35 protein-coding genes and 1 pseudogene are annotated in these 42259 nt (G+C 60.0%); 8 read left to right on the top strand and 28 right to left on the bottom strand.

Annotated elements, in window-relative coordinates; genetic code table 11:
- Window positions 1–118: 118 nt before the first annotated feature.
- The 12 genes from RYC17_RS18065 to RYC17_RS18010 form a co-directional block, all read right to left on the bottom strand.
- Complete coding sequence (locus RYC17_RS18065; RefSeq protein ID WP_058401221.1) at window positions 119–2053, bottom strand: methyl-accepting chemotaxis protein; 1935 nt, start codon at window positions 2051–2053, stop codon at window positions 119–121.
- 171 nt (window positions 2054–2224) lie between these two features.
- Window positions 2225–3517 (bottom strand): adenylosuccinate synthase, encoded by a 1293-nt coding sequence (locus tag RYC17_RS18060; protein ID WP_002551824.1) that lies wholly within the window; start codon window positions 3515–3517, stop codon window positions 2225–2227.
- A gap of 54 nt (window positions 3518–3571) precedes the next feature.
- A complete protein-coding gene (locus RYC17_RS18055; RefSeq protein WP_122258588.1) occupies window positions 3572–4759 on the bottom strand; it encodes an ATP phosphoribosyltransferase regulatory subunit in 1188 nt (395 codons plus the stop codon).
- Between the two features lie 270 nt (window positions 4760–5029).
- Window positions 5030–5899, bottom strand: coding sequence for a protease modulator HflC (gene hflC, locus RYC17_RS18050; RefSeq protein ID WP_003366315.1), 870 nt, complete (start codon window positions 5897–5899; stop codon window positions 5030–5032).
- Window positions 5899–7098 (bottom strand): FtsH protease activity modulator HflK, encoded by a 1200-nt coding sequence (hflK, locus tag RYC17_RS18045; RefSeq protein ID WP_316903955.1) that lies wholly within the window; start codon window positions 7096–7098, stop codon window positions 5899–5901. Before hflK ends, hflC begins: the two co-directional genes overlap by 1 nt.
- Before the next feature lie 96 nt (window positions 7099–7194).
- The gene (gene hflX, locus RYC17_RS18040) at window positions 7195–8496 is read right to left on the bottom strand and encodes a ribosome rescue GTPase HflX (protein ID WP_058401220.1); all 1302 of its coding nucleotides are present in this window, start codon (window positions 8494–8496) and stop codon (window positions 7195–7197) included.
- 12 nt (window positions 8497–8508) lie between these two features.
- Window positions 8509–8769 (bottom strand): RNA chaperone Hfq, encoded by a 261-nt coding sequence (hfq, locus tag RYC17_RS18035; RefSeq protein ID WP_002551819.1) that lies wholly within the window; start codon window positions 8767–8769, stop codon window positions 8509–8511.
- Between the two features lie 92 nt (window positions 8770–8861).
- On the bottom strand, window positions 8862–9833 hold the full coding sequence (gene miaA, locus RYC17_RS18030) for a tRNA (adenosine(37)-N6)-dimethylallyltransferase MiaA (RefSeq protein WP_058401219.1): 972 nt from the start codon (window positions 9831–9833) through the stop codon (window positions 8862–8864).
- Window positions 9834–11780, bottom strand: a complete 1947-nt coding sequence (gene mutL / locus RYC17_RS18025; protein WP_316903952.1) for a DNA mismatch repair endonuclease MutL — start codon at window positions 11778–11780, stop codon at window positions 9834–9836. It abuts the gene before it with no gap.
- A complete protein-coding gene (locus tag RYC17_RS18020) occupies window positions 11777–13207 on the bottom strand; it encodes an N-acetylmuramoyl-L-alanine amidase (protein WP_199523490.1) in 1431 nt (476 codons plus the stop codon). Before RYC17_RS18020 ends, mutL begins: the two co-directional genes overlap by 4 nt.
- 2 nt (window positions 13208–13209) lie before the next feature.
- Window positions 13210–13638 (bottom strand): tRNA (adenosine(37)-N6)-threonylcarbamoyltransferase complex ATPase subunit type 1 TsaE, encoded by a 429-nt coding sequence (gene tsaE / locus RYC17_RS18015; RefSeq protein WP_220273530.1) that lies wholly within the window; start codon window positions 13636–13638, stop codon window positions 13210–13212.
- A 29-nt stretch (window positions 13639–13667) separates the two neighbouring features.
- The gene (locus tag RYC17_RS18010) at window positions 13668–15158 is read right to left on the bottom strand and encodes an NAD(P)H-hydrate dehydratase (protein ID WP_316903950.1); all 1491 of its coding nucleotides are present in this window, start codon (window positions 15156–15158) and stop codon (window positions 13668–13670) included.
- Between the two features lie 63 nt (window positions 15159–15221).
- Here RYC17_RS18010 and queG point away from each other — a divergent pair, with 63 nt between their 5' ends.
- Complete coding sequence (gene queG, locus RYC17_RS18005) at window positions 15222–16310, top strand: tRNA epoxyqueuosine(34) reductase QueG (protein WP_230017405.1); 1089 nt, start codon at window positions 15222–15224, stop codon at window positions 16308–16310.
- Window positions 16311–16421: 111 nt separating this feature from the next.
- Here queG and RYC17_RS18000 read toward each other — a convergent pair whose 3' ends face one another.
- Window positions 16422–17033, bottom strand: coding sequence for a trimeric intracellular cation channel family protein (locus tag RYC17_RS18000; protein ID WP_005742997.1), 612 nt, complete (start codon window positions 17031–17033; stop codon window positions 16422–16424).
- 96 nt (window positions 17034–17129) lie between these two features.
- Complete coding sequence (gene orn / locus RYC17_RS17995) at window positions 17130–17666, bottom strand: oligoribonuclease (RefSeq protein WP_005731116.1); 537 nt, start codon at window positions 17664–17666, stop codon at window positions 17130–17132.
- Between the two features lie 108 nt (window positions 17667–17774).
- Between orn and rsgA the strand changes: the two genes are divergently transcribed.
- Window positions 17775–18806 carry a small ribosomal subunit biogenesis GTPase RsgA gene (gene rsgA, locus RYC17_RS17990; protein WP_002551811.1) on the top strand — a complete coding sequence of 344 codons (1032 nt, stop codon included), beginning with the start codon at window positions 17775–17777 and terminating at the stop codon, window positions 18804–18806.
- A 62-nt stretch (window positions 18807–18868) separates the two neighbouring features.
- Here rsgA and motB read toward each other — a convergent pair whose 3' ends face one another.
- Window positions 18869–19894: a flagellar motor protein MotB gene (gene motB / locus RYC17_RS17985; RefSeq protein ID WP_058407868.1), complete on the bottom strand. Its 1026-nt coding sequence runs from the start codon at window positions 19892–19894 to the stop codon at window positions 18869–18871.
- Between the two features lie 3 nt (window positions 19895–19897).
- Window positions 19898–20749 carry a flagellar motor stator protein MotA gene (gene motA, locus RYC17_RS17980; protein WP_002551809.1) on the bottom strand — a complete coding sequence of 284 codons (852 nt, stop codon included), beginning with the start codon at window positions 20747–20749 and terminating at the stop codon, window positions 19898–19900.
- 207 nt (window positions 20750–20956) lie between these two features.
- Between motA and RYC17_RS17975 the strand changes: the two genes are divergently transcribed.
- The 4 genes and pseudogenes from RYC17_RS17975 to RYC17_RS17960 all read left to right on the top strand — a co-directional run bounded on the left by RYC17_RS17975 (window position 20957) and on the right by RYC17_RS17960 (window position 26437).
- Complete coding sequence (locus RYC17_RS17975; protein ID WP_058401214.1) at window positions 20957–22492, top strand: HDOD domain-containing protein; 1536 nt, start codon at window positions 20957–20959, stop codon at window positions 22490–22492.
- A gap of 45 nt (window positions 22493–22537) precedes the next feature.
- Window positions 22538–23347: pseudogene (locus tag RYC17_RS17970) on the top strand (rhodanese-like domain-containing protein); the annotation flags it as partial.
- Between the two features lie 183 nt (window positions 23348–23530).
- Window positions 23531–24394, top strand: coding sequence for an archaetidylserine decarboxylase (gene asd, locus RYC17_RS17965; RefSeq protein ID WP_058401248.1), 864 nt, complete (start codon window positions 23531–23533; stop codon window positions 24392–24394).
- A 258-nt stretch (window positions 24395–24652) separates the two neighbouring features.
- Window positions 24653–26437 (top strand): molecular chaperone, encoded by a 1785-nt coding sequence (locus tag RYC17_RS17960; RefSeq protein ID WP_316903947.1) that lies wholly within the window; start codon window positions 24653–24655, stop codon window positions 26435–26437.
- Window positions 26438–26481: 44 nt separating this feature from the next.
- On the opposite strand, the gene serB is transcribed toward RYC17_RS17960, so the two are convergent.
- Entirely contained in the window at window positions 26482–27696 is a 1215-nt protein-coding gene (gene serB / locus RYC17_RS17955; RefSeq protein ID WP_004654576.1) for a phosphoserine phosphatase SerB, read from the bottom strand.
- 130 nt (window positions 27697–27826) lie between these two features.
- Here serB and RYC17_RS17950 point away from each other — a divergent pair, with 130 nt between their 5' ends.
- A complete protein-coding gene (locus RYC17_RS17950; protein ID WP_316903945.1) occupies window positions 27827–29368 on the top strand; it encodes a histidine kinase in 1542 nt (513 codons plus the stop codon).
- Window positions 29369–29966: 598 nt separating this feature from the next.
- Here the strand turns inward: RYC17_RS17950 and RYC17_RS17945 are convergent.
- From RYC17_RS17945 to RYC17_RS17900, 10 genes are all read right to left on the bottom strand, one after another.
- The gene (locus RYC17_RS17945; RefSeq protein WP_029241083.1) at window positions 29967–30662 is read right to left on the bottom strand and encodes a membrane integrity-associated transporter subunit PqiC; all 696 of its coding nucleotides are present in this window, start codon (window positions 30660–30662) and stop codon (window positions 29967–29969) included.
- 183 nt (window positions 30663–30845) lie between these two features.
- Complete coding sequence (gene parC / locus RYC17_RS17940; protein WP_316903943.1) at window positions 30846–33101, bottom strand: DNA topoisomerase IV subunit A; 2256 nt, start codon at window positions 33099–33101, stop codon at window positions 30846–30848.
- A gap of 10 nt (window positions 33102–33111) precedes the next feature.
- Window positions 33112–33645 (bottom strand): TIGR02281 family clan AA aspartic protease, encoded by a 534-nt coding sequence (locus RYC17_RS17935; RefSeq protein ID WP_011167552.1) that lies wholly within the window; start codon window positions 33643–33645, stop codon window positions 33112–33114.
- Window positions 33642–34619, bottom strand: a complete 978-nt coding sequence (locus RYC17_RS17930) for an esterase-like activity of phytase family protein (protein WP_230017403.1) — start codon at window positions 34617–34619, stop codon at window positions 33642–33644. The genes RYC17_RS17935 and RYC17_RS17930 overlap by 4 nt, the downstream gene beginning before the upstream one ends.
- Window positions 34616–36520, bottom strand: a complete 1905-nt coding sequence (gene parE / locus RYC17_RS17925; protein WP_002551799.1) for a DNA topoisomerase IV subunit B — start codon at window positions 36518–36520, stop codon at window positions 34616–34618. Before parE ends, RYC17_RS17930 begins: the two co-directional genes overlap by 4 nt.
- Before the next feature lie 76 nt (window positions 36521–36596).
- Window positions 36597–37214 carry a YqiA/YcfP family alpha/beta fold hydrolase gene (locus RYC17_RS17920; RefSeq protein WP_005731105.1) on the bottom strand — a complete coding sequence of 206 codons (618 nt, stop codon included), beginning with the start codon at window positions 37212–37214 and terminating at the stop codon, window positions 36597–36599.
- 88 nt (window positions 37215–37302) lie between these two features.
- The gene (cpdA, locus tag RYC17_RS17915; RefSeq protein WP_316887610.1) at window positions 37303–38109 is read right to left on the bottom strand and encodes a 3',5'-cyclic-AMP phosphodiesterase; all 807 of its coding nucleotides are present in this window, start codon (window positions 38107–38109) and stop codon (window positions 37303–37305) included.
- 87 nt (window positions 38110–38196) lie between these two features.
- Window positions 38197–38571: a hypothetical protein gene (locus RYC17_RS17910; RefSeq protein WP_316903932.1), complete on the bottom strand. Its 375-nt coding sequence runs from the start codon at window positions 38569–38571 to the stop codon at window positions 38197–38199.
- 197 nt (window positions 38572–38768) lie between these two features.
- Complete coding sequence (locus tag RYC17_RS17905) at window positions 38769–39221, bottom strand: DUF1249 domain-containing protein (protein ID WP_002551796.1); 453 nt, start codon at window positions 39219–39221, stop codon at window positions 38769–38771.
- Window positions 39212–39829, bottom strand: a complete 618-nt coding sequence (locus RYC17_RS17900) for an NUDIX domain-containing protein (protein ID WP_002551795.1) — start codon at window positions 39827–39829, stop codon at window positions 39212–39214. The genes RYC17_RS17905 and RYC17_RS17900 overlap by 10 nt, the downstream gene beginning before the upstream one ends.
- A gap of 207 nt (window positions 39830–40036) precedes the next feature.
- Between RYC17_RS17900 and RYC17_RS17895 the strand changes: the two genes are divergently transcribed.
- Window positions 40037–40783, top strand: coding sequence for an RsiV family protein (locus RYC17_RS17895; RefSeq protein ID WP_058402412.1), 747 nt, complete (start codon window positions 40037–40039; stop codon window positions 40781–40783).
- On the opposite strand, the gene cytX is transcribed toward RYC17_RS17895, so the two are convergent.
- On the bottom strand, window positions 40752–42041 hold the full coding sequence (gene cytX, locus RYC17_RS17890; RefSeq protein ID WP_316903930.1) for a putative hydroxymethylpyrimidine transporter CytX: 1290 nt from the start codon (window positions 42039–42041) through the stop codon (window positions 40752–40754). The two genes, RYC17_RS17895 and cytX, sit on opposite strands and share 32 nt — an antisense overlap.
- Between the last annotated feature and the right edge of the window lie 218 nt (window positions 42042–42259).

The raw sequence follows: 42259 nt of genomic DNA, 5'->3' as shown, positions 1-42259 counted from the left end.
TTCTGGGCACCAATTCAAAAAAACCGAGCCAATGGCTCGGTTTTTTGCTTTCCGACTTCAGAAAAGCCCCCCCCCTCCGCAGGCATGGCAGCGCCACATTTGCAGCGCTGCATGATGCTCAAGCCCGAAACTGCCCCAGGCTCGCCTTCAACTGCGCAGCCAGCCCGCTGAGTACCTTGCCGCTAGCAGTCGTCTCGACCACCGCTTCCGCAGCACGCTCGGCCTGAGCGTGAATCACCTCTACCCGACCGCGAACGGCCTGCGCGCCTTCAGCCTGATGTACAGCCGCCTTGGTCGCCAGACCAATGGCAGCGTGCACTTGCTCGACGGACGCCTGCACGGTCTGCTGGCGCTTGGCGCTGTCACGTAATACTTCCAGCCCTTCCTTGGCCTGTCGGCCAGCAATGCCGATGGCAGCGACCGCCTCTTTCGCGCCGCGCTGCAAGGCGATGATGTGTTCCTGAATATCGCCCGTCGAGCTTTGCGTCTTGCTGGCCAGCGCCCGCACTTCGTCAGCCACCACGGCAAAGCCCCTGCCCGTTTCACCCGCGCGCGCCGCTTCGATAGCTGCGTTGAGTGCGAGCAAGTTGGTTTGCTCGGCAATACCGTGGATAACTTCCAGCACGACCTCGATCTGCTGGCTTTGCTGCGCCAGACGCTCAATGACCTGTGCACCGGTTTCAACCTGCCCGGCCAGCGCCTCGATCAAACCGCCGACCTGATTGGACGTGCGGGTGTTTTCATCGGTCGCTTGCTTGATATCGACCACCTGACGCAAGGCCGCCTGCATCGCCTGGCTTTCCGACTGCGCCTCATCAGCCATCTGCTCAAGTGCCTTGAGGCTGGCCGCCACTTCATCACGCTGCAACTCGGCCGCCGCATCAGCCCCGGCGTTACGCTGGCTCATGACACCGATTTCCTGCCCGGTGCGTTGCGCCACCTCGCCCGCCTCACGAACGATAGGCTGCAACTTGTCGATGAAGCGGTTGACCGCAGCCGACATGTCGCCGATCTCGTCATTGCTGTCCAGCTTGACGCGCTTGGTCAGGTCGCCCTCACCCGCAGCCAAATCATTCAGTGCCGCGATCAGCAGGTGCAACTTGCTGACCACACGACGTCCGAGCACCACCGCCAGTAACAGCAGTACGCCCAGGCCGACCAGCGCCAGCCCCATGCCGATCCGCCAGCGCAACGTTTCGGCGGCTTCCTGAACCGTAACACGCGTATTGGCGGTCATTGCAGCACCCGCCGCCTGAGCGGATTGCAGGCGCGTGCGCAAGGCGGTCGAACTGTCTTTGGAAGCACTGGCAAGGCTGTCGGAAACCAGTTGCTCGCCACTGGTTATCAGGGTGGCGAAACGCTTGTCCAGCGCAGCGAGATTTTCCTCGACCGTTGCCGTGGACACTCCCATGCGCACCTTGCCGATCTCAACACCGTTAGGGCTGATAGAGGCCTCGACGTAATACACCGACGGGTCGTTTTTCGCGGCATTGAGGATCTTGTCCATCGCCCGCTCGCCTTCACCCTTGGCCAGCAGCGCCTTGACCAGCGGGTTATCGCGGTTCATGTACCGCGTAAGGTGCTCACCTGCGGCGTCGTCATAGACCACAAACAACACGTTGGGATTGCGCTGGGCGCGTCGGGCAAATTCGGAAAGGGTTGGCGTGTCGTTGTCCCACATGGCGCGCGGGGCAACCGCAGCCAGTAGCTCGGCCATGTCAGTGGCGGACTCTCTCAGGTCTTTTTCCAGCGTGGCACGCAGTTGGGCCTGCTCTTCCTTCAAGCGGGTAGAAAGTCCGACGCTCAAGCGCTGACGCGTACTGGCTGAAAGCGAGTCGAGGCTCGACGTCACTTCGCTACTCGCCAGCTCCAGCTCGGAGGAAAGATGTTGCGAATCTACCCCAAGGCGATTGGCAAGGTCAGCCTCAAGCGCTGTGACTGTGCTCCGGGTAAGAGCAACCGCCACGATGACCTGCACCAAAAGGGCAATGCCCAGGGCAATGAAGACCGGGCGCAGCAGACGGCTTTGCAATAGAGATAAGACAGCAGACACAGGAGAATCCCTCCACCCTCAGCGCCATTAAAATGATGGCACTTTTCTGTCATCTTTGTAGCAAGCGCCGTGCCGTGACACAAGTCTCACTTTTCTGAGCTTCCCTGCCCTCAGCGCGACAATAAAAAAGGGCCGCACATGCGACCCTTTTTGGCACAGCACTGTGACGTATCAGCCGAACGGGTGACGCAGCACGATGGTTTCGTTACGGTCAGGACCGGTCGAAATGATATCGATAGGCGCGCCAACCAGCTCTTCAACGCGCTTGATGTAGGCGCGAGCGGCTGCAGGCAACTCTTCCAGGGTCTTGGCACCCAGCGTGGATTCGCTCCAGCCAGGCATCTGCTCGTAGACCGGACGCAGACCAAGGTAGCTGTCGGCGTCAGTAGGTGCGTCGATGACCGCGCCTTCTTCGTTCTCGTAGCCAACGCAGATGTTGATGGTCTCAAGACCGTCGAGTACGTCCAGCTTGGTCAGGCACAGGCCCGAGATGCTGTTGATTTCGATGGCGCGACGCAGGATGACGGCATCGAACCAGCCGCAACGACGAGCGCGGCCGGTGGTAGCGCCGAACTCGTGACCACGCTTGGCCAGGAAAGCACCGACATCGTCGAACAGCTCGGTCGGGAACGGACCCGAACCCACACGCGTGGTGTAAGCCTTGGTGATGCCCAGAATGTAATCCAGGTACATCGGGCCAAAACCCGAACCGGTAGCGATACCGCCAGCAGTGGTGTTGGAGCTGGTGACGTACGGATAAGTACCGTGGTCGATGTCCAGCAACGAACCCTGGGCACCTTCGAACATGATGTCCTTGCCGTCGCGACGCATTTCATGCAGCGCAGCGGTGACGTCGAGCATCAGCGGCTTGAGCAGATCGGCGTATTCCATGCACTCGTCGAGTGTCTTCTGGAAGTCGATGGCAGGCTCTTTGTAGTAATTGACCAGCACGAAGTTGTGGTAGTCGAGCAGCTCGCCCAGCTTGGCCGCGAAGCGTTCGCGATGGAACAGGTCGCCAATGCGCAGACCGCGACGCGCAACCTTGTCTTCGTAAGCCGGGCCGATACCACGACCGGTGGTACCGATCTTGAATTCGCCGCGGGCTTTCTCACGCGCCTGGTCCAGTGCAACGTGGTACGACAGGATCAGCGGGCAGGACGGGCTGATGCGCAGACGCTCACGCACTGGAATGCCTTTCTCTTCCAGCTTGATGATTTCGCGCAGGAGCGCGTCGGGAGCAACCACTACACCGTTACCGATCAGGCACTGCACGCCTTCGCGCAGTACACCGGACGGAATCAGGTGCAATACGGTTTTCTCACCGTCGATCACCAGTGTGTGACCAGCGTTGTGGCCACCCTGATAGCGAACTACGGCGGTAGCATGTTCGGTCAGCAGATCAACGATCTTGCCTTTGCCCTCATCACCCCATTGAGTGCCCAGGACTACGACATTCTTACCCATAACACTTGTCCTCATTCACGCAAACTTGGTGCCGGCGGCGGCCGGCAGGAATACTCAAGAAGCCAGCGGCATTACCTGCCAGTGCTCGCCATGCTGAATCAATTGCCGGTCACAGTCGGCTTCACGCGCGGCGCTCGCCTGCTGCCCAGGCAATGCCTGAACCACACGCTGACCTTCACTGCGCAACTGGCAAACCTGCTGCCAGAGTGCCGCATCCGTACTGTCCGGCATCCAGATGCCACCAGACGGTAAGACGATTTCTGCCTGCCCCAGGGTTACCAGGGTTTTCAGGTCGGTGGAAAAGCCGGTCGCCGGACGGGCGCGGCCGAAGTCGGCGCCGATGTCATCGTAACGACCGCCCTGCGCGATCGACTGGCCCACGCCCGGCACGAACACCGCGAACACCACACCGGTGTGGTAGTGGTAGCCGCGCAGCTCGCCGAGATCGAAGTACAGCGGCAACTGCGGGAAGCGCGCAGCCAGACGCTCGGCGATCGCCAGCAGATCATCCAGCGCAGCCAATACCGGCGCAGGTGCGCCAGCCAGACGGTCGCGCGCTGCATCCAGCACCTCACGACCACCACACAGATCAACCAGCGCGCGCAGCATTGAAGCCAGCTCTTGCGGCAGATCGGCGGTCAGGGCAACCACTTCATCAATAGCCTTGCGCTGCAGTGCATCGAACAACTGCTGCTCGACTTCTCCCGACAGGCCAGCGGCACGCGCCAGACCACGGTAGATGCCGACATGCCCAAGGTCCATGTGCACGTCCGGCACATCGGCCAGTTGCAACATGGCCAGCATCAGGCTGATGACTTCAACGTCACTGCTCGGGCTGGCATCGCCGTACAGCTCGGCGCCCAGTTGAATGGGGCTGCGCGAGGAAGACAGCGCGCGTGGCTGGGCGTGCAGGACACTGCCCGCATAGCACAGACGGCTAGGGCCTTCACGCTTGAGGGTGTGAGCATCGATGCGTGCAACCTGCGGCGTGATGTCGGCGCGAAAGCCCATCTGCCGGCCCGATTGCGGGTCGATAACCTTGAAGGTGCGCAGGTCCAGATCCGAACCCGCGCCAGTCAGCAGGGATTCGAGATACTCGATATGCGGGGTGACGACAAACTCATAGCCCCAGCTCTGAAACAGATCCAACACCTGACGGCGCGCTACTTCAATGCGCGCCGCTTCCGGTGGCAGTACTTCTTCGATGCCATCTGGTAGCAGCCAGCGGTCGACCGTTGCCATTACGCCATTCCCCTGTGATCCAGGCGGCCAGCCTACAGGCCGACCTTGAGTGAAGCAGAAAGTGGTGCGCCGTATGACGGGCACGACAAATGCCCGAGACAGGCCTTGCAGACCACTTTCCTCGAAAAATCTTGCCGCGTTCTGATTCAGATACGGCCAATCAATCGTGCAGACGCAAAAAAGCCGGGAATTTCCCGGCTGCCGCATGATACACACGTTTCACCGTACGTTCACCCCACCGGGCGGTTTTGCCGCCCGGCGGGTGATTAATTACGGCTTGGCTTTTTCCATGTAGCGAAAGAATTCGCTGTTCGGATCAAGCACCATCACGTCGCTCTTGTTCGCAAAGCTTTCGCGGTAGGCACGCAGGCTGCGATAGAACGCGTAGAACTCCTGGTCCTGACCATACGCCTTGGAGTAGATCGCGGCAGCCTGGGCATCACCATCACCACGCGCTTCTTCCGACTCGCGATAGGCTTCGGCCAGCAGCACACGACGCTGACGATCGGCGTCGGCACGGATGCCTTCAGCCAGCTCGTTACCCTTCGCACGGTGTTCGCGGGCTTCGCGCTCACGCTCAGTGCTCATGCGTTCGAAAACGCTGCGATTCACTTCCTTCGGCAGATCGATGGCTTTGACCCGGACATCGACAACTTCGATACCCAGTTCTTTCTCGGCCATGCGGTTCAGCGAACCGGTGATGTCCGCCATCAGCGCGTCCCGCTCGCCCGACACGACTTCGTGCAGGGTGCGCTTGCCGAACTGGTCACGCAGACCGGATTCCAGACGACGCGAAAGACGCTCGTCGGCAATCTGCTTGAGGCCGGAAGTCGCGGTGTAGAAACGCTCCGCATCCTTCACACGCCATTTGGCGTAGGCATCGACCATGACAGCTTTCTTTTCCAGTGTCAGGAAGCGCTGGGTCGGCGCATCGAGGGTCAGCAAACGACCGTCGAACTTACGCACCTGGTTCACGTAAGGAACCTTCACATGCAGACCCGGCTGAACGTCCGCCTGGACCACACGACCGAATTGCAGCAGAACCGCGCGCTCGGTCTGGGACACTATGTAGAAGCTGTTCCAGGCGATGACTGCCAGTACCACGCCGACAATAAGGGTGATCAGTGATTTGTTACTCATCAGCGAGTCTCCCTGGTACGTACTTCACCACGCTGCTGAGCCTCATTCGCCCGGGCAGCGGCGGCAGCAGCGGCAGCGTCATTAGCCGACTGCGATGGCGTACCTGAATTGGAGCCATTGCCGTTACTGCTGCGGCTGCTCTCGATCATCTTGTCGAGCGGCAGATAAAGCAGATTGTTCTGCCCCTTGTCGCCGGTCACGAGAACCTTGCTGGTGTTGCTGAAGACTTCCTGCATGGTGTCCAGATACAGACGCTGGCGGGTAACTTCAGGTGCCTTGCGGTACTCGGCAACCAGTTTGGTAAAGCGATCCGCCTCACCCTTGGCGCGCGAAACCACTTCATCGCGGTAGCCGTTGGCATCTTCAAGGATGCGCTGAGCCTGACCACGGGCTTCCGGAATCACGCCATTGGCATAGCTTTCAGCCTGGTTACGCGCACGCTGCTCGTCTTCACGGGCGCGGATCACGTCATCGAAGGCTTCCTGCACTTCACGCGGCGCGGCGGCGCTCTGTACGTTGACCTGAGTGACGGTGATGCCGGTACGGTAGGTATCGAGGAAGCGTTGCAGCCGCTCCTTGATTTCGCTGGCCATCAGTTCACGACCTTCAGTCAGCACCTGATCCATTGCCGTGGAACCCACGACATGGCGCAGCGCACTTTCAGTGGCGTGCTGCAGGCTGATTTCAGGCTGGTCGACGTTCAGGACGAAGTCCTGCAGGTTGCTGATCTTGTATTGCACGGTCAGTGGCACTTCGACGATGTTCTCGTCTTCGGTGAGCATCTGGCCCTGCTTGCTGTAGGCTCGCTCGCGAGTCACGTTTTCCATGTACTTGCGATCGAACGGCGGGAAGTAGATGTTGAGACCCGGCCCTACGGTTTCGTGGTATTGACCGAAACGCAGCACGACAGCCTGCTCCTGCTCGTCAACAACATAGATAGCGCTGTAGAGCCAGAAAGCGACGAGCACGACCAGGCCGATACCGAGCAAGCCAAAGCCACCGCCCTTGCCTGAACCGCCACCACTGCCGCCGCCATCGCTGCCGCGTTTGTTACCGCTGCCGAACAACCCCTTCAGGCTTTCCTGCAGCTTACGGAAGGCCTCGTCGAGATCAGGTGGTCCCTTGCGGTCGCCGCCACGGCGTTTGCCACCCCAGGGATCTTGATTATTCGAGTTGCCACCCGGCTCATTCCAAGCCATAGCGCTCTCCATCTGATAAAGCAAAGACGCGCCCGCGGCGCGCCGACCAATGCTACAGAATGCTCGCGAAAGCCGTACAACGGCTTTCTCGTGCTTTTATTGCAAAGTGTGTTGCTCGATGAACTCCAGCGGCTGCAATCCTTCGCGACTCACCAGTCGATTGAGTTCAACGCGCGGCAGCCGTACGACCAAAACGCTGGCACCTTCCTCGTCATGTGTTTCGCTCTGCACCGCACCCAACTCGAAAAACTGGGCGCGCAGCCGGGCAAGACTCTGAGGCAAAAGCAGCGTGCCGACAAACAGGTCGTCGCCGAGCAGTTCGGCAATAGCCTGCTTGAGCAGATCAAGCCCTCGACCATCACGGGCAGACACCCAGACACGCTGCGGCTTGCCATCGGCATCCCGCTGTATCTGAGGCTCTACGCCTTCAAGCAGATCGAGTTTGTTATAGACCTCAAGGATCGGCAAGCCCTCGGCACCGATCTCACCAAGCACGGCCATAACCTGCTCGATCTGCGACATGCGGTCAGGCTCGTGGGAGTCGATCACATGCAGCAGTAAATCGGAGTTGCTCGACTCTTCAAGCGTCGCTCGAAACGCTTCTACCAGTTTGTGCGGCAGATGGCGAATGAAGCCTACGGTATCGGCCAGCACGATAGGACCCAGGTCATCGAGTTGCAGACGACGCAAGGTCGGATCGAGCGTAGCGAACAGCTGGTCCGCCGCAAACACATCAGAATCGGTCACCGAGTTGAAAAGGGTCGATTTACCGGCGTTGGTGTAGCCCACCAGTGAAACCGAAGGGATGTCGGCGCGACGACGTCCACGACGTGCCTGATCGCGCTGGCTGCGAACCTTCTCCAGCCGCCCTTTGATCTGCCGCAGGCGAACCCGCAGAAGACGTCGGTCGGTTTCGAGCTGGGTTTCGCCTGGGCCGCGCAGGCCGATACCACCTTTCTGACGCTCAAGGTGAGTCCAGCCACGGACCAGACGCGTACTCATATGCTCAAGCTGGGCCAGTTCGACCTGAAGCTTGCCTTCGTGGGTACGTGCGCGCTGCGCAAAAATATCGAGGATCAACCCCGTACGATCAAGCACGCGACACTCGAAAACGCGTTCGAGGTTACGTTCCTGACTGGGCGTGAGGGTGTGATTGAAGATAACGAGATCAGCCTGTTCGGCCTTGACCTGGTCGCGAAGCTCCTCGACCTTGCCAGAGCCAATCAGGTATTTGGCCGATGGCCGATGACGCGGCACGTTGATAAACGCAACGGTATCGGCACCGGCCGATATGGCCAGCTCCTGAAACTCCTGCGGATCTTCGCGCGCCTCAGGGTCCTGACCATCCAGATGAACGAGAATTGCACGTTCACCACCACTGTGGCGCTCAAAGAACAAGGCAGACTCCTATCAGGCGTTACCTGGCTCGGCGTCTGCGCCGTCAGCGTCGGTAGCGCTGGGGAGGCGAATCGGGCGAACCGGTACGACGGTGGAAATGGCGTGTTTGTAGACCATCTGGCTGACAGTATTCTTCAGCAAAATGACGAACTGGTCGAAAGACTCGATCGTGCCCTGCAGCTTGATACCGTTGACCAGGTAGATCGATACCCCGACCTTCTCTTTTCGCAAGGTATTCAAGTAAGGGTCTTGTAGCGAATGCCCTTTTGACATGTGCCGCACTCCTTTAAGGATCAATAAAATAATAAATCGAATTCGATTGGCTTACCGGCCACCCCCCAAGGATAGACGGCTATTGCAGGGACTCAGCTCAATATGGAGACCGATCCCAGGTATTTCAAGGCGCGCGACAGATTGTCGCTGGCCAGACTGTCCAGCCAGTGCAAATCCTCCCAGCTGCGTAGCCAGGTGAACTGCCTTTTGGCCAACTGGCGCGTTGCAATAATGCCGCGCTCCTGCATTTCATCCAGCGTCAGCTTCCCATCCAGGTGATCCCAGACCTGGCGATAACCGACGGCTCTTATCGAGGGCAACCCGGAATGCAGGTCGCCTCTTGAGCGCAATGCCAGTACTTCGTCCAGAAACCCCTGATCCAGCATTTGCTCAAAACGTAGCGCGATGCGTTGGTGCAGCACCTTGCGATCAGCCGGAGCGATGGCAAGGTTCGCGACAGTATAGGGCAATTGCTGACGCCCTGATGCGGCCGCTTCGGTACTTTGCACAGTTTGTTGCTCGCGGTGTGCCGTCATGCTCATTCCGCTGACGCGATACACCTCAAGCGCCCTGATCAGTCGTTGCGGATCATTGGGGTGAATGCGTGCCGCCGAAACGGGGTCGACCACCGCCAATTGATCGTGCAATGACTGCCAGCCATAGGCCTGTGCATCGGCTTCAAGCTGTGCCCTGACCTGCGCATCGGCAGCCGGCATATCCGCCAGCCCGTGCAATAGAGCCTTGAAATACAACATAGTGCCACCGACCAGCAAAGGAATATTTCCGCGCGCGGTAATTTCCGCCATGGCCGCCAGTGCGTCGCTGCGAAAATCGGCTGCGGAGTAGCTTTGTGCCGGGTCGAGAATGTCGATCAGACGGTGCGGATATTCAGCCAGCTGTGCTTTCGAAGGCTTTGCGGTGCCGATGTCCATGCCGCGATAGACCAACGCCGAATCCACGCTGATCAGCTCACAAGGCAGCACTTTGCTCAGTTCTATCGCAAGGTCGGTCTTGCCTGCGGCGGTAGGCCCCATGAGAAAGATGGCCGGAGGTAAAGCATTCATTCATTGACCGCGCAGGAATAATTTATCCAGGTCATTGAGACCCATCTGGGTCCAGGTAGGACGACCGTGGTTGCATTGCCCGCTGCGTTCGGTGTTTTCCATATCACGCAACAGGCCGTTCATTTCCGGGATGGCCAAACGCCGATTGGCGCGAATCGCGCCGTGACAGGCCATGGTCCCGAGCAACTCGTTCATGTGTGCCTGCACCCGGTCGCTGGTGCCGTACTCCATCAGATCCGCCAGCACATCGCTGACCAGCCGATTGGCCTCGGCCTGCTTGAGCAACGCAGGGATCTGGCGGATCGCCAGGGTTTCCGGGCCAAGCCGCTGCAGCTCGAAGCCCAGGCGCTGAAACGTCGCGATATGTTCTTCAGCGCAGTCCGCTTCGCGCTGGCTGACCGCGAGAGATTCGGGCACCAGCAACGGCTGGCCACTCAGGCCTTCATTGGCCATCGCTATTTTCAGGCGCTCATACATGATTCGCTCGTGGGCGGCGTGCATGTCCACCAGCACCAGCCCGTGAGCGTTTTCAGCGAGGATGTAGATACCCTTGAGCTGCGCCAGCGCATAACCCAGCGGCGGAATATCGCCGGGCGACTCCGGCAGCGACGAGGACGCTGCACTGGGCAGCGGTGCGAAGAATTCACGGTAGGCGCTTTGCGCTTCAGCCACCGGCACGCCAGAGGTGGGCCGAGGCGTATATTGATACTGATAACCGCTGCCAGCCCCGCCACCGCCAGCAGGCCGGGCAAAAGGCTCGCCCTGCGGCTGTTCCAGCACGTTGTTGGCCAGACGCATTTCACCCTGCGGCCCGAACTCACCGGCCTCAGGCCCGGTAGGCCGAGGCTCGGCGGCGACCGGTACGCTGCCACCCAGCTGGTTTTCCGGGCGCACATCACCCAATGCACGGTGCAGGGTGCCGTAAAGAAAGTCGTGCACCATGCGCCCGTCGCGGAAGCGTACTTCATGCTTGGTCGGGTGAACGTTGACGTCCACAGCGGCCGGGTCGACCTCGAAAAACAGCACGAACGTGGGGTGACGGCCGTTGAACAGCACGTCGCGATACGCCTGACGCACCGCATGAGCGACCAGTTTGTCGCGCACCGCACGCCCGTTTACGAAGAAATATTGCAGGTCGGCCTGGCTACGCGAAAATGTCGGCAGCCCTACCCAGCCCCACAGATGAAGGCCATTGCGCTCGATCTCAATGGGTAACGCCTGCTCCAGGAAGCCCGGCCCGCAAATGGCCGAGACACGCCGCGCTCGGGCGGTATCGTCATGCGCTTCATGTAGGCTCAACACGGTCTTGCCGTTGTGACGCAAATGGAAGGCCACGTCGAAACGCGCCAGCGCCATGCGTTTGATGACTTCCTGCAGATGATCGAATTCGGTTTTTTCGGCCTTGAGAAACTTGCGTCGGGCAGGCGTGTTGAAGAACAGGTCGCGCACTTCAACGGATGTGCCTACCGGATGCGCTGCCGGCTGAACGCGCGGTGCCATGTCACGGCCTTCGGTTTCAACCTGCCAGGCCTGATCGGCGTCGCGGGTGCGCGAAGTCAGCGTCAGGCGCGCCACGGAGCTGATCGAAGCCAGCGCTTCGCCGCGAAACCCGAGGCTCATGACGCGCTCGAGGTCCTCCAGATCGCGAATCTTGCTAGTGGCATGTCGCGCCAGCGCCAGCGGCAGGTCATCCGAGGAAATACCGCCGCCATCGTCACGCACTTTCAACAGCTTGATACCGGCCTGCTCGACATCGACATCAATGCGCCGCGCGCCGGAGTCAAGGCTGTTTTCCAGCAGCTCCTTGATAACCGACGCTGGACGCTCGACGACTTCGCCGGCCGCAATCTGGTTGGCCAGACGCGGACTGAGCAATTCGATGCGCGCAGCGTTCAGGACAGTCTGAGCGTTATTGGCTTCGGTGCCGTCGAGCAGAAGATCGGTCATTGCTGAGTCGCCACCTCGGAACTTGGAATGCGCAGATCCTGGCCAATCTTCAGTTCATCGCTTTTCAGATTGTTGGCGCTGCGCAACGTGGCAATGTTCATGTCATAGCGCGCTGCGAGCATGGCCAGGGTTTCGCCGGAGCGGACCACATGGTTGCGTGGCCCTTGGGCCAGCTTGCCGTTGTCACGCAGCCAGGCAATATAAGTGCCCTGTGGCGGGTTCTGCTGGAAGAACTGCTTCACCCCGGAATTGATCGAACGCGCCAACGCCTGCTGGTGCGACGCAGAACTCAGCTTGTTGGCTTCGTTGGCGTTGGAGATAAAGCCGGTTTCTACCAGAATCGACGGGATATCCGGCGACTTGAGCACCATGAAACCTGCCTGCTCGACACGCGATTTGTGCAGCGAGGTGACGCGACCGATATTGCTCAGCACCTTCTGGCCGACGTTCAGACTGGAAGACAGCGAAGCGGTCATGGACAAGTCCAGCAAAACCCCCGCGAGCATGCGGTCCTTGTCATCAAGGCTTACCGCACCGGCACCACCGATCAGGTCGGAACGGTTTTCACTGTCCGCCAGCCAGCGTGCGGTTTCGGAGGTCGCACCGCGATCAGACAAGGCGAACACCGAAGCGCCAAACGCTGCGGTAGACGGCGCAGCGTCGGCGTGAATGGACACAAACAGGTCGGCCCCCTTGGCTCGGGCGATCTCGGTACGTTTGCGCAACGGAATAAAGTAGTCGCCGGTCCGCGTCAGTTCAGCGCGGTAGCCTTTCTCGGCATTGACCTGGCGCTGCAACTCCTTGGCGATCGACAGCACCACGTTTTTCTCTTTCTGCCCGGCACCGCCCGAGGCACCCGGGTCTTCACCGCCGTGCCCGGCATCGATCACCACGACAATGTCGCGCTTGCCGTTGGGCACCGGGGTCAACTTGATTTCAGGCTTGGCCGGGCTGACCGGGACAGCGGGCGCGGTATTGGCTGCGGTATCCGGGATCACTGGTGTCGGGTTGGCATCGGCGGCGTTATCGAACAGGTCGACCACCAGACGGTTGCCGTACTGCTGGTTCGGCGCAAGCGTGAAGCTTTTGGGCGTCACCGCCTTTTTCAGGTCGATGACCACGCGCAGATCCGTCGGCGTGCGCTGGGCAGAGCGCATGCTGTTGATCGGTGTATTGGCTGTCGAGACATTCAACGGGCCACCGAGTGTCGCGCCATTGATATCGATCACCAGACGATCAGGCGAAGTCAGGGTGAATACACTGTGCTGGACAGGCCCGGACAAGTCGAATACCAGACGTGTGTTGTCCGGTGCTCGCCATAAGCGGACACTTTTTACTTGCGTAGCGGCAACCGCCTCGACAGCCAGGGCCATCAGCAGCAGACCAACTACAGTAACCAGCGCGCGCATGCGCATACCTAACCCCATATCTATTTGAATTCCAAAGCCAAAGTGGCACACCAGCGTTCGCCACGCGAGCCCAGCGGGCTCAATATCACGGACCGACCTTCTCCGTGCGGGCCAATGGTAATGGTCAGGTCAGGCTTTGGCAAAAAGCCTGCACCACGCTGGGGCCATTCAATCAGACAAAGTGCATCGCCGTCGAAGTAATCACGCACACCCATGTACTCGAGTTCTTCGGGATCGACCAGACGATACAGGTCAAAGTGAAAGACCCGGATGGCACCTATTTCGTAGGGCTCAACCAGCGTGAAAGTAGGACTCTTGACAGCCCCGGCATGCCCGAACCCGCGAATCATTCCCCGTGAAAGAGTGGTTTTTCCAGCGCCCAGATCGCCATCGAGAAAGATGACGCCCACGCCTTCGGTAACGGCGGCCAGGCGTGCACCAAAATTCATCATGGCCTCTTCGCCAACCACATGCAGCGTTAAATCAGACACGGTTGCAGCTCCTCCAATAACTGACGAATGGCAGGAATAATATCGCTGGCAGCCAGCCCGCGACCGTATTCACCGACCTTCTGACCGGCGCTTGCGTGCAGCCACACCGCCAGACAGGCCGCATCGAATGGCGTCAGATGCTGCGCCAGCAGCGCACCGATCAACCCGGCCAGCACGTCCCCCAGTCCGGCGGTGGCCATGGCCGGATGACCGCGGTCGCACAACGCCAGTTGTCCGCTCGCATCGGCGATCAGGCTGCCAGAGCCCTTGAGCACGCAAACCGTATCGAACTTGCGCGCCAGCGCCCGCACAGCAGCGGCCCGGTCAGCCTGAATGTCTTTGATGCCGACGCCCAGCAAACGCGCGGCCTCTCCCGGATGCGGAGTGATGACGCAGCCTCTGGGCAGGCTCACCGCCCCGGCGGCCAGCATATTCAGAGCATCGGCATCCCAAACCTGGGGCCGCTCGGCGTTGGCGGCAGCCGACAGCAAACTACGCCCCCAGGCGGCTTGCCCAAGCCCCGGACCGACCACCAATACGCTGGCCGGCTCGATCAACGCCATCAACTGGTTCGCCGAGCGAATGGCCGCACTCATGATTTCCGGCATGCGCGTCAAGGCGGCCGGAATATGTTCGGCGCGGGTCGCCAGCGTCAGCATGCCTGCCCCGCTGCGCAGGGCGCTTTCGGCGCTGAGCAAGGCAGCACCGCCGAAACCGTGATCGCCACCAATGACCAGCACCCGGCCGAACATGCCTTTATGTGCAGTACGCGGACGCGATGCCAGCGTCGGTAGACTGGATGCGCTCAGACGCTTCGCGCTGACCGGCGCCTGCGCAACCAGCACAGGGTCGGCGCGTAAATCATCAAACACCAGCTCGCCCACCAGGTCCGCCGCGTCGCCCGTCAACAAGCCCAGTTTGAGGCCAATGAAGGTAACGGTCACATCGGCACACACCGCCACGCCCAGCGTCTGCCCGGTGTCTGCACTCAAGCCCGACGGGATGTCCACGGCGGCGACCGGCAGGCCGCTGGCATTGATCGCCTTGATGGCCGAAACGTAGGGCTCGCGCACCTCACCGTTGAGCCCGGTACCGAGCAAGGCATCCAGCACCACGCCGGTCAGCGGCTGTCCGGCCCATACCTGAGTGTCTATGCCGGAAGCCGCCGCGTGCGCCGAAGCGGCATCACCGGTCAATGCAGCCGGGTCGCCGACAGCCAGCACCCTGACTTGCCAGCCTGCCTTGTGCGCCAGCGCGGCCACCAGATATCCGTCACCGGCGTTGTTGCCACGCCCGGCCAGCACGGTCAGTTCATTGGCCTGCGGCCAGCGTCGGAGTATCGTCCGCCACAGCGCCTGGGCAGCGCGCAGCATCAATTCCAGGCCTGGCGTACCGGCAGCAATCAGCCGTGCATCAAGGTCGCGGACCTGCGCGGCGCTGTACAGCGCGTCGGGTAAATGAGGTTTCGTGTCGAACATGCGTCTATAGGCTCCGATGTCTGGCAGAATTATACGCACCTTGGCCCCGGTTTCTCTCTGCGCATGTCCGCTATTACTGCTGTACTTCCCACTTCCGATGATCTCGCCACCCTTGCCGTCTCAATCAAGGCATGGGGGCGTGAGCTGGGCTTTCAGGAAGTGGGGATCAGCGGTCTGGACCTGGCAGAGCATGAGCAGCACCTGCAACGCTGGCTCGATGCAGGCTATCACGGCGAAATGGACTATATGGCAGCCCACGGCAGTAAACGTTCCCATCCGGACGAGCTGGTGCCGGGAACGTTGCGCGTGGTGTCGCTGCGCATGGACTATCTGCCCGGCGACACCGAGATGGCCCAGCGCCTGACAGAACCGGAAAAAGCCTATGTGTCACGCTACGCCCTGGGCCGTGACTATCACAAGTTGATCCGCAAGCGCTTGCAGCAACTGGCCGAGCGCATTCAGCAGGCCATCGGGCCGTTTGGTTTTCGGGCGTTCGTGGACAGCGCGCCAGTGCTGGAAAAGGCCATTGCCGAACAGGCCGGGCTCGGCTGGATCGGCAAGAATACGCTGGTGCTCAACCGCAAGGCGGGAAGCTTTTTCTTTCTCGGCGAGCTGTTTGTCGACATCCCGCTGCCGGTCGATGCGCCGCATGCGACGGAACATTGCGGGCGCTGCACGGCCTGCCTGGACATCTGCCCGACGGCGGCCTTTGTCGGGCCTTATGTGCTGGACGCACGGCGCTGTATTTCCTACCTGACCATCGAGCTCAAGACCGCGATCCCCGAAGAGCTGCGGCCCTTGATCGGCAATCGGGTGTTCGGTTGCGACGATTGCCAGATTGTCTGCCCGTGGAACCGCTTTGCACGGCCAACCGACCAGAGCGATTTCCAGCCGCGCCATAACCTGGACAACGCCGGGCTGGCCGAGCTGTTTTTATGGGATGAAGACAAATTCCTCAGCAGTACAGAAGGCTCGCCCCTGCGCCGCGCCGGGTACGAACGCTGGCTACGCAACCTGGCTGTCGGCCTGGGCAACGCGCCCTCCACCATCCCGGTGATCGAAGCCCTGCAAGCACGGCGAGATTACCCGTCGGAGCTGGTCAGGGAACATGTGGAATGGGCGCTGCAGAGGCATGGGGTGGCGCCGCTTTAAACCTGCCGCGCGGCACAGGCGTGTGACGCGGAGCGTCACGAAAGGCATTCCCACGCTGGAGCGTGAGGAACGATAATTTTTCAACTATTGTGCCTGCGCCCTGCGTAAGCTTCAGGGCTCGTCCTTGTAGACAAACTTGGGCATTTCCCAGCGGAAACGGATCGCCAGCAGGCGCAGCAGCAGGCCGCCGAACAGGGTGATGAGCACCGCCTGCTCATCCGGTAATTGCAGGTACTGGCACAGCAAAAAACACCACGCGGCCAGAAACGACACGCTGGCATACAGCTCTCGGCGGAAGATCAGCGGGATGTCGTTGCAGAAGATGTCCCGCAGAATGCCACCGAAGACCCCGGTGATGACGCCGCACACTGACGCGATCACCAGACCATGTCCGGCTTCCAGCGCAGTCATGCAGCCGATCAGGGTGAAGGCCACCAGGCCCAACGCATCAAGCACCAGAAACAGCGAGCGCAGATGGCGCATCAAAGGCGCGATAAAGATCGTCACCAAGGCTGCCACACTGGTCAATATGAGGTATTCCGGGTGCTTGACCCAGGTCAGCGGGTAATGGCCGATCAGCACATCGCGCACCGAGCCGCCACCCAGCGCCGTGACGCAGGCGATCAGCACCACGCCAAACCAGTCCATTCCTCGACGACCCGCAGACAGCGCGCCAGTCATGGCTTCAGCAGTGATGGCGATCAGATAAAGCATCAGCAACATGGCGGCGACTCTGCGACAAAGGCGCGCAGTCTAACCAGCAGACCTGCGCACTGAAAGAGTGCAGCGAAGATTATTCACTGCACGCGCGAGTCTCGATCAAGGCTTGATGAAGTGCTCACGATAAAAGCGCAGCTCGGCAATCGACTCACGGATGTCGTCGAGCGCCAGGTGGGTGCTGCCTTTCTTGAACTTCAGTTCAGGGGACCAGCGCGCAGCCAGTTCCTTTAGGGTCGAGACATCCAGATTGCGGTAATGGAAGTAGTTCTCCAGCGTCGGCATGTGGCGATACAGGAAGCGGCGATCCTGGCAGATGCTATTGCCGCAGATTGGCGAACTGCGCTCCGGCACCCACAGTTTGATGAACTCAAGAGTCTGCGCCTCGGCTTCAGCCATGCTGATGGTGCTTTCGCGTACTCGCTGGGTCAGGCCCGAGCCACCGTGCTGGCGGGTGTTCCACTCGTCCATTTTCGCCAGCGTCTCGTCGCTCTGATGCACCGCGATCACCGGACCTTCGGCCAGGGTGTTCAGCTCGCTATCGGTGATGATCGTGGCCATTTCGATGATGACATCGGTATCAGGGTCCAGACCGGTCATTTCCAGATCGATCCAGATCAGGTTCTGCTTGTTCTGCATGTGTCGACTCCTCAGCGTAGGCGCGCAGTTTAGCTCACCCTGCCGTGCTAGACTCCTGCCGATCAATCGTACTGCCTAATTCATCGGTTACATCACATCGGAACACCCATGGCCAAACGCCAACTCAATCGTCGTCAGAACTGGCGCATCGAAAAAATTCAGGGCGAGCGTGCTGCCCGCGCGGCAAAACGTGAGTCCGCTACGCTTGAAACACTGGAAGGCGGCGACCTCGGCCCCGAACAGACCGGCCTTGTAATTGCTCACTTCGGTGTTCAGGTCGAAGTCGAGGCTCAGGAAGGCGAAGCAAGCGGTCAGGTATTTCGCTGCCACCTGCGCGCCAACCTGCCTGCACTGGTGACCGGCGATCGCGTCGTATGGCGCGCCGGCAATCAGGGCATTGGCGTCATCGTTGCGCAACTGCCTCGCACCACCGAACTGCGCCGTCCGGACTCACGCGGTCAGCTCAAGCCTGTGGCGGCCAACGTCGACCTGATCGTGATCGTGTTCGCGCCCATGCCCGAGCCACATGCCAACCTGATCGACCGTTATCTGGTGGCCGCCGAGCATGCCGGGATTCGTCCGCTGCTGCTGCTCAACAAGGCTGACCTGATCGACGAGCAGAACGCGCCCGCGCTCAATGCGCTGCTGGCGGTCTACCGCACTCTGGGTTACCCGGTACTGGAAGTATCGGCGCATCACGGCGACGGCATGCAGACACTGCAAAGCCAGCTTGACGGCCACATCAGTGTATTCGTGGGCCAGTCCGGCGTCGGCAAGTCTTCGCTGGTCAACAGCCTGCTGCCGGAAACGGACACTCGGGTCGGCCCGTTGTCCGAGGTCTCCGGCCAGGGCACACACACCACGACCACCGCCCGCCTGTTCCACTTCCCGCGTGGCGGCGATCTGATCGACTCACCGGGCATCCGTGAGTTCGGCCTGGGGCACGTCAGCCGTGCCGACGTGGAAGCTGGCTTCATCGAGTTCAACGACCTGATCGGCACGTGCCGCTTTCGCGACTGCAAGCATGACCGCGAACCGGGCTGCGCCCTGCTTAAGGGGCTTGAAGATGGCCGCGTACAGCAACAGCGCATGAACAGCTACCGCTCAATCATTGCCAGCCTGCCGCAAGACAGCTACTGAAGACTGAACGACCGCACACAAAAACGCCGCGATCATCGCGGCGTTTCTGTATCGGTTGTAGCTCAGTTCTGGGCTGGCTCGACCCGCAACTTGCCATCGTCAAAGATATTCAGCTTCTGCCGGATCTCGTGAGGCTGGGCGTATGCCTGCGGGTCTGGCGGTGCCCCGGCCGAAGCACCCGGAGCCGCGGGAGTAGCAGGAGCGGCGGGCGCTGGCTTGGACGACGGCGCACCACCGGAGTTCTGGTCGCCTTCGATACGCTGCTGAGCCTTTTTGGTCAAAACCACAATATCGATACGGCGGTTGACCGGATTGGTCGGGTTCTCGTGATCATAAAGAGCCGACGAGGCATAACCCACCACCCTGGCCACCTGTGAGTCCGGATACGTACCAGCCACCAGCGCACGACGTGCAGCGTTGGCGCGGTTGGCCGACAGTTCCCAGTTACCGAATCCGCCGTTGCCTACAAAAGGTGTCGCATCGGTATGACCGCTGATGCTGATCTTGTTCGGCACGCTCTTGATGGTGTCAGCCATCGCCAGCAGGATGTCTTCGAAATAAGGCTTGAGACGTGCACTGCCCGAGTCGAACATCGGCCGGTTGTCAGCATCCATGATCTGAATACGCAAACCGTCCTGGGTGATCTCGAATAGAATCTGGTCCTTGAATTTCTGCAGTTGCGGGTTTTCCTCGACCTTGTTCTGCAGCTCTTGCAAGAGCATCTCCAGACGCTCCTGCTCGACCTCTTCAGCCTTGGTCTCGGAAGTCTCGGCCTCAAGGGGCACGGTGTCAGGTGACGGCGTGGTCTTGACCTCAGGGTTCAGCGTCTGATTCGGCGACATCTCGGGCGAGCCGCCCAGGTCGATCACATACGGCGAACCGCTGTCCGAAAAGCCGACCGGGTCCTTGAAGTAACCGGCCACCGCGAGCAACTGTTCGGGCGTGGCGGAGGACATCAGCCACAGCACCAGGAAGAACGCCATCATTGCCGTCGCGAAGTCGGCAAACGCGATTTTCCAGGCACCGCCGTGATGTCCGCCACCAAAGCGCTTTACGCGCTTGATGATAATCGGCTGATTATTTTCCATGACTTAGCGACCGCGAACCGCTTGTTCCAGCTCGCTGAAGCTGGGGCGATGCAGCGGGTAGAGAACCTTGCGGCCAAACTCGACGGCCAGCGAAGGCGGCATGCCGGAGGCCGAAGCCACCAGCGACGCCTTGATGCTCTCGTAGACGTTCATTTCTTCCTTGGCATCATGGGCAAGGCAGGTGGCCAAAGGACCGAAGAAACCGTATGCCGCAAGAATACCGAAGAAGGTACCTACCAGCGCCGCACCTACGTGCATGCCGATTGCAGCCTTGTCGCCCGACCCCAGCGACGCCATGGTCACCACGATACCGAGTACCGCCGCCACGATACCGAAGCCGGGCATACCGTCGGCGATACCGGTAATGGCATGGGATGGATGCTCGAGCTCTTCTTTCATGCTCAGCAGCTCCATGTCGAACAGGCCTTCCAGCTCGTGAGGAGCCATGTTGCCGGACGACATGATGCGCAGGTAATCGCAGATGTACGCGGTCATGCGCTCATCTTTCAGCACGCCAGGGTATTTGGCGAAGATCGGGCTGGAGGCGGCGTCTTCGATATCCCCTTCAATCGCCATCATGCCTTCACGGCGGCTCTTGTTGAGGATTTCGTATACCAGCCCCAATACCTCGAGGTAATAGGCGTGTGTGAAGCGCGAACCGAACATCTTCAGCGACTTCTTGAACACGTGCATGGTCATGTAGCCAGGGTTGGCCTGGAGGAACGCGCCCAGTGCAGCACCGCCGATGATCAAGACCTCGTAGGGCTGGAACAGCGCCATGATCTTGCCATGGGACAGCACATATCCGCCGAGGACACTCGCGATAACGACAATGATGCCGATAATTTTAGCCATAGGAAAAAATACTTTACTGAGTCGGGTTCAGGGACAGTCCGGAAGTTCTTGAATCTCTTCTTCTCCTTATCGGCCTAACTGGGCCAGACTATAGCCGGTTCTTTTGAAAAACCCATTTATCCGCCTCCATAAAAGGAGGAAAATGGCCTCAGCGTCCCGTACGCTGGCGGTTTCCCAGCTCAGATAATCAGCCGCACAGGCCATCGAATGTCGACAGCACACGCAGCACATCATCTCGTTCCGAAAACGCTGGATGCCTGGGTCAAGTTGCTTGACGGCATCGCGTTGCCGGTCCCTGCGGTCAATCATGGGCACGTTCGCGCAGCATTGAACGACAGTCGCCGCTCGCTACGTGAAATCGCTGAAATGATGCAGGAAAGCCCCGCACTGGTATTGAGTGTGATGCGCGAGGCCAACCATCACACCCACGGTTTGACCGAGCAGGCCGAGAGCCTCGAGATTGCGATCAACCGCCTGGGGCTGGCGCGTACTGAAATCCTTCTGGGCCGCTTGCCGGCCAAGCCGCCCGAGGAAATTCCTGCGGCCTACCGCCAATTGATTCTGGTCAGCCAGCACGCCACACAACAGGCCAACGGGTTGTTTGCCAGTCGCCTTGCACGACTCTGGCAAGACATCCATATGGGCAGCCTGCTGTTCCTCTCCCCACTCTGGCCGATGGCGCTGGCCTATCCGAAGCTGCTCGAAGAGCTGGAGTTGCGGGTTATCCACAAGGGCCATTCCAGCCTTGCAGTGGAAAAAGAGCTGTTCGGCGTCAATCTGCTGGAGCTGTGCCTGGCACTTGCCGAGTTCTGGCGTCTGCCGATCTGGGTCACGCGCGGTTATAAGTTGCTGATCAACGAGCGACGCGATCTGGCCAAGGTGCTGCGCATCGCCCGCGAAGAACACAGCCCGCTGCAACAGCAACAACTGATGGACGCCGACCCCAACCTGCGGCGCTGGCTGAACCAGCCAGCCAATACTGTTTTGCTGGGTAACGGCCTGGCGCTGGCGGCGCAACATGCCTGGAACAGCCCGCATTGCCTGCGCTGGGAACGGCTGACCAGCCTTTACCTGCAACAGTCGATCAGCGAAGTGCAGCAGCAAGCGCATCAAAACGCTGCCAGCAGCGCGCGTATTCATGCGGAAAAAGACCTCTGGCACCCGGCCGAATCGCTGCTCTGGCCCTGGGATGCGCGCCGCGTACGGCGCGACAACGAACCCGCCCCACCGCCCTCGGCCGACGCCCTGCAGCTATGGCGCAAGCACTGTGCCGAGCTGCTGCAGGACCCCAGCCCGTTCATCAACGCCATGCACTTGACCACCTCGGCGCGCGACGCGTTCATGTCGTGCGGTATGGAGCGGGTCATGCTGCTGATGCTGGACAAGACCTCGACCGTACTGCGCGTCAATCAGATGGCCGGACTGCCGCCCGAAACCGCCTCCTTGCAGCTGTTCATCAAGGAAAGCACCGTGTTGCAACGCTTGCTGACCCAGCCGACGCAGTTGCGCATGACGCCCGCGAACAACGCGCAGTTTGCCGCCCTGCTGCCCGCGCCGCTGAAAACCCTGTTCAGTGGCCAGCACTGGCTTATTCGCTCGCTGAGCAACAACGGTAAAGTCATGCTGCTGGTGGTCGCCGACCAGGGTGGTGGGGCCTTGTCGGAAATTTCCGTCCAGGCATTCGGAAAAACCGCGCAATGTATTGAAAAGGCACTTGGCATCTTTAGTCATCGCAAAGCGTGAGGCCTGGCGTACAATTCGCCTCTTTCCTTTCATCGGAGGCTGCAAATGTCCGCATTCAATGGCTTGTCGCTGGTCATCGAACCCAACGATCTGCTTGAGCGTCTAGACGCCCCGGAATTGATCCTCGTGGATCTGACCAGCAGCGCTCGCTACGAAGCCGGGCACATTCGCGGCGCCCGTTTTGTCGATCCGAAACGTACGCAACTGGGCAAGCCTCCTGCGCCTGGTCTGCTGCCCGACACTGCCGATCTGCAGCAGCTGTTCGGCGAGCTGGGCCACAATCCCGATGCAGTCTATGTCGTCTACGATGACGAAGGCGGCGGCTGGGCCGGGCGTTTTATCTGGCTGCTGGATGTCATCGGCCACCACCGTTATCACTATCTGGATGGCGGCGTGCTGGCCTGGGAAGCGCAATCGCTGCCGTTGAGCACAGACGTTGCGCCCGTTGCAGGCGGCCCGGTCACGCTGACGCTGCACGACGAACCTACCGCCACACGTGAATACCTGCAAAGCCGTCTGGGCGCCGCCGACCTGGCAATCTGGGACGCTCGCGCCCCGACCGAGTATTCGGGCGAAAAAGTAGTCGCGGCCAAGGGCGGACACATACCCGGCGCGGTCAATTTCGAATGGACTGCGGGCATGGACAAGGCGCGTAACCTGCGTATTCGTCAGGACATGCCGGAGATTCTTCGCGACCTGGGCATCACGCCCGACAAGGAAGTGATCACCCATTGCCAGACTCACCACCGCTCGGGCTTCACCTATCTGGTGGCGAAAGCGCTGGGCTACCCAAGGGTCAAGGCCTACGCCGGTTCGTGGGGCGAGTGGGGCAACCATCCGGATACACCGGTGGAAGGCCCGCAAGCGGTCTCCACGCCCGTTGCAACGGTTGAGGCCGTCGAACCCGCCGCGCCTGTCCAGCCAGCCGAAAGCATCGAGCCTGTCGGTTCCGATGAACCGGGGGAGGCGTCCCGCAAATCCTCAGGGCACTCCTCTTCAAAACGCTCATTTTCAGGACACTCATCTCCAGGACCCTCAATGAAAGACCGCTTGTTCATCATCAGTCAGTACCTGTTGCCACACCACCTGCTGTCCCGACTGGCTGGCTGCGTTGCCGAATGCCGCGTGCGCTGGTTCAAGAATGCCTTTACCGCGTGGTTCGCCCGCCGTTATCAGGTCGACATGTCGCAGGCACTGGTCGAAGACCTGACGTCCTACGAGCATTTCAACGCGTTCTTCACCCGTGCGCTGAAAGCCGACGCCCGCCCGCTGGATACCACACCCGGCGCGATTCTTTCGCCGGCCGACGGCGCCATCAGCCAGTTGGGCCCGATTGATCATGGCCGGATCTTCCAGGCCAAGGGGCACAGCTTCAGCGTGCTTGAACTGCTGGGCGGTGATCCCAAGCTGTCGGCACCGTTCATGGGCGGCGAGTTCGCGACGGTCTACCTGTCGCCGAAGGACTATCACCGCGTACACATGCCACTGGCCGGCACATTGCGCGAAATGGTCTACGTGCCGGGGCGTATCTTTTCGGTCAACCAGACCACCGCTGAAAACGTGCCGGAACTGTTCGCCCGTAACGAGCGAGTGGTCTGCCTGTTCGACACCGAGCGCGGGCCTATGGCTGTGGTGCTGGTCGGCGCGATGATCGTGGCGTCGGTCGAGACGGTGTGGGCCGGGCTGGTCACGCCGCCCAAGCGTGAGTTGAAGACGTTCAGCTACGACGAAGCAGCGCGTGCGCCGATTCACCTGGAAAAAGGCGCCGAGATGGGCCGTTTCAAACTGGGCTCCACGGCTATTGTGCTGTTTGGGCCAAATCAGGTGAAATGGGCCGAGCAACTGTCCGCTGGCTCCAAGGTACAGATGGGCCAGGCACTGGCAGCTCCGACACAGGCATGATCGTGATTTGAAGTCACAGTGCCTGACATGGGCGCCCAATTAAAAGGGGCGCTCATGCAGTTTAAGACCGGACAGTAATGGCTCCAGGCCATATTTACTGCGTAGTGATACCGATACTGGTAAAGTTGCCTGATCGGTGCTGTAGGATACTTCGCACTTTCATGGGCGTATGCTCGACATGTCGCCGCTCCGCGATGACGTCAGCCCCCATTTAAAGCCACCGTCCGGGCCAATGAGTTGTTGGAGTTCGCCTGTCACATGAGTAATTTTAGCCTCCCTCTGCTGCTGCGTGCCCCCACGCCAGCGCAGTCGAGCCTGACATTCTGTGAAGCCAACCCCCGCGACCTCAAACGCTGGATCTCCAGGCTGCCCAAAGCAAACCTGGGAGAAATGGCACGCCAGCTCTATCAAGGGCTGACCGAGCTGAACCAACTGATCACCCCCAGCGAAAACCGCCTGCAACTGCTTGAACTGCTGCGCCCCGAGGTGTACTTCGTCTGCAAGCACCTTGAGCGCCACTTTCTCAACCAGGCCATTGTGCTGGACGAGCGGCCGCGCAAGGTCGCCAATCTTTGCCAGGCCCTGCAAAACCATCTGGCGACCGGTTACAAGCAGATCATCCAGCAGGTAGCACCCCGCTACACCAGGGATCAGGCCGGACTTTTCAGCACCGCACTGCAACGAGCACTGCATGGGCTCAACGGACCGCTGATTCGCGCCAATCAGCTCTACTGCCCGGTGCAGGACGGTCTGTGGCTCGAACTGCATCAGATCTACCAGATTGCCCGCCAGTACCAGTTGCACAACACGCCGGTCGAAGAACCTCTGGCTCATCACACCAAGGCGTTGAGTGTGGAACAGACGTATGTGATCGCGCTGCTGATGGGGTGTTCGCGCTGCAACCAGATGCGTCAGTTGAACATCGGCAAACTGGCCGATGCACTTGAGGCCTGGAGCCCGCTGGTCAAGCTGCAATCGCCTGCCGGGGAGAACAGCCTGTTTGCCCTGGACCCGACGGCAGACAAACCGCCGCTGTATCGCACCCTGTTCAGCGATGAACAATCACCGAGGCTACTGGGTATCGACACCCAGTCGCTGGCAGAGGCAATCAACCAGTACCTGGCCTTGCCGGACGACCAGCGCAGCCCGTCCAGACTGCTGATTCCTACCGGTATCAATACCGACCTGCTGCAACATCTGGCGGCCGCCTGGGGTGATGTGGCCGAGCGGACCTTTCAGCGCACGGCAGGCCAGGGCACCCTGAAGCTGTGCATAGGCATGAGCGCACTGCATTTTTATGTAGCCGGTCAGAAGTCGTTCAGCGAACTCCTGCAACTCAACAGCGCAGGCAGTGCTGCGAGTTTTTCGCTGAAGATCGCCAATGATGACGAAGACGACCCTTGGGCTTCAGCCTTCGATACACAGCGCGGCAAGACCTCATCGCACCTGCTGCCGTATGAAGAAATCGAATACCCGAAGAACGATGGCGATAACGACTCGCTTTCCAACGGTCAGCACACGTTTCCGACCTTCGACCTGAATATCGTCAACCACAGCCCGGGCGGTTACTGCCTTGCGTGGCAGAAGGAAGTGCCTCATCAGTTACAGGCTGGCGAACTGGTAGGTATTCAGGACGACTCCGGCCAGGGCTGGAGCATTGCCATTGTGCGCTGGGTCCGGCAAGTGCGCAGCGGCGGCACACAAATGGGCATCGAACTGATCGCCCCCTTTGCCCAGCCGTGCGGCATGCAACTGATTCGTGAACAACAGAATAGCCAGTACCTGCGAACCCTGATGCTGCCGGAAGTACGCGCTATGGAAAAACCTGCGACCTTGCTCGCACCGCGCCTGCCCTTTCAGGAGGGCAGCAAGGTAATGATCAACGTCGGGGGCGAAGAGCGCCGTGCCTCACTGAGCAACCGGCGCATCAGCAGCGCCAGTTACAACCAGTTCGAGTATCAGATCTACGATGCGCCGAAAGCCGCCGAGGTCGAAAAGGCAAAACCAGGGCAAGAGTTCGATTCTCTGTGGGGCACGCTGTAATCGCTGCAATTGTCGCGGACACTGCAACGACTACGGCGCAAGACTCAGCGCTTTCCTTCGCGGTCGCGAAAACCCAACAGATACAGCACGCCATCCAGCCCCAGCGTTGAAATCGCCTGCTTTGCCGATTGCTTGACCAATGGCTTGGCGCGGAATGCGACACCCAGCCCGGCAATCGCCAGCATCGGCAAGTCATTGGCACCGTCGCCGACCGCGATGGTCTGCTCCAGACTCAAGCCTTCCTTATGCGCCAACTCGCGCAACAGGTCTGCCTTGCGCTGCGCATTGACGATCGGCTCTACGGCGACGCCGGTTACCTTGCCATCGACCACTTCCAGCTCGTTGGCGTACACATAATCGATGCCCAGCTTTGCTTGCAGCTGCTTGGCGAAGTAGGTAAAGCCACCCGAAAGAATAGCGGTCTTGTAACCCAGACGCTTGAGCTCGGAGAACAGCGTTTCAGCGCCTTCGGTCAAGCGCAGAGAAGCGCCGATTTCATCCAGCACACTGACATCCAGGCCCTTGAGCAGAGCCAGACGCTCCTTGAAGCTTTCGCTGAAATCCAGTTCGCCGCGCATCGCCCGCTCGGTAATCTCGGAAACCTGCTCGCCTACGCCTGCAGCCTTGGCCAGCTCATCGATCACTTCGGCCTCAATGAGGGTCGAGTCCATGTCGAACACAGCCAGACGCCGGTTGCGGCGAAACAGCGAGTCCTGCTGGAACGCGATATCTACGTTGAGATCCTGGGCAACCGCGAGGAATTCGGCCTGCATGGCTTTCGGGTCGGCTGGCTCGCCGCGCACGGTGAACTCAATGCAACCCTTGCCTTTGTCGGCCGGCGTGTCGAGCGGCATGCGCCCGGACAGACGATCGATCTGATCGATATTCAGCCCGTATTTAGCCGTAATGGCGCTGACGCACTGCAATTGCTCGGCCGTGACCTTGCGGGTCAGCAGTGTGACGATATGACGGGCCTTGCCCTGACCTTCAACCCAGTGCTGATAATCCGCTTCGGACACTGCCGTGAAACGGACCTGCTGATCGAGTTTGTAGGCGGTGAACAGGATGTCCTTGAGCACGGAAGAACCCTGCACGGTATCCGGAATTTCAACCAGGATGCCAAACGACAGGGTGTCGTGGATAACCGCCTGACCAATATCGAGAATGTTCACGCCACCCTGGGCGAGGACGCCGGTGATGGCAGCAGTAAGACCTGGACGGTCGACACCTGTGATGTTAATCAGGACGATTTCGCGCAAGGCGCACCCCCATAGTGGAAAAAAACCGCATTCTAACCACATTCAGTGACCACCGGGCACAGGCAGCGCTTTGCCGCCACTGGGTCGCTCGTTATACTGCGCGACAACTTCACCGAAAGAGCCGTGCTCTGTGAACCGGCCCACGCCCGTTAAAACCGATAATTTCTTCCTGCTCATCTTTCGTGCCCTGCGTCATCGCCGTGTACCGATCGCTTTGCGCATTGCCAGCCATAACGTGATCCTGGTCGCTTTGGCGCTGGTGATCTACGCCGGTGTCATGGGTCTGCAATTCAAGCAGGCCATGCATGAACAGGCTGATGCGCTGGGGCAGGCCCTGACGACCCAGACCGCCACCTCGGCCACCGAGCTGTTGGTGTCCAACGACATCCTCAGTCTCAACGTGCTGCTGGGCAATCTGGTCAAGAACCCGCTGGTAGCGCATGCCGCTATCTACAGTGTGGATAACCGCATTCTTGCGGAGGCTGGCCAGCGCCCGAAAAACGGGCTTCTGGGCGAGGCTCAGGGCCTTTATGAAATCAAGATCACGTTTCAGGACGTGATGGCAGGTCATCTGCGCATCAGCCTCGACATGTCACAGTTCCAGCAGCCGATGACCATCAGCCTGCAGAGCATGGGCATTCTGGCGGGCATTCTGCTGGCCCTGGCACTGGCCCTGAGCCTGCGCCTCGGCCGCCATATCTCCACGCCATTGATGCAGATGCGCATCTGGCTGCGCGATATCGACCCGTACACACCGGCTACCGACCGCCAGGATGAAATCGGCGATCTGGCCCGGCAACTGCGCACCTCGTTCGCACCACCGGTTCCGGAGCCGGAACCGCTGCCCGAACCCGAGTATGAAGGTGACGAGGACGACGGTGACGATCCATACCTGGAGCCGGAAGAGCGACCTGCACCACCGGTCTCGGCACGCAGCAGCGAACCGAAGCCGCGCCTGCCGGCACCGCCAGTCCAGCGTCGCATTGTTGCCGAAGAAGATGAAGACGACGACGAAGATCCGTTTGCGGACCTGCGTGACAATTCGAATACCGCACCAGTTGCCCGCCCGGTGGCTGCGCCGGTAGCGCCCATCGAGCCGCACAACAGTGCTGTGCTGGCCGTGCAATTAGGCGCGCAGGACCAATTGCGCCGCCTGCCGCGTGCACGACTGACCGAATTGCTGCAACGTTATCGCGACTGCCTCGATCAGGCCGCCTCGCTGTATGAAAGCGAGCTGCATACCCTGAACGATGGCAGCACCCTGATGCTGTTTCACAGCCACGAAAGCGGTGATGACTACCTCACCAACGCAATCTGCTGCGGCGAGCTATTACGTGCCCTGAGCCACGCATTGCAGATCGAGGTGGCCGACAGCGGCATCACGTTGCAACTGCAACTGGGCCTTACGCTGGGCGAGGGCCTGAGTGGTCTGAGCCAGATCGATCTGCTGCTGACTGAAACGGCGCAGGATGCATTGGCGCTGTCTCAGCACAGCCGCAATCTGCTGCTGGTTGAACGCCGCATCAACGACGACCCGTTGATCCGCCAGCGCGCCCGTATCCGCCCTATCGCCAGCCCTGAAGGCGCCTGCTGTGTGGAACGCCTGATGGAGCCCTACCCTTCGATGCTCGAACGCCAGCTGGCGCGCATGCACGAATCCAACAAGGCCTGAACACCGCCTCTCGTTCACATGCGTAAGCACAGGGCGAGAGGCGTCCGACCTTAACTGTGCAGCGTGGCGCAAATCTGTGACGCAGAGCGTCACCCAAGGCATTCCCACGCTGGAGCGTGCGGAACGATAGGTGTTCGCGAGATCACCATCGTGCCCATGCTCCGCGTGGGCATGCCGTTCTGGACGCTCCGCGTCCTATCCTGACCGCACTGGAGCATTTGGAACGATAGGTGTCCGCAAGATCACCATCGTGCCCATGCTCCGCGTGGGCATGCCGTTCTGGACGCTCTGCGTCCGATCCTGACCGCACTGGAGCATTTGGAACGATAGGCGTCCGCAAGATCACCATCGTGCCCATGCTCCGCGTGGGCATGCCGTTCTGGACGCTCTGCGTCCTATCCTGACCGCACTGGAGCATTTGGAACGATAGGCGTCCGCAAGATCACTATCGTGCCCATGCTCCGCGTGGGCATGCCGTTCTGGACGCTCTGCGTCCTATCCTGACGGTGCAAAGCGTCAGGAATGTCGAGGTGTGAGAAGCGAGGATTCGCGTCCAACAAAAAGCCCGCATCGCTGCGGGCTTTTTGTTGGGCCAATCCTAGAAGCGGAACACTTCAAGGTCGGTGCGTATGGGCGAGGCCATTGGAATTCTTGGTTTGTCAGGCTCTTTGGCCTTGGCAACCGGGGGCTTTTTCGGTTCTTCGATCGGCTGCCAGGAAATCGGCTTGATCGCAGTGCTGACCTGATCGGCCAGGCGTTGCAACAGCATGCCCTGGGCCTTGACCTGGTCGGCGGAGCTGCCGGCATGGACCTGTTCCAGGTGGACCAGTCGACTGTCACGAACATGGCCTTTACGGTCCAGAAGACGCCATTGCGCATCCAGAACAGCAGGCTGTTTGGCACCGGAGTCCAGACGGGTGATCGACAGTACGACCTGAACGTCCGGTGTGAAGTTGGCAACCGCAGGTGCCATGACGACACGCTGGCTGTCCAGCTTCCAGGCCAGCTGGCGCAAAAGCAGCTGGTCGATGTCGGAAGACAGATTGCCCGCCCAGCGCCCGTCAGGCGATGCGGTCAAGGTGCCGTCGGGCTGGCGTTGCAGCAGGGTTTCACGTTGCAGATAGTCGGCCACCGAAACAGGACCCAGCAATACTGCCAGACCACTACTCTGTTTCGGCTGACCAGGCTCACCGCTATCGAGCTGATAAAGCGCGGTCGGCTGGCGCACACTGCAACCAGCCAGACCCAAAACGCCAGTCATCAGCAGGATCAGGGGAAGGCGTAGAAAATTCATCATCCCATCCAGGTGGCCGCCCCGAGGCAGGCCACAGTATAAGTACTTTCAAGACCCATGCAGGCACTGAGCCACGCATGCACCCCAAGACCCCATATCATCCGTGAATATGCATCATGACTCCAGCGATTATGCATCGTACTTCATGGCAAAACGAAGAACGCTGGTGCCAGATCAATGTTTTCAGCTATTTTCCACCAATAACGCGTCTACGCGCTGGAAGCCTCTTGGCAATTTATTGCCACGTCGGCCGCGTTCACCCTTGTAATGTTCAAGGTCTTCAGGTTTAAGCGACAGCGTTCGCTTGCCCGCCTGGAGAACCAGCGTCGCGCCCTGCGCAATCACCGCCAGATCGGTCACATATTCTTCTCGGCTGGCTACCCGCTCACCCGGAATACCGATGATCTTGTTGCCTTTGCCTTTGCCCAACTGCGGCAAATCGCTGATCTTGAACACCAGCAGACGGCCTTCAGTGGTCACCGCTGCCAGCCAGTTCTGCTCACGGTCGGGCACCGGCCGAGGCAAGATGACTTTTGCCCCGTTCGGCAAGCTCAGCAACGCCTTGCCCGCCTTGTTCTTGGCCTGCAGGTCTTCGCCTTTGACGACAAACCCATAACCGGCATCCGAAGCGATCACATACAGCGCGTCATCTTCAGGCATCAATACGCACTCGAACGTCGCACCCGGTGGCGGTTGCAGCTTGCCGGTCAACGGCTCGCCCTGGCCTCGTGCAGATGGCAGGGTGTGTGCAGCCACCGAATAGCTGCGCCCGGTCGAGTCGATGAACACGGCGAACTGATTCGAGCGGCCGGTGGACGACGTCTTGAAACCATCCCCTGCTTTGTAGGAAAGCCCGGTGGCATCGATATCGTGGCCTTTGGCGCAACGCACCCAGCCTTTTTCCGAAAGCACGACAGTTACCGGCTCGGTGGGCATCAATTCGTTTTCAGACAGCGCCTTGGCTTCGGCACGGGCAACAATCGGCGAGCGGCGATCATCGCCATAGGTTTCGGCGTCGGCGATCAGTTCGGCACGGACCAGCTTGCGCAACTTGGACTCACTGCCCAGCAGTGCCAGAAGCTTGGCCTGCTCTTTGCGCAGGGCTTCCTGCTCGCTGCGCAGCTTCATCTCTTCCAGACGCGCCAACTGACGCAGACGGGTATCGAGGATGTAGTCTGCCTGGATTTCCGACAGGCCAAAACGTGCAATCAGCTCCGCCTTGGGATGTTCGGCGGTGCGGATGATGTGAATCACTTCATCCAGGTTCAGGTAAGCCGTGAGCAAACCGTCCAACAGGTGCAGACGATGCTCGACCTTGTCCAGACGAAATTGCAGACGACGCCGCACAGTACCGATGCGGAACGTCAGCCATTCGCCGAGCAGAGTCTTGAGGTTCTTGAGCTGCGGCTTGCCGTCCAGACCGATGATGTTGATGTTCACCCGATAGCTGGATTCCAGCTCGGTGGTCGCGAACAGATGCTGCATCAACTCGTCCAGCTCAACCCGGTTGGAGCGCGGAATGATCACGATACGACAAGGGTTTTCGTGGTCAGACTCGTCACGCAGGTCGGCAACCATCGGCAGCTTCTTGGCCTGCATCTGCGCGGCGATCTGCTCCAGCACCTTGGCACCGGATACCTGATGCGGCAGTGAAGTCACGACAATGTCGCCATCTTCAATGCGGTACACGGCCCGCATGCGCACCGAACCGCGCCCGGTCTCGTAGATTTTCAGCAGGTCGGCACGCGGCGTGATGATTTCCGCTTCGGTCGGATAGTCCGGCCCCAGAATGTGCTCGCACAGTTCCGGAACCGTGGCCTTGGGGTCGTCCAGCAGATGAACGCAGGCGCTTGCAACTTCGCGCAGGTTGTGCGGCGGCACGTCGGTGGCCATACCGACGGCAATGCCGGTGGTGCCATTGAGCAGGATATTCGGCAAACGCGCCGGCAGCACGGCCGGTTCGTCCAGTGTGCCGTCAAAGTTCGGCACCCAGTCAGCCGTGCCCTGGCCCAGTTCACTGAGCAGGACTTCGGAATAGCGCGACAGACGCGCCTCGGTGTAACGCATGGCCGCGAAGGATTTGGGATCATCCGGCGCACCCCAGTTACCCTGCCCGTCCACCAGCGTGTAGCGGTAGCTGAATGGCTGAGCCATCAGCACCATCGCTTCGTAGCAGGCCGAGTCGCCGTGCGGGTGGAATTTACCGAGTACGTCGCCGACGGTACGCGCCGATTTCTTGTGCTTGGCGTCAGCCCCCAGGCCCAGTTCGCTCATCGCGTAGATGATGCGCCGCTGAACAGGCTTCAGACCGTCCCCGATATGCGGCAAGGCACGGTCCATGATCACGTACATGGAGTAGTTGAGGTAGGCCTGTTCGGTGAAGTCAGCCAGTGATCGGCGTTCTACACCATCCAGGCTGAGGTCAAGGGAGTCGCTCATGCGGGCCTCATTATTTCGTTGACTGGCGCAGCAGCAAGTTGCCGCCACGCTGTGTGAATTCGAGTTGTTTCATGGCGCTCATGCCCAGCAGCACCTGCTCACCGTCCAGACCGGGTGCCACCAGAGCACGCACATTGGTCAGGACTATATCGCCCAGTTGCAAGCGGTCGAGCGTGGTCCGAAAACCCTGACTGTTGCCATTGGCCGTGCTGACCGTGACCGCAAAGCCGCGTTTCAGGCCCAGGCTGTCAGCCATATCACCGGGTACGGCCACGTCGGTCGCCCCGGTGTCGATCATGAACTCTACCGTCCGGCCGTTGATCTGGCCGGTACTGACAAAGTGCCCCTGACGATTACCCGCCAGTTGCACTTCGATGTATCCGTCACCGTGTTGCGAAGCAACCACCGTATTAGGGTTCTGCTGTTTGTCTTCCCAACTGCCGAAAAAGCGCGTCGCCAGAAACAGGCCAGCAGCCCAGGCAACGATCATCAATATCTTGCCAGCGCGCTTGCCGGGTTGCGGTTGATTCGCTGGCTGGCTCACTGACCGGCGCTCCAACCCGCTTCAGGCGCAGCGAACCGCCAGACAATCGGGCGTTTTTCACCGTCGGCGCGCGCACCGAAGTTATTGTCGATGCCGATCCACGCGCCCTTCTCGTCCACCACCAGCGCTTCGGTCAGGCCATAGGGCTGATCATAACGACGCGAAGGCACCATCGCTTCCTTGGCGAACGACCAGCAACGTTCGACCTGGCCGGTCTCAAGCCCACGCCGACAGATGCGATAGGCCGCACGTTCAAGCGTGAACAGCTTGCCGTTGTAGAGCGACAGATCGGAAAAGTCCGTGGACACGGTCTTGTGCCCCTGTTCTGCAGGCAGCAGGTCTTTACCGTCTTCGGACAGCAGCACGCAGCTTTGCCCGCAGCTCCATTGTTCCTTGTCACGCTGCACCACCAGCAGCCCGCGTTTCTCCCGCTCGGCGGCCAGCCAGATGCGGTCGCCCGAGGCGTTCACGGCAATACCTTCGAAAATCGCGTTGAAGTGTTGCAACATGCCCTGGCCGCGCGCCTGTTCTATCAGCGCTTGCGGCAAATCCAGCCAGAACGGCGCACCACTGACCGGAACCTTGAGCACCGTGCCATAGGCCTCGCTGACCAGATAGCGATTACCGGCTGCATCACAACTCACGCCTTCAAAATCCAGATCACCGCCACGCACCAACGCCGAAAGGCCTGCCAGCGAACGCAACTTGAGCGGCAGAAAGCTGTGCGGCGCAGGTGCGTCAATGCGGTGTGCTTCTGCCTTCCAGGTGTCTTGCGACACATCGAGGCTGTACAGCACATTGTCGTCACGGTCGGAAACGGTCCACAGCTGGCCATTGCACATGGCCAGACCCGACAGATTGCCGCCGACCATGTCGTCTACCGGGTGCTCGGATTGCAGTTTCAGGACCTCAAGCGGCGCGGCGAAAACCGGCGCGGCAACCAGGGTCAGGGCGGCGAGCCAGGCTCGTATCAAGTCAGGACCTCGGCGAGGTTGCCCTTCGATTCAAGCCAGGACTTGCGATCACCTGCACGCTTCTTCGCCAGCAACATGTCCATCATTTCCGACGTAGCAGCGAAATCATCCAGCGTGAGCTGCACCAGACGCCGCGTGTTCGGGTCCATGGTGGTTTCGCGCAGTTGCGGCGGGTTCATTTCACCCAGGCCCTTGAATCGGGTGACCTGTGGTTTGCCACGTTTCTTTTCAGCCACCAGACGGTCGAGAATTCCGTCGCGCTCGCTTTCGTCCAGCGCGTAGTAGATTTCCTTGCCAAGGTCGATCCGGTACAGCGGCGGCATGGCCACATACACATGCCCGGCGTCGACCAGCGGGCGGAAGTGCTGGACGAACAACGCACACAGCAAGGTGGCGATGTGCAGACCATCCGAGTCGGCGTCGGCGAGAATGCAGATCTTGCCGTAACGCAACTGGCTGATATCCGCCGCGCCCGGATCAACCCCGATGGCAACCGCGATGTTGTGCACTTCCTGGCTGGCGAGCACTTCGCCGCCGTCCACTTCCCAAGTGTTCAGAATCTTGCCGCGCAGGGGCAGGATGGCCTGGAATTCCTTGTCCCGCGCCTGCTTGGCCGAACCACCGGCGGAATCACCTTCGACCAGAAACAGCTCGGAGCGCGCCGGGTCCTGTCCGGCACAGTCAGCCAGCTTGCCCGGCAGTGCGGGGCCTTGGGTAATGCGCTTGCGTTCGACCTTCTTGCTGGCCTTGAGGCGACGACCGGCGTTGTTGATCGCCAGGTCAGCCAGTTGCAGGCCCAGCTCCGAGTGGGTATTGAGCCACAGACTGAAAGCGTCCTTGACCACGCCGGAAACGAACGCCGCCGCTTCGCGGGAAGACAGCCTCTCTTTGGTCTGCCCGGAAAACTGCGGCTCCTGCATTTTCATCGACAGGACGAAGGCGATTCGCTCCCAGACGTCTTCCGGTGCCAGCTTGACGCCCCGCGGCAACAGGTTGCGGAACTCGCAGAACTCGCGCATCGCATCCAGCAAGCCCTGGCGCAAGCCGTTCACATGGGTGCCGCCCTGCGCCGTGGGGATCAGGTTGACGTAGCTTTCCTGAACGCTGTCGCCACCTTCGGGCAGCCAGAGCAACGCCCAGTCGACCGCTTCCTTGTTACCAGCGAAGCTGCCGCAGAACGGTTCGTCCGGCAGTCGCAGGAAGTCGCTGACCGAATCCTGCAGATACGAGCGCAAGCCGTCTTCGTAATGCCACTCGACTTTTTCGTTAGTGGATTTGTCTTCAAAGCTGACCAGCAGGCCCGGGCACAGAACCGCCTTGGCCTTGAGCACGTGCTTGAGGCGGCTGACCGAGAACTTCGGTGTATCGAAATACTTCGGATCGGGCGCGAAATAGACGCTGGTCCCGGTGTTGCGCTTGCCGACAGTGCCGATAACCGCCAGCTCTGTGGCCTTATAGCCGTCGGCGAAGGTCATTTCGTATTCGTTGCCATCGCGCTTGACCCGCACCCGAACCTGAGTGGAAAGCGCGTTGACCACGGAAATCCCTACGCCGTGCAGGCCGCCGGAGAACTGGTAGTTCTTGTTGGAGAACTTGCCACCCGCATGCAGCTTGGTGAGGATCAGCTCGACGCCGGACACACCTTCTTCCGGGTGAATGTCCACCGGCATGCCGCGGCCGTCGTCGGACACCTCAAGCGAGTTGTCGGCATGAAGGATGACCTGTACCGAGCGCGCGTGACCAGCCAGAGCTTCGTCGACACTGTTGTCGATGACTTCCTGAGCCAGGTGGTTGGGCCGCGAGGTGTCGGTGTACATGCCCGGACGTTTGCGAACCGGATCGAGGCCCGAGAGGACTTCGATGGCGTCTGCGTTATAAGAGCTAGCGCTGGGATTGGCCATGGGTTCTCGTTATCAATCTTTCATGGAATTTCGGGGGTTCAATGTTCTTGCATTCAGCAGGCCGGGCATTGATCGCCTACAGCGCCGACAGGTCGATCTTCTGCAGCAGATCGGGGGCAAACCCGGCAAAGCTCAACAACGCGGGCATTTGCTCGGCAAACCCCTGAAAACTGTGATCGCCACCCGCCTGAATGCGCAACGCACAGGCCCGGTAAAACTTCTCGGCGCGGCGATAATCAAGGGTCTCGTCACCGGTTTGCAACCACACCTGAAACTGCTGCGGGTCCTGGGGAGCAGGAACCTCCAGCTCGGCCAGCGCCTGAATATGGTCTTCGGTCAACTGCCACTGCTCGCCGGTGTACAGGTTCTGCTGCACGCCGAGAAACCCGTCAAACAGCTGATGCGGGTTGACTGCCGGGTTGATCAGCACCGCCTTGAGGCCATGCTGCTGCGCCAAATGAGTCGCATAGTAGCCGCCGAGCGAGCTGCCGACCAGTAATGGCCGTCCCAGCTCCTTTATAGCGGTTTCAAGCTGCCCCATAGCCTGACGCGGATGGTGATGCAGTTCAGGGACTTGCAGACGATCAGCCAGACCCAACGACTTCATCAGCGCGGCCAACTGACAGGCCTTTCTCGACAGGGCCGAGCTGTTCAAGCCATGAATGTATAGCAATGAAGGTGTGTCGCTCGTCACGCTGTCGCTCCCGAGTGCAAGGCAAAGCCGTGTAGTTTACAGGGACTTACGCTACAACACCTCACTGGAAACGTGTCCGCCCGCTCATTCAGTAGCCGGTGCCGCCGTAATCGACTTCGAATTCCATGCCGACCACTCTGGAAACAGCGGTTTCCAGCCGTCCGTCGTCATGCAGACGCAACCAGCGATAACCCGGCGCCGTGGTGTCCACCTTGAAATCGGCACTGCCCGGCGCGAACTGAATGCAGGTCGAAGGCGACGCCAGCAGGCGCACGCCGTTACGCATCTGGTCGAACTCCTGATGTACATGCCCCCACAATACGGCCCGAACCTGCGGGAATCGATCCAGCACCGCAAACAACGCGTCAGCATTGCGCAGACCGATGGGTGCCATCCATTCACAGCCGATGGCCACCGGGTGGTGATGCAGGCAAACCAGATGATGCCGGTCAGGCGCTTCGCTCAGTGACTGCTCCAGCAACTGCAATTGCCCAGTGGCCAGAAAACCTGGCACCGAACCGGGCACTGCCGAATCCAGCAGCGTCACCCGCCACTGGCCGATGTTGATGATCGGATCAAGCAGCCCTTCAGCCTGTGCCACATGCTCCATCTGCGGCAATTCATCATGATTACCGGCAAACCAGCGCGCGGGCGCGGCGATCTGCGTACTTATCCGGCGAAACGCTTCGTAAGACTCGACGCTGCCATCCTGCGAGATATCCCCGCTGGCCACCACAAGATCAATATGTGGCTGCTCGGCGAGGACCAGATCAACGACTTTTTCCAGACTGTTCCGCGTGCTCATGCCCAGCAACGCCCCATCCGCCTCGGCGAACAGGTGGCTGTCGGATATCTGCACCAGCAAAACTGACGATGAAGGGGCTGCGCTTGGCAAGACCGTCTCCCAGAGAGGATTCAGCGCGATTATGTGATGTGGCAGCGGGCGGGTAAACCGGGAATGTGGGTGCGGGTGAGCATTTGGTCACATTTGCTGATTCGCTCGGTGCTTGAGCACAATTGAAGCAATAAGTCCGGCCGACACCATGCCCGCCAGTCCCGCACCCAAGAGATAGCTCAGCACCCGCTCATAAGGCATTCCAGGCCAGAGATATCCCGCCAACAAAAGCTCCAGGACAACGCCAAGAATCATTCCTGCCAGTCCAGCCAGATGAACGATCCACGGCATGAGCCTCAAAGACAGAATACCGATGACCACTCCGGTAATGGCCGTATATAGAAAGTGTTCCCAACGCAGAGCGCTGCCTGCCAGGGTTATCAACCCGAGATAGCTGAAAAGGCTGAGGGTGATTCCCGAGAAGCACGCTAACAGACATCGTGGGGTGCCTAAGTCACTCATTCGTTATACCTGCAAATAAATTCAGGTCGAATGTAAGGCATGTGGTTTCAAATCCAAGGTGCCGGGGGATTTTCAGAAACCACCTACAAGACTGGAGCCTGCCCGCTGTCAGCTGACGTCACTTGTCGGTCAATCCGGTGCGGGAGAAACACAGGGCAAAGCCAAGGAGCAGTAGCGCGATAACAATTGAAGAGGGGTTAACGCACTGCCTCAAACTCATGCCCACACGCCAGGCAATGACTCAGCCACTCGCCCAGAAACAAATTGAGCTGGGCTTTTTCGTCCGGTTGATGCATGTCGGCGTTGGGGTAGGGATAAATCCCGCGAAAGCGCCGCGCATGCTCGGCGCCGATGACTTCGGCCATGCGTGCGTCGTGGTATACCTGAACCTCGAGCACCGGCACCGGCAGCCATGGCAGGCTGTGTTCCTGGCGGACTTGCAGGGTGGTGGTGTACGGGCAGTCGAGCAATACTTCGACGGCCAGTACGCCCAGCATCTGGTCACCCTGTGTAACGGCGACGCGGCGTGAGCGCTGTTCGTTGCGCATGTCGGGCAGCAGGCGCATCAGGCGCGCGTAGTTGGCCTCACACGCAGCCTGCAGTCCGGCAAGGTCGACACGGTAGCGCTCGCGCAATAGATTCACGACCATAAACCCCTTATCTCCGCACGATTCAGCGCCAGCCATTGCAGGGCGATAATCGTCGACGCGTTTTTGATTGTTCCGTCTTTCATCGCCTGCATTGCGTCATCGAATGACCAGACTGTGACCCGGATGTCTTCGCCTTCGGACTCAAGCCCGTGAATTCCGCCTGCCCCTTCACTGCTGCACTGCCCCAGGTACAAGTGAACAAACTCATTACTGCCACCTGGAGAAGGAAAGTATTTGGTGATGGGCCAAAGCGAGCGGAACACCAGTCCAGCTTCCTCCTCTGCCTCGCGATGAGCAACTTCTTCCGGCTGTTCATCCTTGTCGATCAGCCCGGCGACCAGTTCGATCAGCCACGGGTTGCTGGTCTTTTCCATGGCACCTACGCGGAACTGCTCGATGAGCACCACTTCGTCACGCTTGGCATCGTACGGCAGTACACAAACCGCATCGTGGCGAACGAAAAGCTCGCGGCTGATTTCCTTGCTCATGCCACCTGCGAACAGTTCGTGGCGCACATGCAGCTTGTCCAGCCTATAGAAGCCCTTGAAGCAGTTTTCACGCTGTATGGTTTCAAAAGCGCTTGGTGCAGATCGTGTGGTCTGGGTCATGGGTTTCTCGCTTGTCGCCGTTTTTGACATCGGGTCATCCTAACGCGCATCGACGGTAAGATGCAGCCCCCTTGAAGATGCAGGGTAGACGGCCGGGACTTAAAACAATTCTAATCTGCCATGATCGAACCGAAGACGTTGTTTACAGTCCAACCAGCCTGCATACGCACAACGCAACCGCCTTTACTGACACTGCCAAGGATCAACATGTCGTTACTGAGGATCACTTCACTGGCTTGCCTGGCCCTGTTGCTCGGCGCCTGCCAAAGCCTCTTCACGCCCAACATGCGCACACCGCTGCAAGTCCAGCGCGATGCCTCCGAGCTGATCAAGCCAGGCTGCACCACGGCGGACTGCCCGCTGGTGAACATCGATACTGTGCATTTTCCCGATGAGCCGCGACTGGACGCCATCGTTCAGAAGACCTTGCTGCAACTGACCGTTGCTGACAGCAGCGCCTCGCCGCCTGCGTCTATCAAAGCCTATCAGGAGCAGTTCCTGAGCCATGCCCAAGGCCGCAACAGCAGTTATCTGCAAGCCAAGGTACGCGAGCAGCATGACGGTATCGTGGTTGTCGAACTGTCCAGCTACCTGGATACCGGTGGTGCCCACGGCAACCCTGGCCGGGCGTTCATCAACTATTCGCGTCAGCAGCAGAAAGTTCTGACCCTGGCCGACATGATCATTCCGGGCAAGGAAAGCGAATTCTGGCAGAAGGCCCAACTGGCCCACCAGGGCTGGCTGGTCTCGACCAAGATGAATGAAGACAGCGAGTTCATGAAGACCTGGCCGTTCAAGCGCACGCCACACATCGCGCTGACCTACGGCGCAGTGATCCTCAAGTACTCGGTGGATACCATTGCGCCGTATTCGATGGGTCACATCGAGCTGAAGATTCCTTACCCTCAGCTCAATGGCATCCTCAAGCCGGAACTGTTCCCCGGTCGCGGTTGATTGCACCGCCGATCAACAACTGCAACACGCCAGCGACAACGAGCGCTGGCAGTGTTGCACCGACATTCGGGTAAAAGCCAGCCAGCAGGTGATAGGTGCTGAGCCCGCCCAGCCACGCCAGCAGACTCATCCAGCGCAAACCGCCCTCCGCTACCTGACCACTGCGACGACGCAGGATGAAATGGTCGACCAGCACCACGCCGAACAGCGGCGCAAACACCGAGCCGATCAGCAGCAGGAAGTTCTGGTATTGGGCCAGCGGTGCCAGACAGGCGATCAGCGTGCAGATCACGCCGATGATCAATGCCAGGTGCTCGACCTTGATGCGTGACAGCAAAGCACTCGATACCGCCGCCGAATGCATATCGGCGAACGCATTTTCCGTCTCATCCAGCAGAATCAGCAGCAGCGGGATACCCAGACCTGCGCCGGCCAGCGCCAGCAGCAAGGCATTGACCTCACCGCTCGGCGCGAACGCCAACGTATAGGCAACGCCCAGACTCATCAGCCAGAAGTTACCGATGAAAAAGCCTGCAGCCGTGCCGCCGAAGACACTTTTCGCACGTTGGCCGAAGCGCGAGTAGTCGGCAATGAGCGGCAGCCAGGACAGCGGCATGGCGATGGCAATGTCGAACCCCGAAGCAAACGGCAGCGAACCGTCACCGGATGTCGCCCACAGCGCTGCCAGATCAGCCTTGCTCAGCAGGTTCCAGGTCAGCCATGAACACGCGGCCAGCAGTATCCAGATTCCCCACTTGCGTAAGAATCGGCGCACGAAGGTCAATGGCCCGCTGACCGCCAGCAGAGTGGCCAGCGCTCCGAAAAACAATGTCCAGAGCAGCGGACTGGTCAATAGACTGCCCTGCGAAAAAGCCCGATCGCTCAACAGACTGGCGGCGTCGCGCATGACGATGATCTCGAACGAACCCCAACCGATCAGTTGCAGCAGGTTCAACACTGCGGGCAGCGATGCGCCTTTGCTGCCCAGGCTGAGTTTGAGGGCTGCCATTGAAGACAAACCGGTGTCACTGCCGATCACGCCGACACTGGCGAGCAGTAAAACGCCCACCAGCGTGCCGAGGAAAATCGCCAGCATCGAGCCGGACATGCCCAGCCCCGGCGCCAGCAAGGCCCCGGTTTGCAGCACCATCAAACCGATGCCGAGGGAAAACCACAGGGAAAACAGATCCCGCCCACCGAACACCCGCTGGCTAGCGGGTACAGGGGTGTCAGGAGAATAGGTGCCAGGTGTGTTCACGTTTGTGTCTCGTATGGGGTGTTGATCGGTGATTCGGGATCGGACGCGGAGCTTCCAGAACAGCGCTACCACGCAGAGCGTGGGATCATCGCAATTATCGTGCGGCGCTCTGCGTCGCATGCCGTTCTGGACGCTCCGCGCCCTCTTGACGACGCAGAGCGTCGAGAACTGCATTCCCACGCTGGAGCGTGCGGAACGATAATCTCAACTATCGTGCG

Origin of the sequence: Pseudomonas syringae group sp. J248-6, from assembly GCF_032586995.1 — a bacterium.
GTDB classification, from domain to species: Bacteria; Pseudomonadota; Gammaproteobacteria; order Pseudomonadales; family Pseudomonadaceae; genus Aquipseudomonas; species Aquipseudomonas amygdali.
Note: the sequence above shows the minus strand (reverse complement) of the source record. Positions and strands in the feature narration are given on the sequence as shown.

What these genes read in the sequence shown, in the direction of transcription:
- RYC17_RS18060 (WP_002551824.1), bottom strand. Translation starts at nt 3,517, where the DNA reads ATGGGTAAGAATGTCGTAGTCCTGGGCACTCAATGGGGTGATGAGGGC.
- RYC17_RS18055 (WP_122258588.1), bottom strand. Translation starts at nt 4,759, where the DNA reads ATGGCAACGGTCGACCGCTGGCTGCTACCAGATGGCATCGAAGAAGTA.
- hflC (WP_003366315.1), bottom strand. Translation starts at nt 5,899, where the DNA reads ATGAGTAACAAATCACTGATCACCCTTATTGTCGGCGTGGTACTGGCA.
- hflK (WP_316903955.1), bottom strand. Translation starts at nt 7,098, where the DNA reads ATGGCTTGGAATGAGCCGGGTGGCAACTCGAATAATCAAGATCCCTGG.
- hfq (WP_002551819.1), bottom strand. Translation starts at nt 8,769, where the DNA reads ATGTCAAAAGGGCATTCGCTACAAGACCCTTACTTGAATACCTTGCGA.
- miaA (WP_058401219.1), bottom strand. Translation starts at nt 9,833, where the DNA reads ATGAATGCTTTACCTCCGGCCATCTTTCTCATGGGGCCTACCGCCGCA.
- mutL (WP_316903952.1), bottom strand. Translation starts at nt 11,780, where the DNA reads ATGACCGATCTTCTGCTCGACGGCACCGAAGCCAATAACGCTCAGACT.
- RYC17_RS18020 (WP_199523490.1), bottom strand. Translation starts at nt 13,207, where the DNA reads ATGGGGTTAGGTATGCGCATGCGCGCGCTGGTTACTGTAGTTGGTCTG.
- tsaE (WP_220273530.1), bottom strand. Translation starts at nt 13,638, where the DNA reads ATGAATTTTGGTGCACGCCTGGCCGCCGTTACCGAAGGCGTGGGCGTC.
- RYC17_RS18010 (WP_316903950.1), bottom strand. Translation starts at nt 15,158, where the DNA reads ATGTTCGACACGAAACCTCATTTACCCGACGCGCTGTACAGCGCCGCG.
- queG (WP_230017405.1), top strand. Translation starts at nt 15,222, where the DNA reads ATGTCCGCTATTACTGCTGTACTTCCCACTTCCGATGATCTCGCCACC.
- RYC17_RS18000 (WP_005742997.1), bottom strand. Translation starts at nt 17,033, where the DNA reads ATGTTGCTGATGCTTTATCTGATCGCCATCACTGCTGAAGCCATGACT.
- orn (WP_005731116.1), bottom strand. Translation starts at nt 17,666, where the DNA reads ATGCAGAACAAGCAGAACCTGATCTGGATCGATCTGGAAATGACCGGT.
- rsgA (WP_002551811.1), top strand. Translation starts at nt 17,775, where the DNA reads ATGGCCAAACGCCAACTCAATCGTCGTCAGAACTGGCGCATCGAAAAA.
- motB (WP_058407868.1), bottom strand. Translation starts at nt 19,894, where the DNA reads ATGGAAAATAATCAGCCGATTATCATCAAGCGCGTAAAGCGCTTTGGT.
- motA (WP_002551809.1), bottom strand. Translation starts at nt 20,749, where the DNA reads ATGGCTAAAATTATCGGCATCATTGTCGTTATCGCGAGTGTCCTCGGC.
- RYC17_RS17975 (WP_058401214.1), top strand. Translation starts at nt 20,957, where the DNA reads ATGTCGACAGCACACGCAGCACATCATCTCGTTCCGAAAACGCTGGAT.
- asd (WP_058401248.1), top strand. Translation starts at nt 23,531, where the DNA reads ATGAAAGACCGCTTGTTCATCATCAGTCAGTACCTGTTGCCACACCAC.
- RYC17_RS17960 (WP_316903947.1), top strand. Translation starts at nt 24,653, where the DNA reads ATGAGTAATTTTAGCCTCCCTCTGCTGCTGCGTGCCCCCACGCCAGCG.
- RYC17_RS17945 (WP_029241083.1), bottom strand. Translation starts at nt 30,662, where the DNA reads ATGAATTTTCTACGCCTTCCCCTGATCCTGCTGATGACTGGCGTTTTG.
- parC (WP_316903943.1), bottom strand. Translation starts at nt 33,101, where the DNA reads ATGAGCGACTCCCTTGACCTCAGCCTGGATGGTGTAGAACGCCGATCA.
- parE (WP_002551799.1), bottom strand. Translation starts at nt 36,520, where the DNA reads ATGGCCAATCCCAGCGCTAGCTCTTATAACGCAGACGCCATCGAAGTC.
- RYC17_RS17910 (WP_316903932.1), bottom strand. Translation starts at nt 38,571, where the DNA reads ATGAGTGACTTAGGCACCCCACGATGTCTGTTAGCGTGCTTCTCGGGA.
- RYC17_RS17905 (WP_002551796.1), bottom strand. Translation starts at nt 39,221, where the DNA reads ATGGTCGTGAATCTATTGCGCGAGCGCTACCGTGTCGACCTTGCCGGA.
- RYC17_RS17900 (WP_002551795.1), bottom strand. Translation starts at nt 39,829, where the DNA reads ATGACCCAGACCACACGATCTGCACCAAGCGCTTTTGAAACCATACAG.
- RYC17_RS17895 (WP_058402412.1), top strand. Translation starts at nt 40,037, where the DNA reads ATGTCGTTACTGAGGATCACTTCACTGGCTTGCCTGGCCCTGTTGCTC.